General features: G+C 35.2%; 57 protein-coding genes and 3 pseudogenes (1 of these 60 running past the window's edge). 46 read left to right on the top strand and 14 right to left on the bottom strand.

Going from position 1 to position 57,671, the window contains the following annotated elements; all coding sequences use genetic code 11:
- From PY093_RS03025 to PY093_RS03000, 6 genes are all read left to right on the top strand, one after another.
- On the top strand, positions 1-689 hold the 3' portion of the coding sequence (locus PY093_RS03025) for a Ger(x)C family spore germination protein (RefSeq protein ID WP_275644387.1). It extends 529 nt beyond the left edge of the window; the window shows 689 of its 1,218 coding nt (coding positions 530-1,218); its start codon lies off the left edge, out of view; its stop codon occupies positions 687-689.
- Positions 690-716: 27 nt separating this feature from the next.
- On the top strand, positions 717-1,217 hold the full coding sequence (locus PY093_RS03020) for a metallophosphoesterase family protein (protein ID WP_275644386.1): 501 nt from the start codon (positions 717-719) through the stop codon (positions 1,215-1,217).
- Between the two features lie 76 nt (positions 1,218-1,293).
- A complete protein-coding gene (gene ablB, locus PY093_RS03015) occupies positions 1,294-2,181 on the top strand; it encodes a putative beta-lysine N-acetyltransferase (RefSeq protein WP_275644385.1) in 888 nt (295 codons plus the stop codon).
- Between the two features lie 39 nt (positions 2,182-2,220).
- Positions 2,221-3,615, top strand: coding sequence for a sigma-54 interaction domain-containing protein (locus PY093_RS03010; RefSeq protein ID WP_275644384.1), 1,395 nt, complete (start codon positions 2,221-2,223; stop codon positions 3,613-3,615).
- 428 nt (positions 3,616-4,043) lie between these two features.
- On the top strand, positions 4,044-5,468 hold the full coding sequence (gene kamA, locus PY093_RS03005; protein ID WP_275644383.1) for a lysine 2,3-aminomutase: 1,425 nt from the start codon (positions 4,044-4,046) through the stop codon (positions 5,466-5,468).
- Between the two features lie 10 nt (positions 5,469-5,478).
- Positions 5,479-5,760 carry a YokU family protein gene (locus PY093_RS03000; RefSeq protein WP_275644382.1) on the top strand — a complete coding sequence of 94 codons (282 nt, stop codon included), beginning with the start codon at positions 5,479-5,481 and terminating at the stop codon, positions 5,758-5,760.
- 381 nt (positions 5,761-6,141) lie between these two features.
- Here PY093_RS03000 and PY093_RS02995 read toward each other — a convergent pair.
- Positions 6,142-7,598 (bottom strand): annotated as a pseudogene (locus tag PY093_RS02995) (DHA2 family efflux MFS transporter permease subunit).
- A gap of 192 nt (positions 7,599-7,790) precedes the next feature.
- Here PY093_RS02995 and PY093_RS02990 point away from each other — a divergent pair.
- Positions 7,791-9,206 carry a glycoside hydrolase family 3 C-terminal domain-containing protein gene (locus PY093_RS02990; RefSeq protein ID WP_275644381.1) on the top strand — a complete coding sequence of 472 codons (1,416 nt, stop codon included), beginning with the start codon at positions 7,791-7,793 and terminating at the stop codon, positions 9,204-9,206.
- 15 nt (positions 9,207-9,221) lie between these two features.
- A pseudogene (locus tag PY093_RS02985) lies at positions 9,222-9,299 on the top strand (lysine 2,3-aminomutase); the annotation flags it as partial.
- A 364-nt stretch (positions 9,300-9,663) separates the two neighbouring features.
- On the opposite strand, the gene PY093_RS02980 reads toward PY093_RS02985, so the two are convergent.
- Positions 9,664-10,611 carry an FAD-binding protein gene (locus tag PY093_RS02980; protein WP_275644380.1) on the bottom strand — a complete coding sequence of 316 codons (948 nt, stop codon included), beginning with the start codon at positions 10,609-10,611 and terminating at the stop codon, positions 9,664-9,666.
- Positions 10,612-10,878: 267 nt separating this feature from the next.
- Here PY093_RS02980 and PY093_RS02975 point away from each other — a divergent pair, with 267 nt between their 5' ends.
- The 8 genes and pseudogenes from PY093_RS02975 to PY093_RS02940 all read left to right on the top strand — a co-directional run bounded on the left by PY093_RS02975 (position 10,879) and on the right by PY093_RS02940 (position 19,341).
- Positions 10,879-11,841 carry a tRNA dihydrouridine synthase gene (locus tag PY093_RS02975; RefSeq protein ID WP_275644379.1) on the top strand — a complete coding sequence of 321 codons (963 nt, stop codon included), beginning with the start codon at positions 10,879-10,881 and terminating at the stop codon, positions 11,839-11,841.
- Between the two features lie 407 nt (positions 11,842-12,248).
- A pseudogene (locus tag PY093_RS02970) lies at positions 12,249-12,956 on the top strand (IS1595 family transposase); the annotation flags it as partial.
- Between the two features lie 629 nt (positions 12,957-13,585).
- Positions 13,586-13,774: a hypothetical protein gene (locus PY093_RS02965; protein WP_275644378.1), complete on the top strand. Its 189-nt coding sequence runs from the start codon at positions 13,586-13,588 to the stop codon at positions 13,772-13,774.
- Positions 13,775-14,280: 506 nt separating this feature from the next.
- Entirely contained in the window at positions 14,281-14,520 is a 240-nt protein-coding gene (locus PY093_RS02960) for a GNAT family N-acetyltransferase (protein ID WP_345774215.1), read from the top strand.
- 144 nt (positions 14,521-14,664) lie between these two features.
- On the top strand, positions 14,665-16,329 hold the full coding sequence (locus PY093_RS02955; RefSeq protein ID WP_275644377.1) for a ribonuclease J: 1,665 nt from the start codon (positions 14,665-14,667) through the stop codon (positions 16,327-16,329).
- 735 nt (positions 16,330-17,064) lie between these two features.
- Complete coding sequence (locus PY093_RS02950) at positions 17,065-18,126, top strand: M42 family metallopeptidase (protein ID WP_275644376.1); 1,062 nt, start codon at positions 17,065-17,067, stop codon at positions 18,124-18,126.
- A gap of 119 nt (positions 18,127-18,245) precedes the next feature.
- Positions 18,246-18,464, top strand: coding sequence for a YozE family protein (locus tag PY093_RS02945; RefSeq protein WP_275644375.1), 219 nt, complete (start codon positions 18,246-18,248; stop codon positions 18,462-18,464).
- 190 nt (positions 18,465-18,654) lie between these two features.
- Entirely contained in the window at positions 18,655-19,341 is a 687-nt protein-coding gene (locus tag PY093_RS02940) for a hypothetical protein (protein WP_275644374.1), read from the top strand.
- 173 nt (positions 19,342-19,514) lie between these two features.
- Here the strand turns inward: PY093_RS02940 and PY093_RS02935 are convergent, their stop codons facing one another.
- Positions 19,515-19,703 carry a hypothetical protein gene (locus tag PY093_RS02935; protein WP_275644373.1) on the bottom strand — a complete coding sequence of 63 codons (189 nt, stop codon included), beginning with the start codon at positions 19,701-19,703 and terminating at the stop codon, positions 19,515-19,517.
- Between the two features lie 391 nt (positions 19,704-20,094).
- Here PY093_RS02935 and PY093_RS02930 point away from each other — a divergent pair, with 391 nt between their 5' ends.
- Together PY093_RS02930 and PY093_RS02925 are read left to right on the top strand one after the other, a co-directional pair.
- Complete coding sequence (locus PY093_RS02930) at positions 20,095-20,280, top strand: YozD family protein (RefSeq protein WP_275644372.1); 186 nt, start codon at positions 20,095-20,097, stop codon at positions 20,278-20,280.
- Between the two features lie 171 nt (positions 20,281-20,451).
- On the top strand, positions 20,452-21,222 hold the full coding sequence (locus tag PY093_RS02925; protein WP_275644371.1) for a sporulation protein: 771 nt from the start codon (positions 20,452-20,454) through the stop codon (positions 21,220-21,222).
- Positions 21,223-21,240: 18 nt separating this feature from the next.
- On the opposite strand, the gene PY093_RS02920 is transcribed toward PY093_RS02925, so the two are convergent.
- Complete coding sequence (locus PY093_RS02920) at positions 21,241-22,080, bottom strand: glycerophosphodiester phosphodiesterase (RefSeq protein WP_275644370.1); 840 nt, start codon at positions 22,078-22,080, stop codon at positions 21,241-21,243.
- Between the two features lie 261 nt (positions 22,081-22,341).
- Between PY093_RS02920 and PY093_RS02915 the strand changes: the two genes are divergently transcribed.
- Complete coding sequence (locus PY093_RS02915; protein ID WP_275644369.1) at positions 22,342-22,656, top strand: hypothetical protein; 315 nt, start codon at positions 22,342-22,344, stop codon at positions 22,654-22,656.
- A 91-nt stretch (positions 22,657-22,747) separates the two neighbouring features.
- Positions 22,748-22,891 (top strand): hypothetical protein, encoded by a 144-nt coding sequence (locus PY093_RS02910; protein ID WP_275644368.1) that lies wholly within the window; start codon positions 22,748-22,750, stop codon positions 22,889-22,891.
- A gap of 166 nt (positions 22,892-23,057) precedes the next feature.
- Here the strand turns inward: PY093_RS02910 and PY093_RS02905 are convergent, their stop codons facing one another.
- Complete coding sequence (locus PY093_RS02905; RefSeq protein WP_275644367.1) at positions 23,058-23,201, bottom strand: hypothetical protein; 144 nt, start codon at positions 23,199-23,201, stop codon at positions 23,058-23,060.
- Positions 23,202-23,444: 243 nt separating this feature from the next.
- Here PY093_RS02905 and deoD point away from each other — a divergent pair, with 243 nt between their 5' ends.
- Positions 23,445-24,149, top strand: a complete 705-nt coding sequence (gene deoD / locus PY093_RS02900) for a purine-nucleoside phosphorylase (protein ID WP_275644366.1) — start codon at positions 23,445-23,447, stop codon at positions 24,147-24,149.
- A gap of 185 nt (positions 24,150-24,334) precedes the next feature.
- Positions 24,335-25,237, top strand: coding sequence for a M15 family metallopeptidase (locus PY093_RS02895; protein WP_275644365.1), 903 nt, complete (start codon positions 24,335-24,337; stop codon positions 25,235-25,237).
- A 314-nt stretch (positions 25,238-25,551) separates the two neighbouring features.
- Here PY093_RS02895 and PY093_RS02890 read toward each other — a convergent pair whose 3' ends face one another.
- Complete coding sequence (locus tag PY093_RS02890; protein WP_275644364.1) at positions 25,552-26,268, bottom strand: class I SAM-dependent methyltransferase; 717 nt, start codon at positions 26,266-26,268, stop codon at positions 25,552-25,554.
- A 1,480-nt stretch (positions 26,269-27,748) separates the two neighbouring features.
- Between PY093_RS02890 and PY093_RS02885 the strand changes: the two genes are divergently transcribed.
- From PY093_RS02885 to PY093_RS02860, 6 genes are all read left to right on the top strand, one after another.
- The gene (locus PY093_RS02885; protein WP_275644363.1) at positions 27,749-28,909 is read left to right on the top strand and encodes an MFS transporter; all 1,161 of its coding nucleotides are present in this window, start codon (positions 27,749-27,751) and stop codon (positions 28,907-28,909) included.
- A 21-nt stretch (positions 28,910-28,930) separates the two neighbouring features.
- Positions 28,931-31,054 (top strand): formate dehydrogenase subunit alpha, encoded by a 2,124-nt coding sequence (gene fdhF, locus PY093_RS02880; RefSeq protein WP_275644362.1) that lies wholly within the window; start codon positions 28,931-28,933, stop codon positions 31,052-31,054.
- An 80-nt stretch (positions 31,055-31,134) separates the two neighbouring features.
- Entirely contained in the window at positions 31,135-31,677 is a 543-nt protein-coding gene (locus tag PY093_RS02875; protein WP_275644361.1) for a 4Fe-4S dicluster domain-containing protein, read from the top strand.
- Positions 31,678-31,712: 35 nt separating this feature from the next.
- The gene (locus tag PY093_RS02870) at positions 31,713-32,249 is read left to right on the top strand and encodes a QcrA and Rieske domain-containing protein (RefSeq protein WP_275644360.1); all 537 of its coding nucleotides are present in this window, start codon (positions 31,713-31,715) and stop codon (positions 32,247-32,249) included.
- A complete protein-coding gene (locus tag PY093_RS02865; protein WP_275644359.1) occupies positions 32,242-32,436 on the top strand; it encodes a hypothetical protein in 195 nt (64 codons plus the stop codon). Before PY093_RS02870 ends, PY093_RS02865 begins: the two co-directional genes overlap by 8 nt.
- 96 nt (positions 32,437-32,532) lie before the next feature.
- A complete protein-coding gene (locus PY093_RS02860; protein ID WP_275644358.1) occupies positions 32,533-32,781 on the top strand; it encodes a hypothetical protein in 249 nt (82 codons plus the stop codon).
- 28 nt (positions 32,782-32,809) lie between these two features.
- Here PY093_RS02860 and PY093_RS02855 read toward each other — a convergent pair whose 3' ends face one another.
- Positions 32,810-33,370 (bottom strand): hypothetical protein, encoded by a 561-nt coding sequence (locus PY093_RS02855; RefSeq protein ID WP_275644357.1) that lies wholly within the window; start codon positions 33,368-33,370, stop codon positions 32,810-32,812.
- A gap of 131 nt (positions 33,371-33,501) precedes the next feature.
- Positions 33,502-34,326, bottom strand: coding sequence for an EcsC family protein (locus PY093_RS02850; protein WP_275644356.1), 825 nt, complete (start codon positions 34,324-34,326; stop codon positions 33,502-33,504).
- A 119-nt stretch (positions 34,327-34,445) separates the two neighbouring features.
- Here PY093_RS02850 and PY093_RS02845 point away from each other — a divergent pair, with 119 nt between their 5' ends.
- Positions 34,446-34,943 (top strand): spore coat protein, encoded by a 498-nt coding sequence (locus PY093_RS02845; protein WP_481769267.1) that lies wholly within the window; start codon positions 34,446-34,448, stop codon positions 34,941-34,943.
- A 71-nt stretch (positions 34,944-35,014) separates the two neighbouring features.
- Here PY093_RS02845 and PY093_RS02840 read toward each other — a convergent pair whose 3' ends face one another.
- Positions 35,015-35,218, bottom strand: coding sequence for a heavy-metal-associated domain-containing protein (locus PY093_RS02840; RefSeq protein WP_275644354.1), 204 nt, complete (start codon positions 35,216-35,218; stop codon positions 35,015-35,017).
- Between the two features lie 250 nt (positions 35,219-35,468).
- Between PY093_RS02840 and PY093_RS02835 the strand changes: the two genes are divergently transcribed.
- Complete coding sequence (locus tag PY093_RS02835) at positions 35,469-35,735, top strand: phosphocarrier protein HPr (RefSeq protein ID WP_275644353.1); 267 nt, start codon at positions 35,469-35,471, stop codon at positions 35,733-35,735.
- Positions 35,736-35,825: 90 nt separating this feature from the next.
- Here PY093_RS02835 and PY093_RS02830 read toward each other — a convergent pair whose 3' ends face one another.
- Complete coding sequence (locus PY093_RS02830; RefSeq protein WP_275644352.1) at positions 35,826-36,002, bottom strand: H-type small acid-soluble spore protein; 177 nt, start codon at positions 36,000-36,002, stop codon at positions 35,826-35,828.
- 142 nt (positions 36,003-36,144) lie between these two features.
- Between PY093_RS02830 and PY093_RS02825 the strand changes: the two genes are divergently transcribed.
- Positions 36,145-36,405, top strand: coding sequence for a DUF1292 domain-containing protein (locus PY093_RS02825; protein WP_275644351.1), 261 nt, complete (start codon positions 36,145-36,147; stop codon positions 36,403-36,405).
- 112 nt (positions 36,406-36,517) lie between these two features.
- Here PY093_RS02825 and PY093_RS02820 read toward each other — a convergent pair whose 3' ends face one another.
- Positions 36,518-36,748 carry a hypothetical protein gene (locus PY093_RS02820; protein ID WP_275644350.1) on the bottom strand — a complete coding sequence of 77 codons (231 nt, stop codon included), beginning with the start codon at positions 36,746-36,748 and terminating at the stop codon, positions 36,518-36,520.
- A gap of 238 nt (positions 36,749-36,986) precedes the next feature.
- Here PY093_RS02820 and PY093_RS02815 point away from each other — a divergent pair, with 238 nt between their 5' ends.
- The 4 genes from PY093_RS02815 (at position 36,987) to PY093_RS02800 (ending at position 39,506) form a co-directional block, all read left to right on the top strand.
- Positions 36,987-37,331 (top strand): YojF family protein, encoded by a 345-nt coding sequence (locus PY093_RS02815; protein ID WP_275644349.1) that lies wholly within the window; start codon positions 36,987-36,989, stop codon positions 37,329-37,331.
- 18 nt (positions 37,332-37,349) lie between these two features.
- Positions 37,350-38,024 (top strand): bacillithiol biosynthesis deacetylase BshB2, encoded by a 675-nt coding sequence (gene bshB2 / locus PY093_RS02810; protein WP_275644348.1) that lies wholly within the window; start codon positions 37,350-37,352, stop codon positions 38,022-38,024.
- 268 nt (positions 38,025-38,292) lie between these two features.
- Positions 38,293-39,105, top strand: coding sequence for a TerC family protein (locus PY093_RS02805; RefSeq protein WP_275644347.1), 813 nt, complete (start codon positions 38,293-38,295; stop codon positions 39,103-39,105).
- A 119-nt stretch (positions 39,106-39,224) separates the two neighbouring features.
- On the top strand, positions 39,225-39,506 hold the full coding sequence (locus PY093_RS02800) for a hypothetical protein (protein ID WP_275644466.1): 282 nt from the start codon (positions 39,225-39,227) through the stop codon (positions 39,504-39,506).
- 51 nt (positions 39,507-39,557) lie between these two features.
- Here PY093_RS02800 and PY093_RS02795 read toward each other — a convergent pair whose 3' ends face one another.
- Positions 39,558-41,138, bottom strand: coding sequence for an alkaline phosphatase family protein (locus PY093_RS02795; protein ID WP_275644346.1), 1,581 nt, complete (start codon positions 41,136-41,138; stop codon positions 39,558-39,560).
- Between the two features lie 87 nt (positions 41,139-41,225).
- Here PY093_RS02795 and PY093_RS02790 point away from each other — a divergent pair, with 87 nt between their 5' ends.
- The 4 genes from PY093_RS02790 to PY093_RS02775 all read left to right on the top strand — a co-directional run bounded on the left by PY093_RS02790 (position 41,226) and on the right by PY093_RS02775 (position 45,279).
- Positions 41,226-41,948 carry an endonuclease/exonuclease/phosphatase family protein gene (locus PY093_RS02790; RefSeq protein ID WP_275644345.1) on the top strand — a complete coding sequence of 241 codons (723 nt, stop codon included), beginning with the start codon at positions 41,226-41,228 and terminating at the stop codon, positions 41,946-41,948.
- A gap of 17 nt (positions 41,949-41,965) precedes the next feature.
- Entirely contained in the window at positions 41,966-42,601 is a 636-nt protein-coding gene (locus tag PY093_RS02785; protein WP_275644344.1) for a TVP38/TMEM64 family protein, read from the top strand.
- A 90-nt stretch (positions 42,602-42,691) separates the two neighbouring features.
- Positions 42,692-45,037: an FdhF/YdeP family oxidoreductase gene (locus tag PY093_RS02780; protein ID WP_275644343.1), complete on the top strand. Its 2,346-nt coding sequence runs from the start codon at positions 42,692-42,694 to the stop codon at positions 45,035-45,037.
- 86 nt (positions 45,038-45,123) lie between these two features.
- Positions 45,124-45,279 carry a hypothetical protein gene (locus tag PY093_RS02775; protein ID WP_275644342.1) on the top strand — a complete coding sequence of 52 codons (156 nt, stop codon included), beginning with the start codon at positions 45,124-45,126 and terminating at the stop codon, positions 45,277-45,279.
- Between the two features lie 523 nt (positions 45,280-45,802).
- Here PY093_RS02775 and PY093_RS02770 read toward each other — a convergent pair.
- A complete protein-coding gene (locus PY093_RS02770) occupies positions 45,803-45,964 on the bottom strand; it encodes a hypothetical protein (protein WP_275644341.1) in 162 nt (53 codons plus the stop codon).
- Positions 45,965-46,087: 123 nt separating this feature from the next.
- On the opposite strand from PY093_RS02770, the gene PY093_RS02765 reads away from it, so the two are divergent.
- Entirely contained in the window at positions 46,088-46,921 is an 834-nt protein-coding gene (locus tag PY093_RS02765) for a deoxyribonuclease IV (RefSeq protein ID WP_275644340.1), read from the top strand.
- A 50-nt stretch (positions 46,922-46,971) separates the two neighbouring features.
- On the opposite strand, the gene PY093_RS02760 is transcribed toward PY093_RS02765, so the two are convergent.
- Positions 46,972-48,330 (bottom strand): MATE family efflux transporter, encoded by a 1,359-nt coding sequence (locus tag PY093_RS02760; protein ID WP_275644339.1) that lies wholly within the window; start codon positions 48,328-48,330, stop codon positions 46,972-46,974.
- A 262-nt stretch (positions 48,331-48,592) separates the two neighbouring features.
- On the opposite strand from PY093_RS02760, the gene pepF reads away from it, so the two are divergent.
- The 6 genes from pepF to PY093_RS02730 all read left to right on the top strand — a co-directional run bounded on the left by pepF (position 48,593) and on the right by PY093_RS02730 (position 57,596).
- Positions 48,593-50,407, top strand: coding sequence for an oligoendopeptidase F (pepF, locus tag PY093_RS02755; protein ID WP_275644338.1), 1,815 nt, complete (start codon positions 48,593-48,595; stop codon positions 50,405-50,407).
- A gap of 219 nt (positions 50,408-50,626) precedes the next feature.
- Complete coding sequence (locus PY093_RS02750; RefSeq protein ID WP_275644337.1) at positions 50,627-51,838, top strand: MFS transporter; 1,212 nt, start codon at positions 50,627-50,629, stop codon at positions 51,836-51,838.
- A gap of 115 nt (positions 51,839-51,953) precedes the next feature.
- Positions 51,954-53,189, top strand: coding sequence for a DHH family phosphoesterase (locus PY093_RS02745; protein ID WP_275644336.1), 1,236 nt, complete (start codon positions 51,954-51,956; stop codon positions 53,187-53,189).
- Positions 53,190-53,387: 198 nt separating this feature from the next.
- The gene (locus PY093_RS02740; RefSeq protein ID WP_275644335.1) at positions 53,388-54,278 is read left to right on the top strand and encodes an ATP-binding protein; all 891 of its coding nucleotides are present in this window, start codon (positions 53,388-53,390) and stop codon (positions 54,276-54,278) included.
- 9 nt (positions 54,279-54,287) lie between these two features.
- Positions 54,288-56,204, top strand: a complete 1,917-nt coding sequence (locus PY093_RS02735) for a vWA domain-containing protein (RefSeq protein WP_275644334.1) — start codon at positions 54,288-54,290, stop codon at positions 56,202-56,204.
- 216 nt (positions 56,205-56,420) lie between these two features.
- Positions 56,421-57,596: an MFS transporter gene (locus tag PY093_RS02730; RefSeq protein ID WP_275644465.1), complete on the top strand. Its 1,176-nt coding sequence runs from the start codon at positions 56,421-56,423 to the stop codon at positions 57,594-57,596.
- Positions 57,597-57,671: the final 75 nt, after the last annotated feature.

Genomic DNA, 57,671 nt, shown 5'->3' with positions numbered 1-57,671 from the left:
CTGATTTTATCTCGGCTATTGTTAATAAAGGACGACAGCCCGTTGCAGAAGCGGTCACGATTCGGGGTAATATAAATAAAGGTCAAAGTATTGATAATAATAAAAAAGTAGATCCTGATGCTAGGGTTGAAATCGTTGGATTGGCAGTCTTTAGTTTTGATAAGTTGGTTGGATATTTGACAGTTGAAGATATAAGGAATTACCTATGGACGAAAAAATTAAAGACAACTACACTTACTATACCTTGTAGTGCGGATAATTCAGGGAAATATATCGATGTGAAAATTGTCAGCGCTCATTCTAAGAAGAATGTTGAGTGGATAAATGATTCTCCAGTTATCAAGGTAAATATTTCTGGTGATGCACGTCTACAAGGAACACAATGTATAGAGGATTTAGAAAAACTGGCTACCTATAATCAAATAGAAGAAAGTACAAATCAGTTTATTGAGGAAGAGATTAAAAGAACAATAAAGAAGGTTCAAGAAAAATACGGTGTTGATATCTTTGGTTTTGGAGAAGAGTTAAAAAGGAAGAATTATAAAAAGTATAAAGAACTTGAAAATAATTGGGATGAGCAGTTCGAGCGTGCTGAAGTTGAGGTTAGCGCAAATATTTATATACGAAGATCAGGTATTAGAAGTAAGAGCTTTCTTACAGATTATATTAATGAACAGAGTAATGAGTAATTTTAAATTGTAGAGTAAGGTGAGGACATGTTACTAGGAATCTTATCAGATACACATATGCCTAAACGCGCCAAAGAACTTCCAATTGCTTTAATAGATGGATTGAAAAGTGTCGATTTGATTATTCATGCAGGTGATTGGCAAATGCTGGATGTGTATAAAGAGTTAGTAGCCCTTGCACCTGTTGTTGGTGTCGCGGGGAATGTTGATGCTGTAGAAGTTATTGAGCAATTTGGTTATAAAAAAGTACTGAAAATAGATGACTTTAAAATAGGGCTAGTACATGGACATGGAAAAGGAAGGACTACTGAACAAAGAGTCTTAAACGAATTTAAAGAGCAAACATTAAATTGTATTATTTTTGGACATTCACACATCCCTGTCAATAAAACTATAAATGATATTCTTCTATTTAATCCAGGTTCACCGACGGATAAAAGAAGACAAAAGCAATACTCCTACGGTCTTATCTCGGTAAATGGGGGGGAATTAACTGCACAGCATATTTTCTATAGTGATAAGCAATAAGACAACAAGGTTTATTCATAATGTTCCAGAATGTAAAGTAGATATAAAGTAGAAGATGTGGAGAGGGGAACTTGTAATGACAAGAACAAACGAATTTTTTAATAACGAGAAGATCAGCAATGAACATTATACTCTGCAAATAACAAAAGATCATTTTAACCACAGATTAAAAGTGGATGATTACCGCGGAAACCTACATTTGATCGAAACTGAACTTCAGAACATTGTGATGAAAAATGCGTATGCTAAGACGATAATTAATTCACGGGTAGAGCATGTTTCTTTTTTTATTGAAGAAGGTTACACTCTTGAAGCAATATGTAGAGGTTATTTTTCTGGTAACGATGCATATATCATGACTAAGTATTATGAACCTACTCGTCGCCACAGTGATAAATGGATTAAAGAAGACGAAATTCTAAGTAAAGTGAAAAAACTTACGAGTACCCCTTTAAGTAATCTGCTACCTGATCATTTCAGGCTTCGTAAAGGTGAAATTGAAGACGCAATTCTGTTAGCGGGGTTATATGCGAAAGTATTTGAGATTTATCCTACCCCTTTAAATAAACCAGACTATATTGAGGAAGTAATAAACAAAGGGACCATTTTTTATGTTATTGAAAATGACAAGGGGAAAATAGTCAGTGCTGCCTCTGCTGAAGTTAATGAAAAATATCATAATGCAGAATTAACAGACTGTGCAACCCTGTTGGAGTTTAGAAAGCATGGACTAATGAAAATCCTTTTAAGAAAACTAGAATTAGAGCTTATAGAAAACCAGATTTATTGTTCATATTCCATCGCTAGAGCGCTATCCTTTGGAATGAACGCTGCTTTTTATCAACTTGGATATACTTATAACGGTAGACTAACCAATAACTGTTATATATATGATAAGCTTGAAGATATGAATGTATGGGTAAAAGATCTTTCAACTGCTGATATTTCATCAGCTAGATGCTGAAAATTCAGCAGTAATGCAGCTAAATGGGGGGTGAATACAATGTTCCTTCAACAATTGAACACAGAAGAAATGGTAAAAGCAATTTTATCAAGTATCGATGAAGCTATACATGCAGTAAATGATCAAGGAATAACGATTTATTATAATGAAGTTGCTGCAAAGCATGATGGTGTATCAATTGATGAAGTCCTCGGAAAGCATATTCTAGAAGTATTCCCCTCTTTATCAAGTGAAACTAGCACTCTTTTAAAAGTAATCCAAACGAAACAACCGATCTACCATTTACCCCAAACCTATAGAAACATTCGTGGAGAATTCATTGATACGGTTAATACTACCTTACCCATTGTAGTTAGGGATGAATTTATAGGTGCAGTGGAAATTGGCAGAGACCTATCTCAAATTAAAATGTTGTCTAATAAATTAATCGATTTACAGTCCAAAATTAAAAAGAAAAAAACGAAACCTATTGAGATATACGGTGCTAAATATGCGTTTGATGACATTATTACAAATTGTGAACAACTAATAAATATGAAATCACAAGCATTAAAGGTTGCTAAAACTTCATCAACCGTATTGGTTTATGGGGAAACGGGCACTGGAAAAGAGCTGTTTGTTCAGGGGATTCATAATAGTTCTAAAAGAAAAACTGAACCATTTATAGCTCAAAGCTGTGCAGCAATTCCTGAATCACTCCTAGAGGGCATTTTATTTGGTACAACTAAGGGCAGCTACACAGGAGCTGTTGATCGTGCTGGATTATTTGAGCTCGCACATGGGGGAACATTGTTTTTAGATGAAGTGAACTCGATGCCATTAGAATTACAGTCAAAACTATTGAGAGTGTTAGAGGATGGGTACATTAGAAGGGTAGGAAGCACAAAGGAATTTCAAGTGGATGTTAGAGTAATTTGTGCAATGAATGAACCTCCAAATGTATGTTTAGAGGAAAATCGCTTAAGACCAGATTTATATTACCGGTTAAATGTATTTTCGTTACATATCCCACCACTACGAAACAGAAAAGAAGATGTAAGTTTGTTGGCACGCCATTTTGTGCAACATTTTAATCGAAAATTCGGAAAAAGTGTAGAGGTATTGGATAATGAAGTATATGAAACATTACTAAACTACTCATGGCCAGGTAATGTACGTGAGCTTAAACACAGTATTGAGCATGCTATGAATATGGCAGATGGTGAACTTTTTAGGAAAGATGATTTACCTAACCATATAAAAAATAATTATTCAATGGAAGAAAGGGTTCATTCGTTAGGAGACCAATCCCTAAAGGAACTACTTTTAGAGGTTGAAACATCATTTATTAATCAAGCTCTTTTAGAAACAAACGGGAATGTTCAACAAGCAGCAAAGTTATTAAAAATTCCAAGACAAACATTACAATATAAACTTAGTAAAATGAAATCGTAGGAACTGCCAATTTATTGGCGGTTTTTTTTATTGTTTAGGAAATTATAAAATTGTAAGGTTGTGTATAACTTCGTGTCTTTGTCTATCTACTTCTAGCTCCAGGCGCCATCGGCTCTATGGTATAAGCCAATCCGTCCGAAAGGTTAAAGAACAACCTTCCAGACGGCTCGTCTTATGCTTGTCGCCGATAGGCGGGCGCCCTGCGCTTTTGTTCGTTTATCCTTACTTCTGAATGTACAAGGAAATAAGGCAATCGCAAAAAAGCTTAGCAACCCAATTTTTTCTATGTTGTTAACGAAATCAAGTGCTTTTTACTATAGCATATGTCGAGTGGTTGTATTCCATAGTTGATAGGTGTCTATTTTCCTTTTTTTAAACTGGTTTTGGCATGAAAATTGCATAAATCCTTTATAAAGGGAGGAGATTTTATGTTTAACCTTTATAAACCTAAAAGACACTGGAAAGATATAGAGTTATGGAAAGGTGTTACAGAAGAACAGTGGAATGACTGGATATGGCAGTTAACGAATACTGTCCGAACTTTAGATGATCTAAAGAAAGTGGTTAATCTTACACCTGAAGAAGAAGAAGGGGTTAAAATTTCTACTAAAACAATACCATTAAATATTACACCTTACTATGCTTCCTTAATGAATCCTGATGATCATCGCTGCCCAATTCGGATGCAATCTGTTCCAATTTCAAAAGAAATATTTAAAACAAAATATGATCTTGAAGATCCTCTACATGAAGATGAAGATTCTCCTGTACCTGGGCTAACTCACCGCTACCCGGACCGAGTATTATTCTTAGTAACGAACCAATGTTCTATGTATTGCCGTTACTGCACGAGACGTAGATTCTCTGGACAAATCGGAATGGGTGTTCCTAAAAAGCAGATAGACGCAGCTATTAACTATATTGCAAATACGCCAGAGGTTCGAGATGTTTTACTTTCTGGTGGGGATGGCTTACTAATCAATGATAATATCCTAGAATATATTTTAAAGAGTTTAAGAGCTATTCCACATGTCGAGATTATTAGAATTGGCACACGTGCACCAGTTGTTTTCCCGCAAAGGATAACCGAAAATTTATGTACTATTTTAAAGAAATATCATCCAGTTTGGCTAAACACTCATTTTAATACTTCAATTGAAATAACTGAGGAATCAAAAAAAGCATGTGAGATGCTAGTAAACGCAGGCGTCCCTGTTGGAAATCAATCCGTTATTTTAGCTGGGATTAATGACAGTGTTCCAATCATGAAGCAATTAATGCATGACTTAGTAAAAATCCGTGTACGTCCATATTACATTTACCAATGTGATTTATCTGAAGGAATAGGTCATTTTCGGGCACCGGTATCAAAGGGATTAGAAATTATTGAGGGATTGAGGGGTCATACGTCGGGTTACGCAGTCCCAACCTTTGTGGTCGACGCTCCTGGTGGGGGAGGTAAGATCGCGGTGCAGCCGAATTATATAATTTCGCAAAGTGCGGAAAAAGTTGTGTTACGGAATTTTGAAGGTGTAATAACATCTTACCCAGAACCACAAAATTATGTAGGAGGTAAAGCAGAAGATTACTTCAAGAGCGTATACCCTGATTATGAAAAGCATAAATCCAATGTTGGAATTTCTGCAGTTATGAATGATAGCAAATTTAATCTAGTACCGGATGATCTTAAACGCTTAGATAGAAGATCAAAATACCAGGCAGATCAGAATCATTCTTCCTTAAAGGATAAGCGGGAAAAAAGAGATGAGCTGAAGGAAAAGAAATTTAAGTCCCAGCAACAAAAATCAACCGAAATTGGTGAACAAGGAAAAACACCAACGGTTAATGAGTAGGTGAGAGGTGATGGATATTAAATGTGAGTGGTGTGGAGGAAAAGCGAGTAACGGAGAAAACACGGTTTATTGGGAGCTGCCTGATGGGTCAAGGGCTATTGAAATTACGATGACACCAGCTGTTGTCTGCACCGAATGTGAAATGGTGTATCAGAATGAAGACATCATTAAGGAAATTGAGGATCAGTTGTTTTTAGTTGATACAAAAAAGATTGGTAGTTCGATAAGTTTTAAGGAACTATTGGAATTACCTAGATTGTTGAAGAGGAATTATTTTGATTTTTCTTCTTAGGAATATTTTCATATGAATTAATATTGGCACTCAGGAATGGGTGCCTTTTATTGTGGAAAAAATCTATCTAGGTTAGAACTAGTTTGTGAAATCAACTCACTAAATTAAAGGGTAATGTGGAATAAGAAAATCTTCATTTGTTTAATGCGTAGTAGACACATATTGCACAATAAAACCTTCTGTTTTAGAGGACTTTGTGAAGGGTTTCACTCAAACTAACGGGAAGGTTAGTTCAATAAGCGTTGAAAATACAACAGCATTTTTTTAAAAAAAGAAACTTTATTGACATTCAATAAAGTTCTCCATTAACGAGAAAACAACCTCATTCGTGCAGATGAAAGGGCTTGTTTTATTTGTGCAAAAATTTTTATTAGTGTCAGCCTACGCTGATTTAGATGCTGTAGATTCATCTTTTTCAATACTTTTCTTTGGCATAAATAAAGTTAAAAGAAGTGCGGCAATTGCTAATGTCATCATAAAGAAATAAGCATCACCTGAACCTAGTATAGAAGAGAGGCTTTCAATTTGCCCAGTAGAAGCTGTTGGATTTTCATTCATGATTTCTGATGTATTATTCGTAACTTGTGCTGTATAAATAGTTACCACTACAGCTGTTCCGATTGCTCCTGCAAGTTGACGTACAGTATTAACAACTGCAGAGCCATGTGACCCTAACTGCTTAGGTAATGCGTTCAATGCAGATGTATTAAGTGGCATCGTAATGAAACTTAAACCAATACGTAAAATGATCGTACGTATCATTAAATACATGAAAGAAGTTGAAGCTGTTAAATCCGTTACAGCCCACATCGAAGGAATCATAAATAAAAGCCCAATAATAAATAATGGCTTTACACCAACTCTGTCATATAATTTACCGGTGACTGGAGATAACATGGCATTAATGACAGCGCCAGGTAATAATAAAAGACCTACTTCAAATGCAGTAAACCCTCTACCCGTTTGAAGGTAAATAGGTAATAATATCAAATCCGCATACATGAACATGGTTACTAACACATTGAGTAATGATATTAAAGTAAATACCTTATACTTGAATACTGATAAATTTAATACTGGATCATTTGATTTTATTTGGCGAATACAGAAGAAAACCGTAAACAACAATCCAATGATTAATGAAAAGATAACAACCTGGGCACTCCAGCCTTTATTACCAGCACTACTGAAACCATATAATATAAAGCCAAAACCAATGGTTGATAAAATGACACTTGCAAAATCTAGTTTTGATTTAGCTGTTTCGGATACATTCACTAAAAACTTCAATGCTAATAAAATAACCATGAATATAAGAGGTGCCAAACCAATAAATAACCATCGCCATGATACATAATCAATAGTAAAGCCAGCCAAAGTCGGGGCAATGGCAGGGGCAAATATCATAGCAAACCCAATTAAGCCCATTGCGCTACCTCTTTTTTCAGCAGGAAAAATAAACAGAATCACACTCATCATAAGAGGAATGATAATCCCAGCTCCAACGGCTTGAATCATTCGTCCGATTAGTAAAATCGAAAAGTTGGGAGCTATTGCACAAATAACGGTACCCAATTATAAAAATAGCATCGAGCTGATAAATAATTGTCTCGTCGAAAAACGTTTCATTAAAATGCTGTTGTTGGAATTAACACTCCGTTTACAAGCAGAAAACCTGTTGAAAGCCATTGAACAGTTGCGGCTGTCACCTCAAATACGTCAATTAAATTACTTAATGCCACATTTAACAATGTTTGATTCAATACCGATAAAAAACAACCCGATATGAGTACAAATAATAATATACCTTTCTTTATTTCTTCTCTCTCGTTTTCCATATATAAACTCCTTTTCTTTTGCTTGACTTTTTAACTTTTCCTTGATCCTATTTAATGAACGATGGAAATCTATATATTTTAGATTTGCAACCTCGACACTATGTCGATAAAATTAATACTAACAAAAATAATACGTTCCTGACCATGAACAGTTTTATTCAAAATGTTCACTAATCGACATGAAAATATGTGATGTTGAGAAAGTCGGAAATAATCTATAAAGGAGCTTGGAATGTCTATACAAAAAAAGAAGATCCTCGAACCATTCGTTCAAGAGAGATGTTTAAAAATGCTGTCATTTCTCTTCTAAGCGAGGATTCCACTATTTCAAATTTAACGGTTCAAAAAGTCGCAGCCAAAGCAGGATTAAACAGGACAACATTTTACTTGCATTATCATGATTTTCAAGATTTATTAACACAAATCAACGAGGAGATTTTACATGAGCTTTCAGATGCAAAATCTTCTGAAGTAGTGCTTTTATTTATTGGTCTTGATGAAAGCAAAGAGGCAGAAGGTGTAGATAGAGAAGATTTAAAACTAGCTCAAAATCAGTTAGAACTTGTTGAATCTTTAGTTAAGGTAAATGAGAATGTTATCGTTGTATTATCTGGTGGTGGTGCCCTTGAATTACCATTTGCAGATAAGGTACAAGGAATTATACACACGTATCTTTCTGGACAAGGTGGGGGTGAAGCTGTCGTTGATATATTGCTTGGCAAATACAATCCAAGTGGTAAGTTAAGTGAAACATTCCCAATTCGTTACACTGATGTTCCATCCTCCGCGTACTACCCTGGACATCAAGCAACAAGTGAACATAAAGAAGGGCTATTCATTGGTTATAGATATTTTGAAACTGCAAATGTACCAGTGCGTTACTCATTTGGGTATGGGCTATCTTATACTACATTTGAATACAGTGATATTGTGATAGGTGGCTTAACTGTAAGTTTTACTTTGACAAATACAGGTAAAGTTGCTGGAGCAGAGATTGCTCAACTTTATATTGAAAAGGTAGATTCGAAAATTATCCGGTCAAAAAAAGAATTGAAAGCTTTTGATAAGGTCTACTTGGAACCAGGTGAAACGAAGCAAGTGACACTAACATTAACGAAACGGGATTTCTCTTACTATAATCCTGAAATTAAGGATTGGGAGGTTGAATCAGGGAATTACAAGATTCTAGTAGGTAGTTCAATCCAAGAGATTCACTTAGAGGAAACCTTTGAGATGGATGGTGTTACTCCAACTGTATTCTTAAAAACTGAATTTCCAAACTACGCAGAGGCTAATGTAAAGCAAATTCCTGATTCAGAATTTGAAAAAATATTAGGGGGAAAACTTCCACCTAAAAATTGGGATTGCCATAAAGATTTAGGAATGAATGACACGATTAATCAAGCCCAGTATAAAAACGGGTTAGGAAAATTGCTTTATCATACCATTATGTTCTTCCACTTTTTCTTTAAAAAGATTGGAAATCCATTAACGGCAAATAACGTGTATTTTGTTATTAACATGCCATTTAGGCAAATTGACCGCTTTTCAGGTGGAAAAGTGAATAAAAAGAATGTTGAGAGATTGCTAAGGTGGATAAATCGATAAGATAAAAAGAATGTTGGAATTTCTGCGGTTATGAATGATAGTAAATTTAATCTCGTCCCTGAAGAACTCAAACGCTTAGATAGAAGGAAGTAAAGAGTTAAAGTAAAATAAAAAGGCAGGCTTTTCTCAGAATAATTCATTTCTGGAAAAGCCTGTTACTTTTTTACATACCTTTTAATTTCTTAGCAATCAAATCAGCGGCCCACTTCGGATTAAATTGATAGAATAAATCCATTAGTTGTGAGTCTTTTCCCGCTAAAACTCTAAATTGGTCATTTTCCATACCCTTAATAATTACTTCTGATGCTAGTTTTGGTGTTAATAATTTGTTAATCTGGTCCTGGCTGCTCCTTTTGAAAGAAGGGTAAGTACTAATTCACGTCCAATTCCATTACCCCCACCTGTAACGACTATTACTTTGTTTAAAACTTTCATTATAATGCCTCCTAAAATATTGTTATAAAGTTTCTTTTATGTGATTTGCTGCAATATATCCAAAAACAGTAGTTGGTCCTAATGTAGAGCCTGGTCCAGGGTAAACACGCCCCATAACAGATGCAGAACAATTGCCAGTTGCATATAGTCCTTCGATTGGTTGATTATTTCGGAGTGCCTGACCGTATTCGTTCGCTACAATACCACCTTTAGTTCCTAAATCACCAGGGTAGATCTTGCATGCATAAAACGGCGCTTTCTCAATTGCCCCTAAATTTGGATTTTTGTACTTTGGATCTCCATAATAGTTATCGTAAGCTGAGTTGCCACGACCAAAATCTTCATCAACGCCTTTTTCTACAAATGTATTGAAACGTGTAATTGTAGTTGTTAAACCTTTATAATCGATCTCACACTTTCTTGCTAGTTCTTCTATAGAGTCTGCCTTCACTATGAAACCGCTCTCAATCGCTTCTTTAGGAGTTCTTTTAGGCATCATATCACCGAACAAGTATCGATCACGGTGGCGACTTTCCATGATGAGCCATGAGTGAATTGCCTTGCCATTCTTCTCTTGTCTTTCAAGAATCGCGTGACCAGCATCCGTGTAGGATTCCGATTCATTGAAATAACGTTCTCCCGTGTGGTCCACGATGATACAGTGTGGCATGGAGCGGTCATAGACCATAAATTTTCGCGATCCATCTGCACCAATGGCTGTTGGCCCCCACCAAGCATCGTCTAATAATGCTGTATCAAGGTTATGCTTTTGAGCAATTAAAAGCATGTCTCCTGTATTATCTGGACTTGCCGATGTCCAATCCGTTCCTAAATTATGATATTTTTTACGAAGTTCGGGATTTCGTTCAAAGCCACCGCCTGCTAGTATGACAGCTTTACTTTTGATGAAAAAAGGCTGACCATCTTTTTCTGCTTCTATTCCAATTAATCTTTCATCCTCAAAAACCAAATCTTTTAAAGGTTGAAAGTTTGATCACAACATGACTTCTGCACAAGTGGAGGATAGCACTATCCTAATATTTAGGACCGATTTTAGTTAAAATAAACATTGCGATTTCACAATAGTTTTTAACAAATTATGAATGTCCAAATGTACTTGTGTTTGATAATAAGTTATTAAGCATGATATAAGTGTAAAAGAAGTGGAACATTTGGCTTTATATTTTTGGACCGAGAGTTTGAAGTTGTATCCATAGTGAGAGGATTTGAGTTTGAAATGATAGATAATTTTTGGCGTGATTTACCACGACCATTTTTTGTACTTGCACCAATGGAAGATGTGACAGATGTTGTTTTTCGTCACGTTATAAGTGAAGCAGGTCGACCGGATGTATTTTTCACAGAGTTTACAAACTCGGATAGCTATTGTCATCCAGAGGGCATGAAAAGTGTGCGTGGCCGTTTGATTTTTACAGAAGATGAACAGCCAATGGTGGCACATATTTGGGGGGATAATCCCGAAAATTTCCGTCAAATGAGCATTGGCATGGCAAAACTAGGATTTAAAGGCATCGATATTAATATGGGATGCCCTGTACCGAATGTGGCATCGAGAGGGAAAGGTAGTGGCCTTATTCTGCGTCCAGATGTTGCCGCAGAACTTATTCAAGCTGCAAAAGCGGGCGGCCTGCCTGTCAGCGTGAAAACAAGACTTGGCAATAACGATGTAAATGAGTGGGAGGAGTGGCTAACGCATATTGTAAAACAGGATATTGCGAACCTTTCTATTCATTTACGTACAAGAAAGGAAATGAGCCAAGTAGATGCGCACTGGGAGCTAATTCCGGAAATTAAAAAATTACGTGACCGTTTCGCACCAAATACGCTACTAACAATCAATGGAGACATTCCTGACCGTCAAACTGGGCTGCAGCTTGCTGAGCAATATGGTATCGATGGCGTTATGATCGGGCGAGGTATTTTTAAAAATCCTTTTGCTTTTGAAAAAGAGCCAAAAGAACATAGCAGTAAAGAATACCTTGGTCTTTTAAGATTGCAGCTTGATCTTCAAGATCGATATGCGGAAGCACTGCCACGTTCAATCACAGGGCTTCATCGTTTTTTCAAAATTTATGTCAAAGGATTCCGTGGAGCTGGTGAATTAAGAAATCAATTGATGAACACGAAATCAACAGATGAAGTGCGTGCATTGCTTGATAACTTTGGAAAAGAATGTTGATGAAACGGGGACAGTGAAATGATGTAACTCTCAAAAAATTAGATAAAAAATGAATCACATCAACTTATGTGTACTTATTTCATTAAGTTTCATCCATTGCAGCCGGTAACTTTTGTATTGATAAAGTCTATTTTCTAAAAAGAAAAAGGTCTTAAGAAAGTAATAAACCCACCATCACTCTTGTGTGGCCACATACACTCTGCACATATTGAGTACGGAAACAACTAATTAGTCAAATGACATTTTTAACATTATGTTTATTTGAAACTGCAAACCAGATAATACTAATCCTCTTGGTTTGCAGTTTTTTACTCAATGGCTCTGTTAAAGGTAAATGTTGATATTTGAAACCTCTCCAAAATGTAAGTATAATTAACATAGGAACAAACATTCGGGAGGTGGAAAGGTTGAGCAAAGCGTTCAGTAATCTATTAAAACATATTGGCAATTTGTCACATACAGAAAAAGAGCGAGTGTTTCAATGGGTTAAACGCTACGTTGAACCTTCTTCCTCCGTCGGTGGTCGTCTAATTAATGAGATGCGAGAAACTCGTTTCAATGAAGGATTTGAATGTCCTCATTGTGCATCTGAACACGTTGTTAGGTTCGGGAAATACAATGGTCGCCAACGTTATCGTTGTAAGTGTTGTAATAAGACCTTTACTGATACAACTAATACAGTTCTTTATCGCACTCGAAAAGGCGATGAATGGATTACGTTTGTTGATTGTATGTTCAAAGGCTATTCCCTGCGAAAATCTGCTGAAATCATAGGGGTTACTTGGGTTACTCTTTTTTATTGGAGGCACAAATTGTTAAGTGCATTAAAACAAATGGATTTTGAGCAATTTGAAGGTATCGTTGAAGTTGACGAAACCTATTTCCTATACTCTGAAAAAGGTAGACGTGGTATTTCTGAACGTAAATCTCGTAAACGTGGTGGAAAGTCTAAACACAGAGGGATTAGTCACGAACAGGTCTGTGTTCTTGTCGCACGAGACCGTACAAAAGCAACTGTTTCAAAGGTTGCTTGTATGGGGCGTGTTATCAAATCTAAGGTTGATAATATGATTGGCTCTAAACTGACACCTGATAATGTCCTTGTTACAGATGCTTGAGGGACTAGGGGACAGGTACCTCGTCCCGTTACGCTGTGCAAACGTAAAGTTTTATTCTAATAGAATTGTTCACAACTTTTTTAGAATTGAAAAAGGATTATAAGGAAATATATCGAAAATAGAAAATGAGGAACAACTATAAATAATTGAAGAAGTGCTTTTCTAATAAATTTTATTATACCAACGATGGGAGTGATTAGAATTCAAGTAACATAATTAACAGCTGAACGAAATCTGAACCGGAGTACTTAAAATTTATTAAGAAGTGAAGATTATTTAAGATATAATGATGATCCCCTTAACCACAAAATTACCACAGTAATTTACACTCTCATAGCTTCATGACAAACCCCTTATACCATCAATTTTAAAAGGTAATCACATAATAATTCAATTAAGAAAGAAACCCATCATTTTACGTAGCTGTAATCCAAATAAGCGTTACCAGAATGGTATTGTTTATTATGAAAGACACATGATTGAGCTATATACCCCCATGCTTAAAATCAGGCGAACTATTTTTGAAAAGGAAATGGAAAATTTATGTTAAAATTAGTTTATAGATTTTAAATGTTGAACTAAAATACTAACCAAGCATTTAGTTTTAAAGGAATGGAGGAACATAAATGAAAAAGGTATTAGGGTTAATTGGTCTATTAACATTATTAGCTCTACTCAGTACAAAATCAAGCTATGTAGAATTAAATGAATTTTTTATAATTATCGTAGCACTTTCTGTAATTACAGTAATAACAAGCATGTTTTTAAGAAAAAAGGTGAAATCGACGCTGCTAAGGGGAGCACAGCCTTTGTAGGTTTTTTCCTTTTTTGGGTTCTTGCTTTATTTGATTTGATTGCTGACCATGTTCTTTATTTTCAACCAACAGGAAATGAAGATGGAAGGGCATTAACGCTTGGGGAAAAAATACAAGAATTTAGTGATGATTTGTTTATTATGTGGATTATTACGGCTGTTATTGTTTTTATAATTTCTTTTATTCTCTCAAAAATAATATTGAGAGTAATGTATAAAAGTGCTTAATATTTATTTTGTTAGTCGAAATTTGGTTGGAGATGAAAAAATTAAACATGATGAAAAACGCTTGGAATTTGATCTAAGCGTTTTTAAATGATAAATTACCTGTTAATGCCAATGCTTTTTCTTTAGTTTTTTTAAATGATAATTTTAATGTGAATTTGTATTTTCTCCACATTATCTGAACTACTTATTCATCTTTCCAACTGCTTTTATCAAAATCAACTGCTAAAATAGACCAGGGGGACTGTCCCTCTGGTCTAAACTACCCATTATAGAGCTGAAATAGGTTTTATTCTATCAAAGGAGTATTGGGGAAAGGGTTCGGGTGTTGAATCAGCCTCTAAGGTAATACAGTTTGGGTTTGAAAACATGGAATTAAATAAAATTGAAGCCCCTTGTATGGTTGAAAATGCTCAATCACAGAAAGTTCTGCAAAAATTAGGAATGAGATTAGAAGGAGTATCTAAAGAAAGATGTTTATCAAAGGGAAGTTTCGGGATATGGCGACATATTCTATTCTAAAAAAAGATTATATAGTTTTAAAATAGAATTTGTTTCTTGTTTAAGCTAACCGGGTACTAGAGTTGATGAAGTGATCCAAGCCTCTAATAAAGGGTAATCAAAAGGGTATACTAAGGCTATCATTTAACGTGGGAGGATATAAAATTGAGCATAAAAGAGAATGCGTTATCTATTTTTGCCTTAGGCGGCCTGAATGAAATCGGTAAAAACATGTATGCAGTCCAGCAAGCAAACGATATCTTGATCATCGACTGTGGTAATAAGTTTCCAGACGAGAGTTTACCTGGAATTGATTTGATTATTCCTGATATTACGTATTTGCTAGATAATAAAGATAAAATCAGGGCATTAATTGTTACACATGGGCATGAAGATCATATCGGGGGAATTCCATTCTTCTTAAAAAAATTAAATGTACCCGTTTATGCAACACGGTTCACACTGGGTTTAATTGAATTAAAGTTAAGAGAACATAAAATTTTAAGGGAGACTGAATTGATTGAAATTGACTCCAATTCAGACTTAAAACTAGGTGGAATTGGCGTGAACTTTTTCAAAGTGATCCATAGTATACCTGATTGCCTAGGTATTGTCTTTAAAACATCAGAGGGAAATATTGTACATACTGGGGACTTCAAGATTGATTTAACTCCTGCGAATAATGAACATGGGGATATTCATAAACTGGCTAAAATCGGCAGTGAAGGTGTTTTGCTTCTTTTGTCTGAGAGTACAAATGCCGAACGTCCAGGCTTAACCCCAACTGAACAAATGGTAGGAGAACATGTGGAAGAAGCTTTCATGAAGGCAAGACGAAAAGTCATTCTTTCTACCTTCGCTTCAAATATTAATCGTGTTCAGCAAGTTGTGGATGCAGCCCAAATAACAAACCGTAAGCTAGCATTATTAGGAAGAAGTATGGTGAATGTTGTACAGGTAGCAATGGAACGAGGTTATTTAAATGTTCCCGATGGAATGTTAATTGAACCAGATCAAATTAATGAGCTATCTCCTGAAAAAGTAGCTATTCTGTGTACAGGAAGTCAAGGTGAACCATTAGCTGCTCTTGCACGTCTTTCCACTGGAAATTTCCGAGGTGTCGAAATATTACCTGAAGATACAGTTATCTTTGCAGCGGGTCCAATCCCTGGGAATGAACGTAATGTCACTCGTATCGTTGACAACTTATTTTCTCTTGGGGCAAAAGTCATTTATGGATCTGGAAGTTCATCAGGAATGCATGTATCCGGTCATGGCTATCAGGAAGATCTGAAATTAATGCTGACATTAATGAAACCAAAATATTTTATTCCCATACACGGTGAATATAGAATGCTTCACAAACATCGTCTGTTGGCCGAATCCGTTGGAGTCGAGCAAGGAAACACGTTTATCATAGAAAATGGTGATGTTCTCGATATTGAACACACCATTGCCCGTCAAACACGAAAGATACCTGTAGGAAATACCTATGTAGACGGGATTGGTCTTGGTGATGTTGGGGACATTGTACTAAGAGATCGCAAACAGTTGTCAGAGGATGGAATGCTTGTAGTTGTCTTAACCATGGGTAAAAGAGAAAAGAAACTGGTTTCTGGACCCGACACAATTTCTCGTGGATTCGTGTATGTTAGAGACTCCGAGGAACTCATTAAAGAAGTAAATCGACTTATTACAAAAACCATTAACGATCAACAAGACAACCAATGGAATGTTATGAAACAAAATATAAGAAAAACAGTCGGACAATATATTTATCAAAAAACTAAAAAGAAGCCAATGATCCTTCCAATTATTATTGAAGTTTAACAAGTGAAACGTCCTATGCAGTTAAAAGTTGCACGGTAGCGAGAAAAAATAAGAGGAGCGATTAGCTCCTCTTTTCTCTAGTGTGTTAACAACAATTCCCTGTATTACCCAACAACGAAAGCCCTTTTTTATCCCCACTTATATCAAGGATTAGGTCTTTAGTATTAGGTTCAATCATTGGGTCAATCGCCACTACTATTTCGTTTATCGTTGTGATTGAATCATCTGCTGCTGGCTCATCCAGAGCCAGTCCTATTTTTGGATCTCCTCAGCCATAGCCAGCAAAATAAATACGAACATTTTTAGCGTTCTGTTCTTGGAACATTTCCTTTAAAAGCTCACGAGCTTCGTTAGTAATAACCAATGTTTATTCACCCTATCATTTTGTTTTAGTCTAGTTGATTTTAACAATTTTTTGGCTATTCGACCATAGCTTTATAAAAACTTTTTAATTTAAGCAAGTATTATATACTGTTTTGTCTTCAAATATACTCCTTCAATTAACCAAATGAAATTTGACCAATCACCTTGATTTTTCCTGACGTCAGTAGTATTTGACCATTTTCTAAATTTTCTACCTGTTCAAGTGAGAATTGTAGCGGTTATGGTAGCTATTATTAAAATACACTTTTTCCTAGTAAATTGATAATTTTGAAAACATTCATTATACTAAACTATGTTACAACATTAATCGACTGAAGTGAAATATTTCACATAGCTAAAGGAGTGGATAGAATGTTTGAGTTATTGAAAAAGTTAACAAGTCTTCATGGTCCTTGTGGGTATGAGCAACCAATCTCTTATTTCATAAAGGGTTATGTAGAGGATTTAGTAGATGAAGTGAAAATCGATCCGATCGGTAATGTAATCGGATTGAAAAAAGGAAGCAGTCCTGGACCAAAAGTAATTCTTACTGCACATATGGATGAGATAGGATTTATCGTTAAGAAGATTGAAGATAATGGGCTAATTCGGTTTGAGAAGCTAGGAGGCCATGATGATAGAATCCTTTTAGCACAAAAGGTAAAGGTAAGAACTCGCGATACAGAATTACTAGGTGTAATTGGTACTATGTCGGCTCATTATGTAAAATTTGATGACGCTTCAAAAGTGAGAAAACATCAAAACCTGTATATAGACATTGGGGCCCGTTCTAAGGAAGAAGTACTCAAGATGGGTGTTGAAATTGGTTCTCCTATTACATGGGCGAGTGATTTGGAATTACTTGGCAATTTACGAACTGGAAGAGTTGTAGGGAAGGGCTTAGATGACCGAGCAGGTTGTGCGGTGTTGCTATCTGTACTAGAAAAACTCTCTAAGAAAAAATTTGCGGGAGAAATTTATTTCTTGTTCACAGTACAAGAAGAAGTTGGTTTAAGGGGAGCAAAAGTTGCGGCGCATAATATTGAAGCAGATGTAGCAATAGCTGTGGATACAACTGCGGTAAGTGATACACCTGAAGAAACGATGGATAACTCGTTATTTCTAGGTGCTGGGACAGGCATTAAAATTATTGATTTTAGTTTGATTGCACATCCGACTGTGAAGGAAAGCCTGGTAACACTTGCTAGAGAAAACGATATTACATTTCAATATGAAGTATTTCCGGGGATTGGAACTGATGGTGGAGCGGTATCATTAAGCAACAGAGGAATTCCAACTGGTGTCTTATCGATTCCATCTCGTTATGCACACTCACCTGTAGAAGTTGTTGATTTAGAAGACGTTAAAGCAACAGAACAGTTAATATGTTCGTTTATCCTATCACTAGACGAAAAGAGCAGTTTTTATTTTTAGTTTTTCTAAATAAATTGGGCACATGATAGCTGAATTCCTAGGTTCCAGGTTTTTATACTTAAAAATGTTTTTAAGTATGATAAAATGATTAAACACTTATCATAGTTGAGGGGATAGAAATGGCAAAATCATTTTATCATTTTATATTAAAGTACCGTAGTGCAAAGGCTCACAATGAGATAAGCCAATTTGCAAACGATATATATGAAGATCACAGTTTTCCTAAAGGGTCTAGTGATTACCACGAACTTAGCTCATATCTTGAGTTTAATGGTGAATATATGAAAAGCATGACTGTATTTGATGAAGCATGGGACCTGTATGAAAATGAGGCATAGGTTAAAATAGGTAATTCCTACTAAGCACAAGACTTTTTTCAAAAAAGAGATGGACCATTTTTGGTTCGTCTCTTTTAAATTTATTTAGGAAGTTACTCATTTTCCTTGACCCTACATAATAGCGATTTTTTAATTGCGTGCATATAATAACGTAACAATTCATCACGACTTTTCTAAAGGAGATGATCTTATGGAAAATAATAAACCAAAGTTTAGAGTAGGAGATATAGTCGTGATCATTTTATATGGAACAGTCGGGACAATTACTAGTATTAAGGAAATGAATGGATTATGGATATACGAGGTAAATCATAGTGAGGCCCTCTATTTAGAGACTACCCTAAAGTTATTGTCTGAATATGAAGGAAGAGTAATTGAGACGGAACAGATTGAAATTGAATATAATTATTACTTTGGTGACTTAGTATTGGTTGCTGGTTACGAAAAAGAACTTTTCAAAATTATAGGCATACGAACAGAAATTTGGAGATATAAAGAGGATTCTTGGGAAGAGGTTATTTATGAATTATCAAGAATTAAAGACGGAGAATGGCTAGAAGCTGGAGAAGAAGAATTAACATTACTAGCAGATCACCAGAATGCAGAAGCGTTCCTTCAAAAAATCTCACAGCTTTACTTAGCTAAGAAAGAAACTAAGAGTTTGGAGATGCACGGGATGAAAAAGGAATTTCGTAAATTTGAAAAGGAACGCCTTCATAAAAAAAATGAACGTAAGCAAATAATCGATGGCTTGTTAGATGTATATAACGACTATGGATATCTTTATCAAATGTTTAAAGATGAAAAATACAAGGATGTTATGGCGTTAGCATTGAAAAATTTAGAAAAGATTACAAATAGTAAATGGACAGATTAACAGAACAAGAAAATCTGCTTAAAAATAAATGAAAATGGCACACGTACCTAACCATTCTACTAAGCTTCGTCAATTATCGTTTTTCTAAAAATGCCACCTATCCGACATTTAAATAAAAACGAAGGCTTTTGCAATTATCCTATCCATATAATTTTCAATTAAGAAACTAAAGATTAGAAAAACTGACTTAAAAAATAGATGAAATACGGCACACCTACTACTAAAATAACCCAAAACATGCCACTAATAAACTTCTCTAATAAACTGTCAAACTTTTCACTATCCAATATATTTATCAAACCATTGTTTTCATTATTATTTTTATTATTACTTATCTTAACGGTATACGCCTTGTTTATCATATTATTTCCTCCTAGTTAAAGGCTTGTCCACTTGTTTACATGCTATGACAATGAACTTAGGTTTATTCGAATAATTTAAAATATCTTTTTTAAAAAGATAAGAAAATATAAAAGTTTGTACCTAGTTTTAGTGTCCAACTCCGGGCGCAATCGGACCTTAGGTCATAAGCCATTTCCTTTAAGAAGGAAAAACCACCTTCTTGAATAAACCGTCTTATGCTTGACTTGCACAGGATGTGCTGATGTCGATGTTCGCCACAGGACGTGGCGGGTTTTAATCGACGCGCCGATAAGCGGGAGCCATGCGCTTTTCATACGAATATGATCTTGTCATTCTTTTGACATAAGTTTTACCGCTTGAACATAAAACATAAATAAAGGGGGCGGTATTGTGAAAGAAATTGAGGTTGTTATTGATACAGAAGAAATCGCAGAGTTCTTTTACAATGAACTAATAAAACGAGGATACGTTCCGACTGAGGAAGAAATTGATCAAATAGCTGATATAACCTTTGAGTATTTACTGGAGAAAAGTATTATTGATGAAGAAATAGAAGAGGATGAGTTTGATTATTAAATTATTAAAATAGTTAAACCAGACGACGAGGATTTAATCCCGTCGTTTTTAATTTGCGATTGTCACGTCGAAACTATTATGTTGTATGAAAGAATTATTTTAAATCTAGAAACTTTTTTTGATTAGAATCGTATATACTTACGAGGACACTATTAATGGGGGGTAAGAGGTATGTCATTGTTTAATAAAGTGTTTGCTAGTGTTGGGATTGGATCAGCGAAGGTTGATACAAAACTATATGAGGGAAACATTACTGCTGGTGAGGAAGTACGAGGGGTAGTAGAAATAACGGGTGGAAACATTGCTCAAGAAATTGATGAAATTTATTTGTCTTTAAATACCAATTATATTAAGGAAAGAAATGACTCTAAGATAAATCAACATGCGATTATCGATACTTTTCAAATTACAGAAAGCTTCACAATAGGAGCAAATGAAAAAAGAGAATTTCCATTTACTTATAGATTACCGGTTGATAGCCCAATTACTATGGGTAGAACAAAGGTATGGATTCAAACTGGGTTAGACATTAAAAATGCAATCGACCCTACTGATCGGGACTTTATAGAGGTAAAGCCTTCTCCGTTAGTAACTAGTGTTTTAAGCGCTTTAACTGATTTAGGATTTCGTTTAAGAGAAGCGAAATGTGAAGAAGCCCCATATAAGTTAAGAAAAAGATTGCCTTTTATCCAGGAGTTTGAATTTATACCTACAAGTGGAGAGTTTCGTGGAAAGTTAGATGAGATTGAGGTTATATTTTTCCCTCAGTCAAGTCAAACAGTTGAAGTAATAATGGAAGTAGACCGCCGAGCAAGGGGCTTGGGTAGCTTTTTAGCAGAAGCACTTGAAATGGATGAATCAGTTGTACGGTTTACTGTAGCTACATCTGACCTTCCGCAACTCTCAGAGAAGATTTATAATCTAGTTAAACGATTTAGTTAAACATTGGTAAGCTTGAGCCTATAGATGCTCAAGCTTTTTATTATTTCCTTGTAAAGAGGTGAATATGTCTGGGTCATCGGTAGTAATCCCGTCTATACCATATAGTAACAGCTGACCTATTACTCTCCTATCATTTACAACCCATACATATACCTTGAAATCCAGTTGCTGTGCATAATTTACAAAACTACTTGTTAATGAGCTATTATGCATATTAATAAAATCTGTAAAGCTTGCAATCGTATTTAACTGATTATAAGAAGTTTGTTCATTTAGAACAATTCCAGAGGATATAATCGGGAGGAGTGTTTGGAACTTTTGGATTGAAGGAATATTAAAAGATTGTACTTTAATGTTCGTGGAATTTAGTAAACTATTTTGATTAGAGTCAATCATTTCTGCTAGTCTTTTTTCAATCCCGGGGTAAAGAGAAGGATATTTAATTTCAATTAATAGTCCGACTTTATCTCCAAAGGTTGACAATACCTCCTGTAATGTAGGTATCTTCTCATCAACAAAGTCCTCGTGATACCAGCTTCCTGCATCCAACATTTTTAATTCTGCCAAGGTAAAGTCCTTAACGAAACCATTACCATTAGTAGTTCGGTCTACTTTCTTATCATGTATGACAACTAGGTGACGATCCTTACTCATTTGAACATCTAGTTCAATATAGTCCACATTCATCTCTAGTGCTTTGTTAAATGCAGAAAATGTATTTTCAGGTGTAAAGGCAGATGCACCACGGTGCGCAATTTTAATGTAATTGATATCTGCAGTATTCTGTAGAATTACAAAGGGAATTATATTACCTACTAAGAATATGAACAAGACAATCGCATTCATAAATTTATACATAGCATTCCACCTTTCTAAATTTTAGGAAAAAAACGAAATAAAAGTATAAAATGAAATTTTAGTTTTATAGACTTTATGATATTGTAAGTCCTTTGTACTATGCTATGCGTAAAACATAATTTTGAATGCAATTCCTTGGTTTTTATACAAAAAAACTTGACTATATCCTTCCAATCGACAAAAGAAGTGTGAATTAGAGAAAGGATTCGACACCATAAAAATCAAAATATAAGGTAAGAAATAAAAATGGGGAGGAAACTTATGGTTACTAATTTTTTAATAAAAACAAGACGCAAATTCAAATATGATATTACCATTTTTCAAACCCCTGCGTATGGGCAACAAACAGGTTATAAACCAGTGTATCGATTGTATGTTGAGGGTAGCAACCATCATGATGCGATTAATTACGTCTATCGAATTTTCAATATCAATGATTTAATGCCTAAGGATTACCAAGCTAGATACATAAACACCGGAGATATTTTGTTTTTTGATGAGGGTAGAAATGGCCATTCATATTATAAATTGTGTACAGGGGGTTGGAAAAAAGTTAATCGCTTTTTAATTCGTTGATTTGTAGAGCAGGAAAGCACCCAATTTTACTATCAAAGAATAGACCATTACACTCTAGGAAATTGTAAGAAGTGAAGGGGGGATTAGCTTGGTGCAAAAAAGACAAGAAGCAAACATTGCGAATGGTATCGATGATGATGAAGAATTGGAGCTTAATGCAACAAATGAAGAAATAGCAAAAGGAGAATCAACTAAGGTTACAGTAGTAAGAAATGATGAAGTAGATCCTTCATAACGAATATTAAAACCCTGGATTTTCCTAAAGGGTATTGTACAAAGGTAAGAAAGATCAGGGCACCACCCGTCTCTATGTTATAAGCCATTTCCTAGTAAGAAGGAAAAACACCTTCTTATAGGAACCGCCTTATGCAATCCTCGGGAGCGCCCTACGCTTTTCTTAATTACTCATTATGCCCAGGACTATTTTTTCGCTTAGCAGCTGAATATTCCTTTGCGTGAGCATTTTCCTCTGCAGCTATTGCCTCTGGTGGGATATGATTATTTTTCTTCGGACTATTCGTTCTATTTCTGTGTTTTTTACCCATTCCGTTTCCTCCTTGAAATGCCTATTTCCTTTTTGTTTAAGCAAATTTACATGATTTTTGGTTGAATTCCTAATCTGTTTAGAAATTGCCATCTTCATCTTTAATTCTCTTGTATTATTTTCTTAATTACCGAAAATTATTGTGGAGACTTTTTCCAAGCAATATTTTCGTTATCAATAAAATTATGCTATATTGTTTAGTTAGAGGGAATAATATAGTGACTAATTTTTATTGGAGGTTTATATGAGTATACATATTGGAGCAAAACAAAATGAAATTGCAGAAACGATTCTATTACCGGGTGATCCCCTCCGGGCAAAATACATTGCTGAAACCTTTTTAGAAGGTGCAACTTGCTATAATGAAGTTCGCGGAATGCTTGGTTATACAGGTACCTATAAAGGGGAAAAAATATCTGTCCAAGGAACTGGAATGGGAGTCCCATCGATTTCGATTTACATAAATGAATTAATGCAAAGCTATGGTGTTCAAAATCTTATTCGTGTGGGGACATGTGGAGCGATTCAAAAGGATGTTAAAGTTCGTGATGTGATTATTGCGATGAGTGCATCAACAGATTCGGCTATGAACCGACTTACTTTTGGAGGAGTAGACTATGCTCCAACAGCATCCTTTCCTCTACTAAAGAAAGCATACGATACTGGGGTTGCGAAAGGTCTTAATCTAAAGGTTGGAAATGTGTTTACAAGCGATATGTTCTACAATGATAATTCTGAATTAGAAAAATGGGCTAAATATGGTATCCTAGCAATCGAAATGGAAACTGCCGCATTATATACCTTGGCTTCTAAATTTGAGAGAAATGCTTTATCAATCTTAACAGTAAGTGATCACATTTTAACTGGTGAAGAAACAACCGCGGAGGAAAGACAAACAACATTTAATGACATGATTGAAGTTGCTCTCAATGCAGCCATGTTAAAATAACCAATAACAAAAAGCCCTTGACACTACAAGGGCTTTTTGTTATCCCAAAAATGTAATACCTTCTTAATACGACAAATTTCTTTATTAATGATACAATATTAAATAATATTATCTGTTGAAAGACTATACGTTAATTAACTTCAGCCGAGTATACAAATCATCTTGCATTTATGAAGGGTGGAACCATGTTTAAACATTTTATACATTCTAGTTTAATTATCTTGTCTCTTTCCATAGTACTTATTGGATGTAACCGTTCTTTAGGACAACCTTCAGTTGACAACAACTTTGAAGATATTGAAGAAAAAATAGAAATTGAGAAAAAAACAGAAGAAGTAAAAACTACACAACCTGAACCTGATAATGAAGATAATGAAGATAATGAGAACCAAGAAAAAGATAATAAATCTACTGACGAGAGTAGTGAAAATAACCAGAACGATTGGGTGTTAGAAGAGGCACTTTTTACGAAAGTAGAAGAGATAGATGATTTGTTTGTTATTTTAAATCCGGAAAATATTTTGACTGTTGTAAACAAAGAAAAGAGTTTACCAGCATCCTATATACCTGAGGAATTGGTTCCACCAAATGTGAAATTCATTTTCGGTGATGAGGATATCCCGAAAAGATTTATTAGAAAAGATGCAGCTATAGCTTTAGAGCAAATGTTTTATCAAGCGGAAAAAGAAGGCATGACACTTTATGCTGTTTCTGGATATAGAGCGTATGAGACCCAGCAGTTTTTGTTTAATAATCAGGTGAGGTTAGAAGGCGAAGAAAAAGCTAGACAAGTGGTTGCCTATCCAGGACAGAGCGAACATCAGACAGGTCTAGCAATGGATATTTCGAGTCAAAGTGTAAATTTTGAACTAACAGAACAATTTGGTGAAACGCTTGAGGGAGATTGGACCAAACAAAATGCACATAAATTTGGTTTCATTATTCGTTATCCAAAAGGTAAAGAAACCGTTACAGGCTACCAATACGAACCATGGCACTTAAGATTTGTTGGAAAAGAAATTGCAACAATTATTTACGAGCATAACATAACCTTAGAGGAATATTTCAATAGAGTAAAAAAAATCTAATCCTATATCTCGAAAAATGTAGAGCTTACCTAATAGGAGGCTCTTTTTTAGTTTTTAGCTAGAATTCATAAATACTTAAATTATATTTTTAGTAAAAAAGTGGTCCTAAATAGTCCAATTAATGGTATGATTTAATAAAGGAGTGAATGATATTGAATAAGGTTAAAAGCAAGACCATTCAAGATTTAGTAGGACAATTGCGGAATAAAGGGATAAATGTCAGTATTTCTAAATCAAGAGCAAACCTTTTTAAAAATGTACATAAAACGCAAAATTATATCAATAAGGGTATGATTGTAAACTTACATAATTAATTATCGAATGCCCCTATAAATTCTAAATCCTAATTTTTTCTGAAATTTTACATTTAGTTTTTGATGCTGATCTAGCACTTCATACAACTCTATATTTATATCTTCACTCATATAAAAGTCCGTGGTAGGTTCTTGTTCAATTGCAGAATCTAATATAGTGGAAACTTTTTTTGCAGTGGCTGTCTTAAAGTTTGCCTTTTTAAACTGGTTAAGCCATTGATTTTCAGTTAATACGTCTGAAACTCCATAAAACGATTTAATTTTTTCTTTTTCCTCCTTAATTAATCCTCCTTCATTCGTCATTTCAATAGCAATTAGAATTCCATTTTGTTTTAATACTCTTGAAAATTCCGAAAGGCTTTTTTCAATATTTGTAAAAGATAGTACGGATTCACAGATAATCACATCAAATGAATTTGTTTCAAAAGGTAAATTTTCGATATTTGCTTCTAGAATCTCAATGTCTAAATTTAAGTCATTAAATCTTTTTTCTGCCTTCTCAACCATGATTGGGTGGTTATCAATCGCAATGACATTGCCGCTATGGTTTTGCTTTAAATAAACAGATGTTTGACCTGTACCACATCCAGCGTCAAGGACAATAGCTGATTCTTGAAATGTTTCATGCATTAAGTACTGTTTTGTTAATGTTAATCCCCCCGGGTGGGCACCACCAATCCCAAAGGCTGCTAAAAACTCTAGATAGTTCGAATTCATGGCATTTTTTCCCCCTTTACTAATACACACTATGCTCTGAAATTAAAAATGACATAAAAGGTTGGCTCTATTGATATAAGTAGTTCCGTTAAAGTGGAGACACATACTAAATAGCATATAATAATTAGCAGACCAAATAACATATGATTTGGTCTTTCTTATTCCTTGTATATCAACATTATTGGACTTTAACATATGAATTATAATATGAAATCGCAACCCAAATAACACACTGACAACAACTATTGACAACGTGTTAATCACTGTGTTAATTGGAATGATTTTTACTATGTTGATTTGGTAAACCTAAAAGATAATTGTAATTTTATGTTAAAATAAATATTGAGATTGTGAAATAATGTTCTGTGCGAAACGTTTCCTTATAAGTGCCAAAGCACGAAATAGGAGAATTGCTGAAAAAGCAATTACAACTGATTAATCAACACTCTGAATGAAGGTCGTCATGTTGAGTTGAAACTAGTTGTCTGAAACTCCCCCATGCACGGAATGGTAGTAGCCTGAGTAATTAGTGGACCTAGAATAAAAGTAGGTCTATTTTTAAAAGATAAGAAAGTATAAAACTAGGTACAAACTTTTATACATTCTTATCTTTGAACAAAAGCGTGCAATCTGACAACAGATTTGACACCTCTTTGACACCCATAAATAAAAATAAAGAGCGAACCCTCAAGGACCAAGAAATGAGGGAATCAGCATGGTTTAATAAATAAGCGGAGAAATTTCTCTTAATTACGAAATAGCACTTAAAATAGCTTAAATAGACGGAAGAATTCCGACTATTTACACAAAAAACGTCAAAATGGATCATTTTGCATTGCTTAAGCGGAAAACCTCCGCTTATATACCCCGAACCAAGCCTTATTACGTAATTTAACCGGAAAATCTCCTCTTATTTTAACTACTTCTGATGTATATGGAAATGTCGTAAGAATGGACATCCCAATTGACACTTAATTCTGAGTGTCCAATAAGCATTGTCCTTTAAATTTATTTTGTCATTAGTGGTTTTATTTTACTATAAGAGGTATTATAAATCCCTATATAAAAGGAAAATGGCATACGTCGATTCGTATGCCATTTCTAATGTCAATTTTCCAGTTATGTACCTCAAAACGGAACGGTTTATTTCATCAAATCCAAGCGTTTTTTATTTGCTATTTGTACTGTTATTTATGGTATCAAACATACTACGATTTAGTATGATATCTCATCTGTTTTATTACATTTTCTCCACGTTAACCAAGCTACTTACTATTGATAGAGCTAGCCTTTTGTCTTTATTCTTACTCTGTTTACTGTCGCTTTTTAATGGTAATACAGTCCTTCACTAAATTGACAAATTAAACTGTGATGTACTTCACAGTTTTTATCAATCATTGTCATTTACAATAGAAACATGAAAACACTTTGATCATGGTGATAACGAGATTGAATTAAATTTTTTAATGGAGTGAGGATAATGCAGCAATTAGAACGATCGTTTTATTCAAAAACAAGCATGTATGCGTTTTTTGTTACTATTGTTTTGTTTTTATTAATGTGGGTTGCGACAGATCAGTTTGTTTATATTGATATAGCATTACTAGGGTATATGGTTTCATCTTTTATATTTGCTATCGGAATAACCGTTAGATTATGTGCTTGGTTAATTCGACCAGCGACACATCAAGTGATTAAAAGGAGTATTAAAAATTTAAAAACTACGAAAAGGGCAAAGCGAAATTTCCGTGCAATAGCACTAACATCATTTGAGAACATTTTTTTACAAAAGTTTATTTTTAAACGTGGAATTTATAGAGGAGTTCAACACTTCTTAATTGCCTGGGGTTGTATAGGATCTTTTGCCATTACTTTTGGACTAACATTCGGGTGGATGCGATTTGACTTAATTGATCCCCAAACCTACCAAATCATCGTCTTTAACGTTCCAACTATTAAAATGACGGTACACGGGCTATTCGCTGAACTAGTATATAACGGATTAAATATTACTGCGATAATGGTTATGATAGGTGTCTGTATGGCACTTGCGAGAAGGGTAAAGAGTCAGGACGTAAAAGTAACACAAAGAGCAGAATTTGACTTATTCCCCTTATATTTACTACTGGCGGTAACACTTACGGGATTAGTATTAACGGTTTCTATTACGTTTTTAGAGGGGTTCCTGCATAATTACTTAACTCTTGTTCATCAAGTTACAGTTGTCATATTACTAGTCTACTTCCCGTTCGGAAAGTTATTTCATCTGCCGATAAGACCATTGGCAACAGCGGTACCAATGAACTATCAAGAAGTTGTGAAAGTCGATACGAGAGCATGTAATAAGTGTGGTACAAGTTATAGCAATGATGATCAAATTTCTGATGTGAAAACTATTTTAGCTGCACAAAGCTTTGATCTACAGCTAGCTGATGGAACGTTTTTAGCTGATTATTGTCCCGCTTGTCGCCGTCGTATTAGGGTAATGAAACAACTTAATATGGAGACGCCACAAGGGAGTCCATACGAGCCGATAAATACGATGAATGATATCCATATGTCAGGCTTCGGAAAAAAACGTTCGGACGAATTTTATAACTTACCAAAAGATAAAAAAGAAAAAAATGAAATAGTGCGATAATTGGGGAGGAAGAGAAGAATCATGAGTCAATACATCGTAAAAGAAGGCGTAAAAAATCTTATCAAACCTGGTGAGAAGCTTATAACTACACATTGCTGCTATTGTGGTATGCAATGCGGAATGCACATTCGAGTAAACGAGAAAACAGGAAGTGTTGTGGGGGTTGAACCTCGCTACGATTGGCCTGTAACGATGGGTAAGATGTGTCCAAAAGGTGTAACTGCCTATCAAACAGTTGAACATAAGGACCGTATTTTAAAACCGTTAATTAAGAAAAATGGTAAATTTGTCGAGTCTTCATGGGAAGAGGCTTATGACCTTATTGAAAAGAACTTCAAAAAATTACAAGCTGAACATGGAAAAGACGCTTTAAGTGTATTTGGTGGAGTATCTATGACAAATGAAAAATGCTACTTAGTTGGTAAGTATGCACGTGTTGGACTTGGAACTCGCTATCTTGATTATAATGGACGTTTTTGCATGAGCTCCGCTGCTGGTGGTGCGTTGGGAACATTAGGTGTTGATAGAGGATCAACGCTACCTTGGCCTGAACTTGAACATTCAGATTGCTTCTTCATTGCAGGATCTAATACAGCCGAATGTCATCCAACAAGTATTCAATGGTTTTGGAAAGCGAAGGATAAGGGCGCAAAATTAATCGTTGCCGATCCACGTGAAACAGCAACAGCACGGATTGCAGATGTTCACTTAGATCTTAAGTCTGGTACAGATTCTGCGCTTGCTAATGGTATTATGCATCTACTTGTTAAAGAAGGATATGTAGATGAGGATTATGTAAAAAATCGTTGTAATAACTACGAAGAATTGAAAGAAAACGTAAAGTATTGGACGCCTGATTATACGTCTCAAATCACAGGCGTAGCTGTTGAAAAAATCATCAAAGCAGCACATATATTTGGAATGTCACCCAGATCTGTTGTCATGTTTGCAAGAGGTGTTGAACAACAATCAAAAGGTGTAGATAATGTAGCACTATATACGTCTATGGCATTATTACGAGGACAGATTGGTAAGTTCGCTTCAGGTGTTGCTACATTTACAGGTCAAGGCAATGGTCAAGGTGGTCGTGAACATGGACAAAAAGCGGATTTATTACCAGGTTACCGCAAACTAACTGACCCTAAGGCTGTTGAATATATTTCAGGTGTGTGGGGGATCGATCCAAAAGATATGCCAAAACCAGGTGTTTCTGCCTATGAAATGTTTGATGAGATTCAAGCAGGAAATATCAGGGGAATGCACGTTATTTGTAGTAATCCAGCTGTTTCAGCTCCTAATTCTGAATACATTTGGAGTGGATTTAAGAAGCTTGATTTCCTAGTTGTAAGTGATTTCTTCTTATCAGAAACGGCAGAGTTTGCCGATGTTGTCCTACCAACAACTACTTGGGCGGAAGATGAAGGAACAACAACAAACCTTGAGGGTCGAGTGATTCGAATCCGTAAGGTTAGAGAACCTTTAGGTGAATCAAAAACGGACTGGGAAATTATGCGAGATATTGCACAACGTATGGGAAAAGGTAAACATTTTGAATACGAAAATGCTAGACAAATATTTGAAGAGTTTAGAATTGCCACTAAAGGTGGGGTAGCAGATTACTCAGGAATTACATGGGAGCGAATTGATAAAGAGGACGGAGTATTCTGGCCTTGTCCATCAGAAGATCATCCTGGAACCCCAACAATGTTTAAAGAAAAATTCGGTACACCAGATGGAAGAGCAAACTTAGCGGTAGTTGACTGGAAAGAGCCTGGTGAAATCCCAACCGAGGAGTATCCACACATTTTAACAACTGGTCGTGTAGTGTTCCATTATCTTTCTGGTAACCAAACAAGACGTGTTGACTTCTTAATGGAACAATGCCCTGTACCATTTGCTGAAATGCACCCTGATTTAGCAACTCAGTATAACTTATCAAATGGGGATAAGGTGAAATTAACAACAAGAAGATCAGAAATGACAGTTGAAGTGAAACTAACGAAAGCAATTAGAAATGACACGGTTTTCGTTCCGTATCACTGGGGTAAGGAGCTGTCGGTGAACCAGTTAACAAATCCATGTCTAGATCCAAAATCTAGAATGCCTGAGTTTAAAGTGTGTGCAGTTAAATTGGAGAAAGCATAATATGCTTACCTTACATTTCTAGCCTATAAATATGCGTTAATCATATAGGTTAGCCAAAGGAAGAGGAGCTGAAATAAATCATGAATAAAATAATGTATTTAGAATTTGAAAGATGTATAGGTTGCAGGTCTTGTCAGGCTGCATGTCGAGAGTGTGGAGACCATGATGCTAAAGAGCGTAACTACGTAGAATATGTCGACTTCATGGAAAGTCGACAAACCTTCCCGATGTTATGTATGCAATGTAAGGACCCAGCTTGTGCACGTGTATGTCCAGCCAATGCAATCCAAATTACGGAAGAAGGAGTCGTTCTTTCTGCTATGGAAGAAAAATGTATTGGTTGCCGAAACTGTACATTTGGCTGCCCATTTGGTATTCCTAAGTTTGATTTTGAAGAGAATAAAATGTACAAATGTGATATGTGTTATGATCGTTCAAAACATGATATTGCACCAATGTGTGCATCTGTTTGCCCAAGTGATGCTATCCGTTTTATTGACTTTGAAGAAATGCAAGCACTACGCCGTCGTAGAACTCAGATGAACTTAGTGGAAGGTAAAAAGCCACAAGAAGGTAATAAGTGGCAATATGTACCAGAATTCTTTGGTGTATACTCTGATTAACTTCAAAAGGATGAGCGTAGAAGGGGGTTTTTAGTATGGATGATAACAAGAAGAAGTTAGGTAGGAATGAAAAAGACACAAAAGATGATATGATAAATTTAGTTGATAACTTAAATCGTGATAATGACTTAAAATATAATCGCCGTTCTTTTCTCAAAACAGCGGTAGGTGCATCTGTTACACTTGGTCTTGCAACATTGCCATTTTCAATAAAAGCGATGATGAAGGATGCCGGTGAAGAGGAAAAAAAAGTACGAATTGCAAAACTTACAGAAGTACCTAAGGGTGAATCATTTAATTTTAACTATCCAACAGAAGGTGACACAGCTCTTTTAATTCATACAAAAGATGGTGAATTAAAAGCATATAATAGTAAATGTACTCATTTACAATGTCCTGTGTTCTATGAAAGCGAACAAGATGTACTTCTTTGCCCATGTCATAGAGGATTCTTCAATGTGAATACTGGACACCCGTTTGCTGGACCACCTCAGAGAGAGCTTCCATTAATTGAACTAGAGGTTATAGACGATGTGGTTTATGCTGTAGGAAGGAAGTACCGTCATGGATAAAAAAGTGTATTGGGCGATCATATTTATTACGATTGCAATCAATGTAGTGATGCTGCAATGGACAGTAGAGGCTTATCACGGTCAAGAGTACAGTCATGTATATCGATATACAATCATAGCTGTTATTTCCGCACTAATAGCATTTATCACGTTTCTGTTTTGGAGGAAAAAAGAATACAGCAAATGAACCTTTAACGTCATTCATTTTTTAATGGGTGACTTTTCTTTTTGTAGAAAACGAATATTTTAACGAAATGGTAAAAAACTAGAGTATTGAAAGAAGGTGAAACCAATCAACCATCAACGTGATTATGATAGAAACCATGACCGTGAAGATACATTATCAGAGAGATCTTTAAAGGATGTGCTGGAAAGCTCATATGAGATAGAAAATGAATTAATGAGAAGTTATCTAATTACAGCAGAAAAAATCCATGATGATGAGGAACTAAAGTTGCGTTTAAGGAACTTTGCGGAGGGTAACGCCAAAAGGACGAGGCAACTTTTAGAAGAAATAGGAAAAATGCAGTAGAGACTAGTATTACTAGTCCTACTGCATTTTACCATTCACCTGTTGGTTCAATTGATAATTGGCTCCCACTAAATGTTCTCTCTCCAAAAGTAGTTACAAGTGTACAGCTTGAAATACTAAATTGAGCTTCGCTAGAAGGGTCTACTTCATACCCAACTAAAAGACCAGTTGCTATTTCATTCCCATCTTCATTTAAGATTCTGACTTTTTGCCCTTCCATTGATATATGTTTTGCTCGATTTAAAAAAATAGTCCAGCTATTCCAATTTTTTACGATATACGCTGGCTCACCATTCTCTAAGTAGCCAAGTAAGCTATTAGAATCATCAATAACTCCTTTGATTTCTTGACTAATAGTAGTAATAAGATTATGAACTTGTTCGTACTCTTTAAATGATAGGTTACCTCCAAAGGTAAAGGTAGCAGTGTTTTTAATAGGACTTATGGTAGCTACCACTAACTCACTTTTATTTTCAGTTGATATATAGGAAAACGAATGATCGCTATTTTGCACTAATTTATGACTGTTAAAAATTTCTTTTAGATTTAGACCTAATTTTTCTTTATAGAAAATTGTAGTAGATAACATTTTTTCCCTCCGTTAAAAGTCATTAATAGCATATCTAAATATTACTAGATCTTATTTTCAGCGGATATGATGTTTATCACAGTAATTTATATCCATATAAATAATTCGACACCTTCGTGGAAGGTGTCGAATTATCTTATTTCTGTTTCAATTTGGTTTAATCTATCGATAATTTTTCGCTTTCTATATAACATCATACCAACATCAGAGATTTCTTCTATCATTGACTTGTTTATAAATGCTCCAAACACCACTCCAGCTATTGGAACCAGTTGAAAAAGTTTTTTCCAACCAAAGTTATCGCGGTAGGTTGTCACGACTTCCCGCCAGCCTTGAATTTCCGTAAAAACTTGGGCGTGTTGATTATTAGTTGAAAATGATTGAAACTCCTCTAAAAGGGCTTGTTTCCCAACAATATCTGAAGATGCAAATTGTAAACATTTTACTATAAAGATCCTTTCGTTTTTATCATTTGGATCATATCCGTAGCAAATTGCTATTTCTTGTAATGTTTTTAAGGATAAACCTAGTAAAAATGGTATGTCTAAAGCGAGAGTAAAGATGCCGCCTATTCCGGTTGTGGCTCCTTGAATACCAGCAAAGGTTGATCTATTATCCCGTAATTCTCTGGCGATAGTGTCCATATTAATTATTGGTAGCTCAGATATAGCCATTATCGAACTAGAATCGTTTCCATTAATATAGCCCTTTTGTGTAAATTTTTGCAGGATTACTTTTTCGTTAATTAAATATTTCCCTCCGGTGTGAATATAATTTCCAATTTCATCAATAGCGGAACCAATTTTATCTTGTAAAAATTTCGGGGTGATTTTATCGAGTAATTTAAAGGGAAGACGGCTGAACTTCTCCCAAAACCAAATATCCTTTTGTTCATTTTCCCACTGATTAATTTCATTCAGTTTCTCAAGTAGTAATTCTTTAGATTCTTTTTGCATCTGTATATTCATCCTCTTTAGAAAAAATAGTGTGGATCATCTAATAGCCCAATTAAATTTAAATATTAACCTTTGACGCTCTTGCTGAATACGGTAAATTGTACTATAACCTAGGAGGAATTAAAATGGATAATCAACATTTAGCTTGGCATGAAACGTTAGAATTGCATGAGTTGGTCGCTTTCCAAGCAATCGGTTTAATGAAATTTAAAAAGACTTTAAAAGAGGTAGACTGTCCTACCTTACAACAACTTTATCAAACAGCAATTGCGCAACTAGAAAAGAACATTCAGGAATTACTTAAATTTTATCCCATGGCACCAAAAGAGCGGGAAGAGGAAGCAGATGACGTGAGAGCGTTAGATAAAGCCTTTTTTTCAGGTGATTTGTTGGCATTTTCAAAAACAGCAGTTAGGAACTTAGCAATTGCAATTACGGAAACAGCTACTCCAATTTTAAGGGATGTGTTAAATAATCAACTGCAAAATGCGATAGAATTACATGCAGCTGCTTATAAATACATGTATGAAAAAGGTTATTACCCTTCATATGATTTAAATAAACTGTTAGCGAATGATGTCCTACTCGGAAAAAAAGCTATTTCAATGAAATACTAATGAACTAATGGCCGAAATACAATACATTTGTATTGTGGTTCGGCCGTTAGGTTTGAATATTTATACTTCAGCTATATATGATAGCCTGAATTCTGAATGGCTTCCTTTATTTTCTGTTCAGTAACGACATTGCTATCATATTGAACAAAGGCATTCCCTTTTTCAAGATCCACAAGGGCTCGTTCTATCCCGTTTAAATCGAGAATAGCTCTTTCGACCGTTTGGACACAGCCTTTACACGTCATGCCCTCTATATGTAGGATAGCTTCTGACATTTTTAAAAAAACCTCCTAAAATTATGTTCTTTTTAATATGGCCTGTTATCAAAAAAATTATGAAAGAATACATGACAATTGCAAGGAACGCCCATGATAAGAAAAACGAATAAATGAAAGAGTGATTGTAATGCCTTAATTGACAGAAGAGGAAGCTTACAAAAAAGCTTAGTTTATTAAAAAATATTAGTATTAAATTCAACTAAATATTATACTAACAGTAATACATATTTAGAAAGAAGGTTTTATATTGGCTGAAAAGACATTTACAATTACTAGTGACTCTGGGCTACACGCAAGACCTGCAACTGTTTTGGTGCACAAGGCTGGGCAATACGCTTCGGACATTACATTGGAATACAATGGCAGAAGTGTGAATTTGAAATCAATAATGGGTGTAATGTCACTTGGGATTCCAAAAGGCTCATCAATCATTGTGAAGGCAGAAGGATCTGACGAAGAAGAGGCAATCAACGGTATGACAGATGTTCTAAAATCAGAAGGCCTAGGTGAATAATCACCTAACTAAAACAACCACCCCTCTTTTGTGAGTGGTGGTTGTTTTTTTAGATAGTTTATTGTCGCGAATTGCCGTTTAAGGCTCTTCTTATTCTTTAAGTGCTAAAACAGGCACATCTCTTTCATCTTCAACATTTTCCTTGGAATAGATTCTAGCTGTCTCGGATTCTTCATCTACATGCTGAATAAGCACTTGTGTACCTTCAAAAGTTACATACATTTGTTCACCTTTTTCGGATATCTCTTTTGCTCGTTGGACGTTCACTGGGTAAAACCTCCTTTAGATTCTCTCATTATTTATTTTTGCTTCATATCAAATGTTTATTCACATTTTAAAACATGTATTGGAGAATTGAGTTAGAGGAAACCTATTTGTGTACAGTAGAAAAAGAAACAGAGGTGTAAAAATGGAAGATAATGAAAGAGATTTTATCACAATAGAAGATGAGAATGGCCAAGAACGAGAGTTTGCTGTTGAAGCCTTATTTGAAATGGAAGATGATTACTATACGCTTTTATCATCTTCAGATGGGGAACCTATTCTTATGAAAATTAAAGGGGAAGAGGGAAATCAAGAACTAATTGGCATCTCTGATCCGAACGAGAGAGACAATATATTAAGTGCCTATGAAATTGCAGTTGAAGCGAATCCGGCTAAAATAACGTGAAAGTGCATAGCGTCCGGAGCAAAAATCAAAACTAAGTTCAAATTAGAATCTTTTAAACTAAATCTAAAAAAAGGCCTAGTGTGCTAGGCCAGTTTCTAGAAGATAATTCGGATCATGCAGTGTCTTCCTGATCCCCACCAAGGGATTCTATGTGAATAAGTGCACCAGTTCGAATTAAAGACTGAAATTGCTGAAGTGGGAAAACACCTCTGCTTCTTGCTTCCTCCATTTCAATGCTAACCGTAGATTGATTGATAGTAAGGATTTTTAATGTTTTCGCATTGCAAAAATTAGGTACAAATTTCTGCGTTATATCAAATTCCATGTTCTGTTTAAGATCCAATTTATTACCCTCCGTAATACTAATTTACATTTAATTTTTACCGAATGATAGGTAAACCATACCAATTTTTCGAAAATATTGCAAAAAAATAATTTGAACGGTCATCCTAATGAGAAAGGGTCATCAAAGTCAAAGTATGGATCCGACCAAAAATATTAGTCGTTGTTGAAACTGATTATTGGAAGTTGCACGTAAAACAATGTAAAATGAAACAAAAACGATGATTGGGGGTAAAGTTGTGAAAGCTATTAATGTCGAAGAGGTTCAAAAAACGTTGGACAGCCTAGTTGATCAAGAATTATTCATTCATCTTGAAACAACCAAAGGAGCATACGCTAATCATGCTGATGAAACCCAACTGGCTGTAGGTGCTTACATAAGAAACAGTAAAATAACGTTCAATCATGGAAAAATTACAGGTGCAAGCCCATATCGGGTAGGTTTGAAAATGGATTTAGGTTGGGTATATGCTGAAGGGATTACTGATTGGGAGATAGACGATAAAGGAAGAATGTTACTAGCCGGCCATGATAATGAAGGTAGATTAACTGTATCATTACAACTTAGTTCAAATCCGTTTTAGAAATAAGGGGGTAGTAGAATGGAACGTCATATTTTAGTTGTTTTTCCACATCCAGACGATGAAGCTTTTGGGTCTGCAGGTTTTATCGCAACCCAAACTAGAAAAGGGGTACCAATAACCTATGCATGTGCAACATTAGGAGAAATGGGCAGGAATATGGGTAAGCCGTTTTTTGCAAATCGTGAAACGCTTCCTGATATTAGAAGAAAAGAACTACAAGATGCATGTAAGGTGATGGGAATAGACGATTTGAGAATGCTTGGTTTTAGAGATAAAACACTTGAGTTCGAGGCTCCTAATAAGTTATCCGATGTTGTAGCGGAGATTATTGACGATGTCAATCCTTCTTTAGTGATTACTTTTTATCCTGGCCATGGCGTTCATCCGGATCATGATGCCTGTGGAGAAGCTGTAATTGATGCAATATCTAAATTGCCAATGGATAAAAGGCCTGTTGTGTATTGTAAAGCAATTACAAAGAATGTAACGGAAGTCTTAGGTGAACCAGATTTAGAATTTGATGTTAGTGACGTATTAGATGTGAAAATTGCTGCTATGGAAGCGCATAGATCTCAAACTGAAGGTCTATTGTCACGTATGAAGGAAACACTGGAGTCAGGCGAAACTGAGGTAATGAATTGGTTGAAACGAGAAACATTTTGGATTTATCCCACGTTTAAGGGGCAGCAGTAAGACCCCCACCTCAAAACTTGGAGAAACCGAGGAAGTTAAGGTGGTGGATTAACTACCCCTAAAGGTCCGACGAAACACAGGACCTGCGCGCTCCTAGCGTACCATCAGAGTGGAAGGAAGGATCCCTACTGATTGAGTTTCACTTTACAAGTGGTAGAATATCCTTGTGTTATTATATTCTTTCCTTTACCTTTATCGCGTTAGATAAAGGTTATTTTATTTATTTTTGTGGTAAATAATAAGGGAAGGTTCTAAGGAGGGACTATCTATGGATACTGGACTTCTTTTGGAATACGGCTGGGTGCTATTAGTATTAATAGCACTTGAAGGAATATTAGCCGCTGATAATGCTTTAGTTATGGCGATAATGGTTAAACACTTACCTGATGAAAGACGGAAGAAAGCCTTGTTTTATGGCTTAGTAGGTGCATTCGTTTTTAGATTTGGATCATTATTTGCCATTTCATATTTAGTTGATGTATGGCAGGTACAAGCAATTGGAGCATTGTATTTAATGTGTATCGCAGTAAACCACTTAGTGAAAAAATTTGTTCTCAAGAAAAATAAACATGAAGAAGTTAAAGAAGGCAAAGGTTCTAGTTTTTGGATGACGGTAGTAAAAGTTGAACTTGCAGATATTGCCTTTGCAGTTGATTCAATTTTAGCAGCAGTTGCACTTGCAGTGACGTTACCTGGTACACAGTTACCTACGATAGGTGGTATGGATGGTGGTCAGTTTTTAGTCATCCTTACAGGCGGGATCATTGGGTTAATAATCATGAGATTTGCCGCTACTTATTTTGTGAAGTTACTAAAGAGGAAACCGGGTCTTGAAACAGCTGCTTTTCTGATTGTAGGATGGGTAGGGGTAAAGTTAGCAATATACACATTATCCCACCCTGCTCTGGGCATCTTATATGAAGGTTTTCCAAAGCTTCCAGCATGGAAAATTACGTTCTGGGCTGTGTTAATTGGAATTGCAGTCGGTGGATGGTTCTTGTCAAAAGAACAAGAACTACCAATGAGTGATGAATCTAAAGAAGCAGTAGATGAAGAAGAATTATTGCTGAAAAGGTCATAAGGTGACAAAAGGGATGCTGCACTGGCATCCCTTTTCATGTCATTTGCCTTGGTTACTTAATAGGAATAAAATAGTAATTAAAGTGATTCAAAACTAGGGAGGCAAAAACGTTGAAAGATATGAATGAAACTATAGATTATTCCGCATTGCTTACAGCTTATCGTACACTATGGGTTAACCGTCCATTACCCGCAAGTGATGAAAAAAGCAAGGAAGTGTTAGTAGAGATAATTGGTCGTGATATACGTGATGAAAACACACATCCAAGGGCAAGAAAGAACCCGTATGTTAAGTTTTATTTAGCGGCCAAGAGAATCGCGGACAGTAAAATGAATGACGAAAAAAAAATGGAACTAATAAAAATCCATATTAGTATTTTTGAGAATTTGGAAAACAACTAATAAAACACATGAGGAACCTAACCAGCTCCCGTTTAAGTGGTCCTATTAGCTTTACTCCTTTTTTGTTGTTAATTCCAAAATAAATGACTTCAAGTCAATCATCCGAATATTTGCAGGCTTTTTTTTTGTGCCAGTAATTAGTAAGGGAGACAGTGAATCGACCTTATGTAGTGAGCCATGACCTGCACCACCTATGTGAGTAGGTGATTTTTCACCTATGAACTCAAATCCTGGCTTAGCATCTGTTATTATATAGCGACCATTGTGCGAATGTAATGACCCATAAATTCTGGCAAGAGCATCAGGATAGTCCCCATATGTAACGATTCCATTTTCACTCTTTATATCAAGTATCGAATAATCACCATTAATTGTCCAAGCTTGGTCATATTGGTCAATCATTTTTCCATTCGGACGGAAAGTTAACTGACTATCCTTATCTACAGAATGAACTAGAATATGGTCTTCTTCTATATATGAAATAAAGTCAACTCGATCATCCTTCATCAATTGTTTCGAAATATCTTGTAAAGAGACTTGATCATCTAGTGAGTATACATATGCCATTCTCTCATTAACCGCAAACACAAGCTGATCACTTTTAGCTACTGGCTTTCCTAGCTTAGCAATTTGATAATTATTGAAAACTTTTCTGAGATCAATAATTGCTTTTTCATTATCATTCATTATTGTTGATTGAGCACTATCACCAAGCACAATCCACGTAACATTTTCAATCGCTTTTTCCGGTGATGGAAAGGCTTCAACTATTTGTTGAAGCTGCCTGTCTACCTTTTCAATACCTTCAATGATATTTGGGCCCTTTTTATGTACGTCATGGTCTAAATTTGGAAAATAAACAATTGAAAAGCTAGGTAGTTTATCGTTGTTTATTAAATGTGTTAATTCTAAAGCGCTAAATTCATCATTTACACCAAGGTTTTTCCAAATGTAGTTATTTTTTGAATTGCTTGGATTAATCTGCGATAATCTTCCAAATGAGAGGATAGACGGACCATTTGTTTGCAACTGCTTAGGTAATAGATTAAAAAAAGATGCCATTTTAGGTATGGTTAAGGAATGTTGATCATTTCCTCTGTAGATTAAGCCATTAATAGAGGCAGTCGAAAGATTTGACTCATTCAGATCTTCAAATACAGTCTTAACATCCTTACTTAAATGTTTATTATTTAAGTTATATAAGCTATCGTATAACACTTTCTTTATTCCAACTTTTAGTACCTCTTTAGTACCACTTCCGTAGTTAATTAACCGCTGTTCTTCTTCATCGTACCATACTAAACCAGGTAATTTATGTATTTCAGGGTATGTACCTGTTAATAATGTACTATCTATGGATACGGACATTGTAGGATAAGAACTGACTAAGTTAGGATAATACTGACCATGAGCCTTTAAATAAGACAATGTTGGAACTTTTCCTTCAGTTAAAGCTTTTTGTAAAGGTTTGTCCATTAGTGAGTCTACAATTAAAAGCACCACTGGTTTTTGTCCTTCATTATAATTTTCTAATTTTGATATATCCTGTGTTGTAACCTTCGCATTAAGACGTGTAGTTGTGAACAAAATAATACTAATTAGCAGCAAAGAAATTATAACGACCCTTAACAATTAACATCATCCTTTATTAACGAAGATTTCTATTATCGATAGTATGACAACATATGCTAAAAATTATTTGAACAGGGTGTGGTCTTATTGTCAGAACTTAAGGTAGTGACCTTTAATATTCATCATGGTAAGGGTATTGATAAAAAAATGGATCTAAACAGGGTTGCTCTCTTGCTAAGGGAAAGTGGTGCGCAAATTATTGGGTTAAATGAGGTCGATTTTAATTTCGGAAAAAGAAGTAACTATCAAGATCAAGCGGGATTTTTAGCTAAACAACTAAATATGACTGCCGTTCATGGTCCAACTCTCATAAAAGGTAATAACGATTTAAACCAAAATACTAGAAAGTTTGGAAATGCAATTTTATCAAATGTTGAATACAGTAATCATAAAAATCATCATTTATATGCTATTCCATTTTTTTCAGAAGGAAGAGGTTTATTGGAGCTTACAATAAGAATCGATGAAATAGATTTATCAGTCTTTGTTACACATTTAAGTTTAAATCCTTTTTTACAGACAATGCAAATAAAGGAAATACTACAGATCATTAAAAAGAAAAAATACGCTATTCTTATGGGGGATTTTAACTTAAGACCTAAATCTAAAGGGTACAATTTAATTGTTACTGAACTAAACGATACAGCTAGTCCCGAGATAGGTGAAACATATCCAGCTCAAAAACCACGTCATAAGTTAGATTTTATTTTTACAAGTCGAAGTATGACTGTTTTACATTCTGAAGTAATAAAGAATAATCCAGTTGTTTCTGATCATTTACCATTAGCAGCGACATTAAAATTTGAATGAAAATTGGAGTGTAATCATTGAAAAAAACACTGTTTTTTGTAGCGTTGTATCTAATCATAATATATTTTGTTTATCTTTATCATAAACCTATATTAGATTGGATCAACCAAAGTGAACCTTCGCAAATCCCGATAATGTTTCTATTATCAACTTTTTTTGGGATTTTTCCCGTTATTCCTTTTTCTGTATTCGCAAGCATTATGGGTTCAAAGTATGGACTACTAACTGGCTCATTCATAAACTGGTTTGGTTCTATCTCAGCAGCGCTTATCATTTACTTACTTGCAAGGTATACATTTTCTGATTACTTTAAAAAATACCTTAGTAAGTTTAAGGGCTTAACAAAGTTTAACGAACTTATTACACGAAATGCTTTTATGGCAGTACTGTTTACAAGGCTAGTGCCGATTGTTCCACCACCAGTTGTGAATATTTATTCAGGTGTAAGTAAAATGAAGCTTTCAACCTACGCTTTTGCCACTATGATCGGGAAAATACCTGGTATGTTTGTGTATGCCTATTTTGGAGAACAGTTATTTTCTTCTACTAAGGAATTGATATATGGATTGACTTTTTACTTATTATTTATTGCATTGGTATTATTTTTATACAGGAGATGGTATAAAGGTATACAGAGTATTAAAGCTAAATAATTTTTTTTTGAATATAGACCTGATTGTTAATGTAATCGCTTTCATGTTACGATAAAATGTAACAAATTGATATGTAAAGGAGCAGATCATATGGGGAAAACAAAGCATACAGGACCTATTAAACTAGATAAATCTCTTCAGCCTTCATTATGGGCAAGCTTGGCACCGATGGGAATTGGGAAGGTTAAACCGCATCATATAAAAGATACACTAAAGGTTGCTGTAGAAAATAAAGATAATCTTCCATATGCTTATCGAATTCTAACTCAGGGCGTTTGTGATGGTTGTGCCCTCGGTGTGTCAGGATTGCAGGATCAAACATTAACTGGGCCTCATCTTTGTACTACTAGGTTAAATGTATTGCGTTTAAACACAATGTCGGCGATTGATTCTAAGTGGTTTACTAGCTTAGAAGAATTAAAGAAACTAGATAGTACCCAATTAAGAAAACTAGGGAGAATTCCGTTTCCGTTATCGAGAAAAAAAGGTGAGACGAATTTTTCGAGAATCTCTTGGGATGAAGCATTAGATCGTATTGCAAAAAAAATAACAGGCATCGATCCAAAACAGCTTGCATTTTATTTAACTTCACGAGGTATTACCAATGAATCATACTATACGGCCTCAAAGGTTGCCAGATTTTTAGGAACAAATAATATTGATAATGCCTCTAGAATTTGTCATTCTCCAAGTAAAACAGCTCTAAAACGTTCATTAGGTATTGGAGCATCTAGCTGCAATTATAAAGATTGGATTGGGACTGATGTTTTGGTATTTTGGGGGTCAGTAGCAGCAAATAATCAACCAGTGTCAACAAAATATATGTATGCCGCAAAAAAAGCGGGAACAAAGATTATCATGATTAATCCGTACACTGAACCTTCAATGGAAAAGTATTGGATTCCGTCCATACCAGAGAGTGCACTATTTGGAACGAAAATAGTAGATGATACGTACCAGGTAAATATCGGTGGTGATATTGCTTTTATGAATGGTGTCATGAAGACATGGTTTGAAATGGAAGAAGAAAATAGAGGATCAGCAATAAACCATGATTTTGTGAACAAGCATACGAATGGCTATATGGACTTGAAAAGACATATACGAAAACAAAAATGGGAAGAAATTGAAAAGTCGTCAGGACTACCAAAAGTAAGAATAATAGAGTTTGCCAAATTGCTTGCTTCTTCAAAGTCAGCAGTATTTATTTGGAGTATGGGTCTTACACAGCATCGCTTTGGAACTGATAATATTTCACAAGTGGCAAACCTCGCTATGCTTAGAGGCTTTCTTGGACGTGAAAAATGTGGTGTTATGCCAATAAGAGGTCATAGTGGGGTGCAAGGTTCTGGTGAGATGGGGGCAGATCCTTTTGTTCTACCAGGAAGTGATTTTGATACGGAGAATATAAATAGAGTTGAAGAAATTTGGGGTTTTTCAATACCAAAATGGCAAGGGGAACCGATTGGTAATATGATAGAAAATATGGTACTAGATAATGATCATCCAAACCAAACAAAGGTTTTTTATACAAGTGGCGGAAACTTCCTAGAAACGATGCCAAATCCTGAGTTCATTAAACAAGCGCTTGAAAATGTCGAACTTAGGGTCCATCAAGATATTATTTTAAATACATCAACGCTCCTTGATGCAAAGGAAGAAGTGATTATACTACCTGCCATGACTCGGTATGAACAACCAGGTGGTGGAACTTCTACAAGTACGGAGAGAATGGTTTATTTTAGCCCTGAAATAAAAGGGCCAAGAATTGAAGAAGCGAGACCTGAATGGGAGATTTATGTTGACCTAGCGAAAAGGTGCTATCCAGATAAGAAGCATTTAATACATTTTAAAAGTACCCAAGAAATTAGAAATGAAATTGCAGTAGCTAATCGGAATTATGAAGGTATACAAAAACTAAAAAAAACAGGTGATGTTTTCCAATGGGGTGGAGCTTGGTTATGTGAGGATGGAGTCTGTCCTACAACGGATGGAAGAGGTAATCTAATTCCGATTGACAATCCTGAGGGGCGAAAAACAGAAGGTCATTTTAATGTGACAACACGAAGAGGAAAACAGTTTAATTCTATGATCTATTCAAGTCATGATCCATTTAATAATGCTGACCGTAATGATATTCTAATAAACTTGGAGGATGCTAGAAAGCTGGCTATCAAAAACGGAGACCCTATTGTTTTGTATAATCAGCATGGTACTTTACAAGGGCGTGCGAAAATTGAGAATACAAAGGAAGGGAATATTGCCGTTTACTGGCCTGAAGGAAACGTTTTAATGCAAAAGGGTATTTATGAGAAGTATGCTAAAATACCCGAGTACAATACGACCGCCATTGTAGAAAAAGCAGAAACCTTCCATGCTCATAAAGACATAAGGTACGTCGAGAAACGTATTGAAGAATTGGAAGTAAATGTTTAAAAAAGTCCCCAGTTTGGGGATTTTCGTGTTAATATTGGAATAATTTCACATAATTTATCCCGAAAATTAATGAAGAGGCTTGATTAATGTTTACTGAGATGTTGAGGGAAATTTCCGTTCTGCCTGAAAATAAGAAATATACTAAAGTAGAAATAATGACAAGTCAATTTTTACTTGAACGAGCTAAGAATATAGAGATCTTCTACGCCTTCCATAATGAATATATAAATTCTGGGGGCTAAGAAATAATGGCAGTTTTAAACCAAAAGAATCCTATGGAACAGTTACTTCCACTCAAAACGTGAGTATCAGAAAAAGAAAGGTGAAGACGATGATGAGGTTCAAAAGATATAAAGATCCCAAACTATTTTTAATATCCCTCATTTAATAGATGCGAACTAAGATGTGCTACACAGGTTGTCACATACCCTTTTCGCTGCTGGTCATGAGGGGTATACACTAAATTAGCGACGATCCAATCCAACGTCAAACAGTATCTATATGAAAATTGGTTATGAGCCCGTTGCTGACTCCATCGTTTATAAGTTCATAAAGTGTAACTTCAATCAATGGGGGGGCCAGCGATTGTTAAATGAAGGAGACTTGGATTAGTGGGGAAAGTGACCGAAGAGTTAAAGCGGTTAAAAGATAATATTAACCACAAAAAATAGTATGGGCAAGCTGTTTTTTATGGTTACATTTTTTTCGGTAGACAGCGTTAATGTAATATTAAAACAAATAAAGCCAATACTTTGGCTTTATTGATTAAAGAAGGTTATCGTCGTTCAACATATTATAACGTTCGATACCTTCACCACTATCATCTTTTTTATAAGTATTTGTTAGATAGGTGCCAAGTTCTTTTTCTAGTTCCTTTATTGTATAATTTTGTTGGATCGGCGTTTGTTTTTCATTGTATTTATCCAAATTTCCACCCCCACTTAGAATAGTTTTCCCATTTACGGCAAATTATTCATGCGGAATAGATCTAATCAATTTGCACAATATAACAATTGTAGGAATTCTTATGTTCGGAGGATAATATTTCTTATGAAATTTGGAAGTCATATTAGTATCCGTAATGGATTTTATGCTGCTGCAAAAGAAGCAAAAAAAATAGGTGCAAAAGCTTTTCAATACTTCCCAAAGAACCCAAGGAGCTTGTCAATCAAAGCCCTAGACGTAAACGACGCAAAACTCTGTTACGAGTATTGTAAAGAGAATAATATAGAAACGATTGCTCATACACCTTATGCAACAAATCTAGCTGTGCCTATGAGTAAATCAGCTGATATGGTGGCTTCCATCCGGAATGATTTGGTAATTGCAAACGCGTGTGGATCAATAGGTGTTGTTGTCCATTTTGGTGTGTCAAAAAATGAGAAGGATCCATTAGAAGGGTATAAGTGGATGATAGATATTTTAAACAATGTTCTTTCAGAGTGGAAAGGTCCTAGTAAAATTTTAATTGAAAACAATGCAGGGAAAAGCGGACCAATGGGGACAACTTTAGAAGAACTTGTACAAGTACGCTCATTATCGGATTATCCAGAAAAAATTGGCTTTTGTTTAGATACTTGCCATGTATTTGCTAGTGGTGTATGGACTGGAGTGAACTGGGAAGAAATTGAGGATATTGGGATAGAATTAGACTATTTTTCAAATCTTGAGGCTATTCATCTAAATAATTCCATGTATCCTACAAAATCAATGCGAGATCGTCATGCTAATATTCATAATGGATGCATTACCGTAGAACAAATGAAAGAGTTTATTCTATCTCCAATTGTAAAAGACATACCAATGATTCTTGAAACACCATCGTCGAACGAATTTTCACATAAAGACGAGATAAAGTTTCTGTACGAGTTAATTAACAAATAGGTTTGTCTCACTGAATTAAAAAAAATCAGCCATTTTGGCTGATTCTCCACTTAACTTTTAGCTTCCGCTCTTGCTTGTTTTTGAATGAAAATCAACCTACCTGATAAACCAATAGCTCCCACTGCTAGACCAGCTATCAAACCAATCCAGTAACCAAAAGCACCGAAAGAAGTGTAGGTTGCTATTATTACCCCAACAGGTAAGCCTATTATCCAAAAAGAAATGAATGCCATAAAAAACGTTGTGTTAACATCTTTATATCCTCGAAGCGCCCCTTGAATAGGTGCTGCAATTGCATCAGAAAGTTGAAAGAAAATCGCATACACTAAAAACTGTTTCGTTAAATCGAGTACATCAGGATCCTTAGTATAAATACTAGCGACCTGTTCTCTAAAGAAAAAGATAAAAGCTGCGCAAACTAGCGATAGCCCGACTGCTACCCAAATTCCTAGTATACTATATTGTCTTGCGTCTCTTAGGCGGTTAGACCCAACCTCGTACCCTATCACAATCGTCAGTGCCATTGAAATACTTAACGGGATCATATATAAAAATGACGCGAAATTAAGAGCTGCTTGATGTGATGCGATTGTTATCGTATTAAAGGAGCTCATTAACAATGTCACTGCTGCAAAAATACTTGTTTCAAAGAAAATTGCAAAGCCAATCGGCACACCTATTAATAGAATTTCTTTCCAGACAGTAAAGGAAACTTTATAAAAACGTCGAAAGATATTGTATTGCGTAAAAGGAACTTGCTTGGCTATGATAAATAATGAGATAAATGTAATACACCAATAGGTAATCGCTGTTGCAAAGCCTGCACCAACCCCACCTAACTGTGGAAATCCTAATTTACCAAATATTAACAAATAGTTAAAAATAACATTAATCGGTAAAGAAATAAGAGTGATAACCATTGATACTCTTGTATGCCCTAATGCGTCTATAAAAGATCTTAGAACTGTATATACAAATAAAGGGATAATCCCAAATGATAATGCAATAAGGTACTCTTTAGCAATTCGATGTACTTCAGGCTCAAGACTCATCTTATTTAAAATAAGATCTAACATAAGAGCTCCAAAGATAATTACTAGGATGGAAATAAATACTGAAACATAAATACCTTGTATAACGGTAAAAGGCACGTTTTTAGTGTATTTTCTTCCAACTAATTGTGCGACAATCGGTGTGATAGCTAAGAGTATTCCACTTAATCCAGTAAAAACAGGTACCCATAAACTAGATCCAATGGCCACACCAGCAAGGTCATTAGCCCCTATACGGCCTGACATCATAACATCAAAGAAGTTCATCGCAAATAATCCAAGCTGTGTAACTAAAATCGGTATTAAAATAGTGAGAAATTGTTTATATTTTTGCTTATAATTGTATGTTTGCTCCATTTTTTATAGCCCTCAACTTATCAATTGTTTAAACAATGAATTATAACACATATTTTAATAAGTTTAAAATTAGAATGAAACTAATAAATAGAAAACGGTTTAATTCTTAAATTAGAGACAAAATACAAATTGTAAGTCTATTATCTGAAATAATAGTCAAAATGTATCATCTAATCCTTTAATCAAAAATCTTACCCGATTATTTGATAAAACTTTCGGAAAAAGGTAAACTTTTAAAAAATAGACTTATAGGAGGATCAATATGAGGGAGACTAAAACTTTTGCAACACTACCTAAAAGAAACGAGATACCCGAAGAATACACATGGCGTATAGAGGATATGTTTGCTACTGATCAGGAATGGGAAAATCAATTTAATCTTGTCAGGGAAGCACTACCTAAACTAAGTGATTTTAAAGGGAAATTACACGAGTCAGCTACGATTCTAGTTAAGTTATTTAAATTCCAAGATGACCTATCCATTAAACTAGGACAGCTTGCAAATTACGCATCTATGCGTAATGACCAAGACACAACAAATAGCTTGTATCAGGGGTTACGTGCTCGTATTAATAGTCTAGTTTCTCAGTTCTCTGCAGCTTTTTCCTACGTCATTCCTGAACTATTATCAATACCAGAAGAAACACTTCTCGGTTTTATAGAGAGTAATCAGGAACTAAAAGTCTATGAACATATGATTAAGGATATTAATCGTGCACGTCCGCATGTGCTAACTGCTGAGGAAGAGTCACTTCTTGCACAGGCGGCAGATGTAACGAGCAGTTCAAGAAATACATATAGCATGTTAAATAATGCGGATCTAAAGTTTCCAAGTGTTGAGACGGAAAATGGAGAACAAGTTGAAATCACGCACGGAAGATATGGGCGTTTGATGGAGAGTTCTGACCGTCGGATTAGAAAAGCAACCTTTTTAGGTATTAATCAAACATATAACAAATATAAAAATACATTTGCAAGTACGTTAAGTGGCCAAGTGAAGAAGGACAATTTTTCAGCCACCGTTCACGGCTATGAGAGCGCACGACAAGCTTCTTTGCATAAAAATAATATCCCTGAAAGTGTATATGACACTCTTGTTGAGACAGTAAACGATCATTTGCATCTTCTACAACGATATATTTCATTACGTAAAAAAGTATTAGGTGTTGATGAACTACATATGTACGATTTATCTACACCACTAATTAAAGATGTAGAAATGAATATTTCATTTGAAGAGGCAAAAGATTTAGTGTCTGAAGGTTTAAAACCTTTAGGTGAGGAATATGGAAAGCTCTTAAATACAATTTTTTCTGATAGAAGAATTGATGTATATGAGAATGTTGGAAAACGAAGTGGGGCCTATTCAACTGGAGCATATGGAGCAAAGCCTTATATATTAATGAACTGGCAGGATAATATCAGAAATGTATTTACGCTTGCGCACGAATTAGGGCATAATGTCCACCGTTACTACACGCAAAAGTACCAACCATATCCTTATGGAAAATACTCAATTTTCGTTGCAGAAGTAGCTTCGACAGCGAATGAGGCATTATTAAATGATTATTTAGTAAAGGTTACTACAGATCAAACAAAACAACTATATCTATTAAACAATTATCTTCAAGGTTTTGTTGGCACTGTATTCCGTCAAACATTGTTTGCTGAGTTTGAACATAAGATTCATGTATTAGCTGGGGATGGGGAAGCATTAACAGCTGAAACTCTTTCTAATCTTTATTATGATTTAAACAAAAAGTATTTTGGTGATGGAATTGTTATCGATAAAGAAATCGAAGTTGAATGGGCGCGTATCCCTCATTTTTATATGACGTATTACGTGTACCAATATGCTACAGGGTTCAGTGCAGCAACAGCACTTTCAAAGCAGATACTTGAAGAAGGAGCTCCTGCTGTGGAACGATATCAGCAGTTTTTAAAAGCAGGTTGCTCGGATTATCCAATTGAAGTGTTAAAAGAAGCTGGCGTAGATATGACAACCGCAGCACCAATTAAAGAGGCGCTTAAGGTATTTGAGGAAAAACTAATGTATATGGAAAGTATTTTAAGTTAATTTTAAAATAAAATGTAAATAAACACATGACCAAATGAGTCTAAATAATCGAACGTTAGGATTAGATGCATATCCTAACGTTTTTTACATGCTTTTTTAAATTTTACTACTTTTCATTTCAACATCAAATAAATTTAGTTAATTCGCGTGGCGAAATATCTAATTCCTTGGTATAGTAATTTAGTAATATATAGATTTCGTAGGAACGAGGAACAAACTATGTGGAAAAATCGAAATGTATGGATTCTTTTAAGTGGGGAATTAATTGCAGGCTTAGGTTTATGGACTGGGATTATTGGTAACCTAGAATTCTTACAACAACATGTACCATCTGATTTCTTAAAATCTCTTATTCTGATTACAGGGCTTATTGCAGGGGTTGCGGTAGCTCCTTTAGCTGGAAGAATTATAGATTCCTATAATAAAAAATCAGTACTAATTATGGCTGGTATGGGTAGAATGGTAAGTGTGCTGTTTATGTTTTTAGCTATTGAGTATCAGTCCATTTGGTGGATGGTATTATTTATGATTAGTATTCAACTCTCGGCAGCATTTTATTTTCCAGCTCTTCAATCCTTAATTCCAATCATTGTTGCGGAAAAAGATTTGCTACAAATGAATGGTGTACACATGAATATAGCTACAATTGCAAGGGTTATTGGCACTGCTATGGCAGGGGCTATGTTGGTAGTAATGAGTTTGAACTCGCTTTATATAGCTTCAATGGTAGCATACGGACTACTTTTACTTGCGACCTTTATGTTGAAAATAGATGTGGAAAATGCACCTAAAGCTAAGGATAAAGAAACAAAAAAATCTGGTGCGTTCAAAGAAATTATCCCAATCTTAAAAGGTCTACCTATCGTAATGATGACGTTAATTCTTACCATCATACCTATGTTATTTATTGGCGGATTTAATCTAATGGTCATTAACATTAGTGAATTGCAGGATGATGTTACGATCAAAGGACTTCTTTATACAGCTGAGGGAATTAGTTTTATGCTTGGTGCATTCATCGTTAAGCGCATTGTTGCTGGGAAAGATCAGTTGAAGCTCATGTTTATTTTTACCTTTATTATTTCTATTTCGCAATTATCGCTTTATTTTGCAGATATAAAGATAATGTCCTTAGTATCATTTGCTGTCTTTGGTCTGGCACTTGGTTGTTTCTTCCCAATTGCCGCAACAATATTTCAAACACGTATTCCAAAGGAATTTCATGGCCGATTCTTCTCATTTAGAGGAATGTTAGATCGGGTCCTTTTCCAGGTTGTTTTATTAGGAACAGGTCTTTTCCTTGACACGATTGGTTTGAAAAATATGGTGCTTGTATTCGGTAGCATTTCATTACTTTTAGTTATATACTATACTTTACGTCATTTGAAATCACCAAATCTTATGCATGAGCATTCGAAGCAACAAGGATAATTGAAATTTAAAGTCACAAGGGGCTATTAATTAGTCCTTTTTTCTTTAAAAAACAAAATGTAATAAAAATCCTTACTTATTAAGAAAATAATAGTACAGGAAGGGGATATAACACATGATTAAATTATTTACAGACAGTGACTTAGACGGGATAGGTTGTGGACTTGTAGCCAAAATCGCTTTTGGTGATAAGGTCGAGGTTTCGTATTGCTCCTATCGAAACTTAAATGAGAGAGTGGATCGCTTTATTGAAAATCCTGAACAAAATGGTGCACAGATATACATAACAGACCTCGCGGTAAATGAAGAGGTAGAAAAGAAACTTGAAAAAAGATTCTCTAGTGGAAATCATGTTCAGATGGTTGATCATCACATAACAGCAATGCATTTCAATGATTATCAATGGGGCTTTGTAAAACCCGAATATGAAGATGGTAGAAAAACATCAGCAACTTCTCTTTATTATGAGTTTCTACGTGAAAAAGAACTGATCCCCCCTAATAAGGCGTTAGAGGAATTTATCGAGCTTGTACGTCAATATGATACATGGGAATGGGAGGTAAACGAAAACTTTGCAGCAAAAAGGTTAAATGACTTATTTTTCATTATCAATATAGAACAATTTGAAACAGATATGCTTGAACGTCTGAAAACAAAAGATACATTTTCATTGAATGACACCGAAGAAATGATTTTAGACATTGAAGAAAAGAAAATTGAACGATATATTAATGCTAAAAATAGGCAGCTTGTTCAAACTTTTGTAGATGATTATTGTGTTGGAGTTATTCATGCAGAGCGGTATTTATCTGAACTTGGTAATGCACTAGCAAAACAAAACCCACACCTAGATTTAATAACGTTAGTAAATGTCGGTACTAAGAAGCTTGGATTTAGAACGATATATGATCACGTAGACGTTTCAGCTTTTGCAAAAAAATTTGGCGGTGGAGGACACCCAAAAGCATCTGGTGCCTCTTTAACAAAGGAGACCTTCGATTTATTTGTTGTCAACGTCTTTGACCAGGCACCCGTTCGCAGAGATGCCCATAATAATGTACTAAATAACAAAGCGAATGAGAAAGGAACTTTATTTGTTAATAGAAAACGTGAATTTAGCAATATTCACAAAGCAGGTGATCAACCATGGGCCGTGATACACAATAAGAAATTACTTGATGAAAACTTTGAAACATTCGAAAACGCAGAGCATTATGTGAAAAGAAACTATGGATCTGGAATCGCTTTTGATAAAGAAGTGATTGCTCATCTAGCAGATACCATGAAAGTTAGTGAAGAAGAAGTGAGGAATAGTTACTTAGACTTTCTTGATAAAAGTAGGAAAATATAGAAAAAAATAACAAGTTGAGGTCGAAAACATTGACTATATGGCTGGGGATGCTGTAGCATCTCTGGTCTTTTTCTGTATTTAAGAATTATGCCTAAAGGAAACAATTTGTTGTTAAGGTATCTGTTTTGCACAATCAACTATCTTTCTGTACAATACAGGTGATAACTGGTTAGTTTAAATGAAAGGATATGTATATTAATGTCATTAACTATAGATTCTTTAGGTTTACCAACTAATATTAAGCAAGCAATTGAAGGTAGAAAATCTGAATCCCTATCAAGGGAGGATGAATTGTTAATTGGTGGAGGTGGTTACACTCCTTCAGACGACTCCATAATATTTGATGCAATTGTAGCTTTATCACTTGGTAAGAACGTTTTATTAAAAGGACCAACTGGATCGGGGAAAACAAAGCTAGCAGAAACATTATCCAATCTTTTCTATCAGCCCATGCACAGTATAAACTGTTCAATCGACCTTGATGCAGAGGCACTTTTAGGTTTTAAAACACTTAGTCAAAAAGATGGCAAGTCGGAGATAGAGTTTGTCCCAGGGCCTGTCATTAATGCGATGACAAATGGTCAGTTATTGTATATTGATGAAATTAATATGGCAAAACCAGAAACTCTACCCATTTTAAATGGCGTATTAGATTACCGTAAAATGCTAACAAATCCTTTTACTGGAGAAATTATCAAAGCCAAGAATAGCTTTGGTGTCATTGCTGCAATCAACGAAGGATATGTAGGTACTGTCCCACTTAACGAAGCACTTAAAAATCGATTTATTGTCATTGATGTTCCTTATATTCAAGGTGAAACTTTAAGAAAGGTGTTAGTTGAACAAACGCAGCTTAGAAGTGAAAAGCTTATAGACGCATTTATAACACTGTCAACTGACTTAATTACTCAAGTTAGAAACGGGCAAGTATCAGAAGAGGCAGCTTCGATTCGGGCTTTAATTGACACATGTGATTTAGCTGTCTTTATGCCTCCAGTAAGGGCTATTCAAAGAGGAATTATTGACAAATTAGAAGATGAAAGAGAAAAAGCAGCAATAAAAAATATAGCCGAAACTCTTTTTGGGTGATGATATCTCATGAAATTTATCCAATTTAACGATAAGATAATTGACTCCTTCCTCTTTATGGAATTATCGGATTTGGCCAAGACGCTTTCTAAGTTAGAAGATTTAGAGGTTGAGTATGCATATAGATCTTACTTCGACCCAATACAAACAAAACTGTTCATTAGTCATTTTTGGGATAATCGACCCGATGAAGAAAAGATAGCTGGACTAAAAAGTGATATATTTTTACGAAGTATTGGTAGTAAAAACTATTCTTCCTTTAGCGACATCCAAGACTATATAAAAAGAATTAAGAATTACAAAATACAAAGCTTTGCAAAGCAGTTATTCATGTTGAGTGAGGACATTAGGCTTGAGGAATTATGTAAAAAAGAACGACCTGGAACGAAAAAGTCATTTGAAATTAGAAGAGATATTTATAGAAAATACTTTAAAGATCAGCTCAACGTTAACATTCTAAAAAGTGTAAACACTGACGCCCTTTTCAATGGTATTTTCTTATTAATTACGTCAGATTCGCCACTTGAACATATTCCTTCCATTAATAAACAAATTGATTTGGTTATTCCCTATTTAAGAAGGGAATTAACCAAGTTTTTTGAAACTAGGTCGACAAAGGATGTCATTGGTATTTCATTAGGGATTGTGGAGGTTCTTGATGAAGTGCTAGATGAAGATATGTTAAATATGTACTTTCATTTACCAGAACTTAATTATGGCCTCATAGAAGACGGAATGACATTTGACGACTTGAAACGAAAAGATAGGCTTAAAAATAATGATGTATTAGATGATGTGAAAAAAGGGGATGAAGAGATACATGAGGAGAAGCTTCCAACCTGGCATCAAGAGACGAAAACGACAACAAAAAGCTTCTTACAGTTTGATCTAGAGCAAGGGAGCCAAACGAATTTACTTGGTGAGGGTGTTAGAGAAGGGGACACAGGTGATCAAGCTCTAGGTATCGTTCAAGGCTCGGCAAAAAAGAGTGCCCAAAATGATTATTCTAAAATGGAAGCGATGGATGGGAACCGAGAATCAGTTGATGGATCCTCGACAGGTCAGTATGGCAAAGAAAACAAGTTTGCTGTACCTGTCTTAAAATATCCAATAAAGCCTTCTGTAGAAGATCTTCAGAAATACGAGGAACAAAGGTCTATTATAGCTTCTTACCAAAAAAAGCTGAAACAAATGATCCAAAAAACATTAGAACATAAAAAAAATCTTCCTCGTGGGGACCTACATTTTGGTCGTCTAAGCAAAAAATTAATTCGGTTACTTACAGACGAAAACCCACGACTATTTTATAAAAAGGATCAAACATCGCCACAAATAGACGCAGTCTTTTCGTTATTAGTTGATTGTTCGGCCTCAATGTTTGATAAAATGGATCAAACAAAGCTTGGTATTATTCTATTCCATGAGGCATTAAAGGCAGTTCGTGTTCCGCATCAAATTGTTGGTTTTTGGGAAGATACAAATGATGCAACACCCACACATCAACCAAACTACTTTCATTATGTGATTGACTTTCAGACTTCACATAAACCGTCTAGTGGTCCGGAAATCATGCAGCTAGAACCTGAAGAAGATAATAGGGATGGATACTCAATTCGACTCGTCTCAAAAAAATTGTTACAAAGAAGTGAGAATCAAAAATTTTTATTAGTTTTCTCGGATGGTGAGCCAGCTGCCTTTGGATATGAACAAAACGGGATTGTAGATACTCATGAAGCTGTACTTGAGGCAAGAAAAAGAGGAATTGAAGTCATTAACATTTTCCTAGCAAATCGAGAAATTGATGAAGGACAACAAAAAACGATTCAAAATATATACGGAAAATATAGTATCTTAGTGTCTAATATTGAAGAATTGCCTGAAGTTTTGTTTCCATTGTTAAAGAAATTATTATTAAAAAGTATCTGACGGACTACACGGTGCAAGCCCACGTGGTGCTACGGGTTAATTCTATAATGGTATAAGGGTCTGACTTGCGCACCACGTGTGAGAGTCAGACCCTTTCGTTCCTAACTAAAACTGCCCTTTCATTATTTTTAATGTTTCGCTATAATAATATTTAGGAAACCGAAATATTAAAAGAAGGTGTCAACCATCGAGTATTCAAAACGAAATTTAATCATTATGTGGACCGCAAATTTCTTTATTGCCGGTAGTTTAACAATGATACTTCCTTTTTTATCCCTGTACATCGAGACTTTTGGAAATTTCTCAAATGATTATGTACAAAAATGGTCGGGGTTAGTATTTGGGGCCACCTTTGTCACAGCTTTTCTATTTTCACCAATATGGGGAAGAATTGGTGACAAGTATGGTCGGAAAAAGGTTCTTATAATTTTAGGTTTCGGCTTGTCAATTAGTGTATTTTTAATGGGATATGTTTCTTCAGTTTTCATGCTTTTCATCCTGCGCTTATTCATGGGGCTTTTTGCAGGTTTTATCTCTATGTCTCAGGCTCTAATTGCAACACAAACCCCTAAACATATTGCCGGAAAAGTTTTGGGTACATTGCAAACAGGAAATGTCGCAGGTGGATTGTTCGGGCCACTTATTGGAGGAATGCTTGCAGATACAGTAGGCTTTCAATATACATTTCTATTAACCTCCTTAACTACTGCAATCGCCGCAACTCTTGTTGTAGTTGGTGTGAAAGAAATTAGTATGAACCGTGACAAGCAAAATGAGAAAACTTATTCCGGTAAAGAGGTACTTAACTATATCTTCACAACACCAATGTTGCTAATGGTTATGGTAATTTCGACTATTATCCAAGTGGCAAACTTCAGTATCCAACCGCTTCTCGCCCTTTATGTTGGAGAATTGAACGGTGCATCACATATCGCACTACTTTCAGGGATTGCTTTTTCTGCAACTGGGCTAGGAAACCTGCTATTTACAAGGCAGTGGGGAAAGCTTGGAGATCGGATTGGTTACGAAAAAGTGATGATGGTTTTGCTACTACTGTCTGCGTTAATCTACTTACCACAAGCCTTTATCACTAATATTTGGCAATTGGTCATTTTACGATTTATTTTAGGAACCGTAGTAGGTGGGCTAATACCCTGTAGAACCGCCTACATAAGACAAGTAGCACCACTTTCGATTCAAGGCGAAGTATTAGGGTATAATGCAAGCTTTAGGTTTTTTGGAAACGTCATCGGACCTGTGATGGGGGGCTTCTTAGCAGGTTATGTTGGAATATCCTCCGTTTTTTTTGTTACAAGTAGTTTATTTATTATAAGTGCGATCCTGTTGCATTTTGCAATGCAGAGAGAGGCTATACCTTTGCGGGAGGTTTAGTCTCTTCTTAATAACCAATAGTGTAGGATATTTTGAGGCTTATGATACGCGATTATCAAATTTTGCAATTGTACA

Origin of the sequence: Cytobacillus sp. S13-E01 (assembly GCF_029193815.1) — a bacterium.
Lineage (GTDB): Bacteria > Bacillota > Bacilli > Bacillales > Bacillaceae_L > Bacillus_BV.
The sequence above is the reverse complement of the archived record's forward strand: the minus strand, read 5'-3'. Positions and strand labels throughout refer to the sequence as shown.

Coding starts and splice junctions, on each gene's coding strand:
- PY093_RS03020 (WP_275644386.1), top strand. CDS start 717: ATGTTACTAGGAATCTTATCAGATACACATATGCCTAAACGCGCCAAA.
- ablB (WP_275644385.1), top strand. CDS start 1,294: ATGACAAGAACAAACGAATTTTTTAATAACGAGAAGATCAGCAATGAA.
- PY093_RS03010 (WP_275644384.1), top strand. CDS start 2,221: ATGTTCCTTCAACAATTGAACACAGAAGAAATGGTAAAAGCAATTTTA.
- kamA (WP_275644383.1), top strand. CDS start 4,044: ATGTTTAACCTTTATAAACCTAAAAGACACTGGAAAGATATAGAGTTA.
- PY093_RS03000 (WP_275644382.1), top strand. CDS start 5,479: ATGGATATTAAATGTGAGTGGTGTGGAGGAAAAGCGAGTAACGGAGAA.
- PY093_RS02990 (WP_275644381.1), top strand. CDS start 7,791: ATGTTGAGAAAGTCGGAAATAATCTATAAAGGAGCTTGGAATGTCTAT.
- PY093_RS02975 (WP_275644379.1), top strand. CDS start 10,879: ATGATAGATAATTTTTGGCGTGATTTACCACGACCATTTTTTGTACTT.
- PY093_RS02965 (WP_275644378.1), top strand. CDS start 13,586: ATGAAAAAGGTATTAGGGTTAATTGGTCTATTAACATTATTAGCTCTA.
- PY093_RS02950 (WP_275644376.1), top strand. CDS start 17,065: ATGTTTGAGTTATTGAAAAAGTTAACAAGTCTTCATGGTCCTTGTGGG.
- PY093_RS02945 (WP_275644375.1), top strand. CDS start 18,246: ATGGCAAAATCATTTTATCATTTTATATTAAAGTACCGTAGTGCAAAG.
- PY093_RS02940 (WP_275644374.1), top strand. CDS start 18,655: ATGGAAAATAATAAACCAAAGTTTAGAGTAGGAGATATAGTCGTGATC.
- PY093_RS02935 (WP_275644373.1), bottom strand. CDS start 19,703: ATGATAAACAAGGCGTATACCGTTAAGATAAGTAATAATAAAAATAAT.
- PY093_RS02925 (WP_275644371.1), top strand. CDS start 20,452: ATGTCATTGTTTAATAAAGTGTTTGCTAGTGTTGGGATTGGATCAGCG.
- PY093_RS02920 (WP_275644370.1), bottom strand. CDS start 22,080: ATGTATAAATTTATGAATGCGATTGTCTTGTTCATATTCTTAGTAGGT.
- PY093_RS02915 (WP_275644369.1), top strand. CDS start 22,342: ATGGTTACTAATTTTTTAATAAAAACAAGACGCAAATTCAAATATGAT.
- PY093_RS02905 (WP_275644367.1), bottom strand. CDS start 23,201: ATGGGTAAAAAACACAGAAATAGAACGAATAGTCCGAAGAAAAATAAT.
- deoD (WP_275644366.1), top strand. CDS start 23,445: ATGAGTATACATATTGGAGCAAAACAAAATGAAATTGCAGAAACGATT.
- PY093_RS02895 (WP_275644365.1), top strand. CDS start 24,335: ATGTTTAAACATTTTATACATTCTAGTTTAATTATCTTGTCTCTTTCC.
- PY093_RS02890 (WP_275644364.1), bottom strand. CDS start 26,268: ATGAATTCGAACTATCTAGAGTTTTTAGCAGCCTTTGGGATTGGTGGT.
- PY093_RS02885 (WP_275644363.1), top strand. CDS start 27,749: ATGCAGCAATTAGAACGATCGTTTTATTCAAAAACAAGCATGTATGCG.
- fdhF (WP_275644362.1), top strand. CDS start 28,931: ATGAGTCAATACATCGTAAAAGAAGGCGTAAAAAATCTTATCAAACCT.
- PY093_RS02875 (WP_275644361.1), top strand. CDS start 31,135: ATGAATAAAATAATGTATTTAGAATTTGAAAGATGTATAGGTTGCAGG.
- PY093_RS02870 (WP_275644360.1), top strand. CDS start 31,713: ATGGATGATAACAAGAAGAAGTTAGGTAGGAATGAAAAAGACACAAAA.
- PY093_RS02865 (WP_275644359.1), top strand. CDS start 32,242: ATGGATAAAAAAGTGTATTGGGCGATCATATTTATTACGATTGCAATC.
- PY093_RS02855 (WP_275644357.1), bottom strand. CDS start 33,370: ATGTTATCTACTACAATTTTCTATAAAGAAAAATTAGGTCTAAATCTA.
- PY093_RS02850 (WP_275644356.1), bottom strand. CDS start 34,326: ATGCAAAAAGAATCTAAAGAATTACTACTTGAGAAACTGAATGAAATT.
- PY093_RS02840 (WP_275644354.1), bottom strand. CDS start 35,218: ATGTCAGAAGCTATCCTACATATAGAGGGCATGACGTGTAAAGGCTGT.
- PY093_RS02825 (WP_275644351.1), top strand. CDS start 36,145: ATGGAAGATAATGAAAGAGATTTTATCACAATAGAAGATGAGAATGGC.
- bshB2 (WP_275644348.1), top strand. CDS start 37,350: ATGGAACGTCATATTTTAGTTGTTTTTCCACATCCAGACGATGAAGCT.
- PY093_RS02805 (WP_275644347.1), top strand. CDS start 38,293: ATGGATACTGGACTTCTTTTGGAATACGGCTGGGTGCTATTAGTATTA.
- PY093_RS02800 (WP_275644466.1), top strand. CDS start 39,225: ATGAATGAAACTATAGATTATTCCGCATTGCTTACAGCTTATCGTACA.
- PY093_RS02780 (WP_275644343.1), top strand. CDS start 42,692: ATGGGGAAAACAAAGCATACAGGACCTATTAAACTAGATAAATCTCTT.
- PY093_RS02775 (WP_275644342.1), top strand. CDS start 45,124: ATGTTTACTGAGATGTTGAGGGAAATTTCCGTTCTGCCTGAAAATAAG.
- PY093_RS02765 (WP_275644340.1), top strand. CDS start 46,088: ATGAAATTTGGAAGTCATATTAGTATCCGTAATGGATTTTATGCTGCT.
- PY093_RS02760 (WP_275644339.1), bottom strand. CDS start 48,330: ATGGAGCAAACATACAATTATAAGCAAAAATATAAACAATTTCTCACT.
- pepF (WP_275644338.1), top strand. CDS start 48,593: ATGAGGGAGACTAAAACTTTTGCAACACTACCTAAAAGAAACGAGATA.
- PY093_RS02750 (WP_275644337.1), top strand. CDS start 50,627: ATGTGGAAAAATCGAAATGTATGGATTCTTTTAAGTGGGGAATTAATT.
- PY093_RS02745 (WP_275644336.1), top strand. CDS start 51,954: ATGATTAAATTATTTACAGACAGTGACTTAGACGGGATAGGTTGTGGA.
- PY093_RS02740 (WP_275644335.1), top strand. CDS start 53,388: ATGTCATTAACTATAGATTCTTTAGGTTTACCAACTAATATTAAGCAA.
- PY093_RS02735 (WP_275644334.1), top strand. CDS start 54,288: ATGAAATTTATCCAATTTAACGATAAGATAATTGACTCCTTCCTCTTT.
- PY093_RS02730 (WP_275644465.1), top strand. CDS start 56,421: ATGTGGACCGCAAATTTCTTTATTGCCGGTAGTTTAACAATGATACTT.